This is a genomic window from Acinetobacter lwoffii, from assembly GCF_024129355.1.
Taxonomy (GTDB): Bacteria; Pseudomonadota; Gammaproteobacteria; order Pseudomonadales; family Moraxellaceae; genus Acinetobacter; species Acinetobacter lwoffii_I.
Genome location: NZ_JAMXXP010000004.1, coordinates 1 through 57,025, shown reverse-complemented (window position 1 = coordinate 57,025; position 57,025 = coordinate 1). Strand labels below are relative to the sequence as shown.

At 44.6% G+C, this 57,025-nt stretch carries 58 protein-coding genes and 8 tRNA genes (1 of these 66 cut by a window edge); 43 read left to right on the top strand and 23 right to left on the bottom strand.

The genetic code is table 11. The annotated features are described in order from the left end of the window. From uvrA to tenA, 3 genes are all read right to left on the bottom strand, one after another. Positions 1-947, bottom strand: partial view of an excinuclease ABC subunit UvrA gene (uvrA, locus tag NI468_RS03985; RefSeq protein ID WP_253100081.1) — the start only. Its footprint begins 1,885 nt before the window's first position; only the first 947 of its 2,832 coding nucleotides appear in the window; its start codon is at positions 945-947; its stop codon lies off the left edge, out of view. Positions 948-1,128: 181 nt separating this feature from the next. After that, a complete protein-coding gene (locus NI468_RS03980; RefSeq protein WP_253100078.1) occupies positions 1,129-1,497 on the bottom strand; it encodes a hypothetical protein in 369 nt (122 codons plus the stop codon). 221 nt (positions 1,498-1,718) lie between these two features. Continuing rightward, positions 1,719-2,390 carry a thiaminase II gene (gene tenA / locus NI468_RS03975; RefSeq protein ID WP_180180825.1) on the bottom strand — a complete coding sequence of 224 codons (672 nt, stop codon included), beginning with the start codon at positions 2,388-2,390 and terminating at the stop codon, positions 1,719-1,721. 222 nt (positions 2,391-2,612) lie between these two features. On the opposite strand from tenA, the gene NI468_RS03970 reads away from it, so the two are divergent. From NI468_RS03970 to NI468_RS03945, 6 genes are all read left to right on the top strand, one after another. After that, positions 2,613-3,701 (top strand): DUF475 domain-containing protein, encoded by a 1,089-nt coding sequence (locus NI468_RS03970; RefSeq protein ID WP_253100075.1) that lies wholly within the window; start codon positions 2,613-2,615, stop codon positions 3,699-3,701. Between the two features lie 153 nt (positions 3,702-3,854). Continuing rightward, positions 3,855-5,219, top strand: a complete 1,365-nt coding sequence (locus tag NI468_RS03965) for an MFS transporter (protein ID WP_253100074.1) — start codon at positions 3,855-3,857, stop codon at positions 5,217-5,219. Positions 5,220-5,270: 51 nt separating this feature from the next. Then, on the top strand, positions 5,271-5,858 hold the full coding sequence (ssb, locus tag NI468_RS03960) for a single-stranded DNA-binding protein (protein ID WP_004281391.1): 588 nt from the start codon (positions 5,271-5,273) through the stop codon (positions 5,856-5,858). A gap of 315 nt (positions 5,859-6,173) precedes the next feature. Further along, positions 6,174-6,737, top strand: coding sequence for an alkyl hydroperoxide reductase subunit C (ahpC, locus tag NI468_RS03955; protein WP_004278673.1), 564 nt, complete (start codon positions 6,174-6,176; stop codon positions 6,735-6,737). Between the two features lie 621 nt (positions 6,738-7,358). Beyond that, positions 7,359-8,666 (top strand): FAD-dependent oxidoreductase, encoded by a 1,308-nt coding sequence (locus NI468_RS03950; RefSeq protein WP_253100071.1) that lies wholly within the window; start codon positions 7,359-7,361, stop codon positions 8,664-8,666. Between the two features lie 3 nt (positions 8,667-8,669). Next, complete coding sequence (locus tag NI468_RS03945) at positions 8,670-9,518, top strand: SAM-dependent methyltransferase (RefSeq protein ID WP_253100068.1); 849 nt, start codon at positions 8,670-8,672, stop codon at positions 9,516-9,518. Positions 9,519-9,594: 76 nt separating this feature from the next. Here NI468_RS03945 and NI468_RS03940 read toward each other — a convergent pair. The 3 genes from NI468_RS03940 to NI468_RS03930 form a co-directional block, all read right to left on the bottom strand. Beyond that, positions 9,595-9,670: transfer RNA gene (locus NI468_RS03940), tRNA-Thr, on the bottom strand. A 204-nt stretch (positions 9,671-9,874) separates the two neighbouring features. Next, positions 9,875-10,102: a hypothetical protein gene (locus tag NI468_RS03935; RefSeq protein ID WP_253100065.1), complete on the bottom strand. Its 228-nt coding sequence runs from the start codon at positions 10,100-10,102 to the stop codon at positions 9,875-9,877. A gap of 460 nt (positions 10,103-10,562) precedes the next feature. Beyond that, positions 10,563-10,653 (bottom strand) — tRNA-Ser (locus NI468_RS03930). A 122-nt stretch (positions 10,654-10,775) separates the two neighbouring features. Here NI468_RS03930 and NI468_RS03925 point away from each other — a divergent pair. Then, a complete protein-coding gene (locus NI468_RS03925; RefSeq protein ID WP_005105382.1) occupies positions 10,776-12,656 on the top strand; it encodes a potassium transporter Kup in 1,881 nt (626 codons plus the stop codon). Between the two features lie 80 nt (positions 12,657-12,736). On the opposite strand, the gene NI468_RS03920 is transcribed toward NI468_RS03925, so the two are convergent. After that, complete coding sequence (locus NI468_RS03920; RefSeq protein ID WP_253100062.1) at positions 12,737-13,390, bottom strand: hypothetical protein; 654 nt, start codon at positions 13,388-13,390, stop codon at positions 12,737-12,739. Positions 13,391-13,654: 264 nt separating this feature from the next. Here NI468_RS03920 and NI468_RS03915 point away from each other — a divergent pair, with 264 nt between their 5' ends. Together NI468_RS03915 and NI468_RS03910 are read left to right on the top strand one after the other, a co-directional pair. Then, positions 13,655-14,737, top strand: coding sequence for a DNA/RNA non-specific endonuclease (locus NI468_RS03915; protein WP_253100059.1), 1,083 nt, complete (start codon positions 13,655-13,657; stop codon positions 14,735-14,737). A gap of 79 nt (positions 14,738-14,816) precedes the next feature. Then, positions 14,817-15,062: a hypothetical protein gene (locus tag NI468_RS03910; protein WP_253100056.1), complete on the top strand. Its 246-nt coding sequence runs from the start codon at positions 14,817-14,819 to the stop codon at positions 15,060-15,062. 276 nt (positions 15,063-15,338) lie between these two features. On the opposite strand, the gene NI468_RS03905 is transcribed toward NI468_RS03910, so the two are convergent. Continuing rightward, positions 15,339-16,349 (bottom strand): AraC family transcriptional regulator, encoded by a 1,011-nt coding sequence (locus tag NI468_RS03905; RefSeq protein ID WP_253100053.1) that lies wholly within the window; start codon positions 16,347-16,349, stop codon positions 15,339-15,341. A 108-nt stretch (positions 16,350-16,457) separates the two neighbouring features. On the opposite strand from NI468_RS03905, the gene NI468_RS03900 reads away from it, so the two are divergent. Continuing rightward, complete coding sequence (locus tag NI468_RS03900; protein WP_253100050.1) at positions 16,458-17,081, top strand: sterol desaturase family protein; 624 nt, start codon at positions 16,458-16,460, stop codon at positions 17,079-17,081. A 319-nt stretch (positions 17,082-17,400) separates the two neighbouring features. Here the strand turns inward: NI468_RS03900 and hisF are convergent, their stop codons facing one another. After that, positions 17,401-18,159, bottom strand: a complete 759-nt coding sequence (hisF, locus tag NI468_RS03895) for an imidazole glycerol phosphate synthase subunit HisF (protein ID WP_224217020.1) — start codon at positions 18,157-18,159, stop codon at positions 17,401-17,403. 113 nt (positions 18,160-18,272) lie between these two features. Between hisF and NI468_RS03890 the strand changes: the two genes are divergently transcribed. Genes NI468_RS03890 through NI468_RS03880 form a run of 3 tightly spaced genes read left to right on the top strand, consistent with a single transcriptional unit; the run spans position 18,273 to position 20,290 of the window. Then, positions 18,273-19,220: a homoserine kinase gene (locus NI468_RS03890; RefSeq protein ID WP_253100047.1), complete on the top strand. Its 948-nt coding sequence runs from the start codon at positions 18,273-18,275 to the stop codon at positions 19,218-19,220. Positions 19,221-19,247: 27 nt separating this feature from the next. Beyond that, a complete protein-coding gene (locus NI468_RS03885; protein ID WP_180180837.1) occupies positions 19,248-19,874 on the top strand; it encodes a DUF1294 domain-containing protein in 627 nt (208 codons plus the stop codon). A gap of 20 nt (positions 19,875-19,894) precedes the next feature. Beyond that, positions 19,895-20,290, top strand: coding sequence for a DUF4870 family protein (locus NI468_RS03880; protein WP_044111390.1), 396 nt, complete (start codon positions 19,895-19,897; stop codon positions 20,288-20,290). A gap of 59 nt (positions 20,291-20,349) precedes the next feature. Here the strand turns inward: NI468_RS03880 and NI468_RS03875 are convergent, their stop codons facing one another. From NI468_RS03875 to hisB, 6 genes are all read right to left on the bottom strand, one after another. After that, entirely contained in the window at positions 20,350-21,279 is a 930-nt protein-coding gene (locus NI468_RS03875) for a DMT family transporter (protein WP_086044212.1), read from the bottom strand. A gap of 66 nt (positions 21,280-21,345) precedes the next feature. Continuing rightward, complete coding sequence (hisA, locus tag NI468_RS03870; protein WP_005095189.1) at positions 21,346-22,080, bottom strand: 1-(5-phosphoribosyl)-5-[(5-phosphoribosylamino)methylideneamino]imidazole-4-carboxamide isomerase; 735 nt, start codon at positions 22,078-22,080, stop codon at positions 21,346-21,348. Positions 22,081-22,387: 307 nt separating this feature from the next. Next, entirely contained in the window at positions 22,388-23,047 is a 660-nt protein-coding gene (locus tag NI468_RS03865; protein WP_253100044.1) for a 3'-5' exonuclease, read from the bottom strand. A gap of 103 nt (positions 23,048-23,150) precedes the next feature. Then, positions 23,151-23,669, bottom strand: a complete 519-nt coding sequence (locus NI468_RS03860) for a DUF805 domain-containing protein (RefSeq protein ID WP_253100041.1) — start codon at positions 23,667-23,669, stop codon at positions 23,151-23,153. Between the two features lie 131 nt (positions 23,670-23,800). Beyond that, positions 23,801-24,418, bottom strand: coding sequence for an imidazole glycerol phosphate synthase subunit HisH (hisH, locus tag NI468_RS03855; protein ID WP_005250416.1), 618 nt, complete (start codon positions 24,416-24,418; stop codon positions 23,801-23,803). Beyond that, positions 24,418-25,011: an imidazoleglycerol-phosphate dehydratase HisB gene (gene hisB, locus NI468_RS03850; RefSeq protein WP_004729244.1), complete on the bottom strand. Its 594-nt coding sequence runs from the start codon at positions 25,009-25,011 to the stop codon at positions 24,418-24,420. Before hisB ends, hisH begins: the two co-directional genes overlap by 1 nt. Positions 25,012-25,107: 96 nt before the next feature. Between hisB and NI468_RS03845 the strand changes: the two genes are divergently transcribed. The 7 genes from NI468_RS03845 to tehB all read left to right on the top strand — a co-directional run bounded on the left by NI468_RS03845 (position 25,108) and on the right by tehB (position 29,132). Then, positions 25,108-25,485 (top strand): GNAT family N-acetyltransferase, encoded by a 378-nt coding sequence (locus tag NI468_RS03845; RefSeq protein WP_004278652.1) that lies wholly within the window; start codon positions 25,108-25,110, stop codon positions 25,483-25,485. A 203-nt stretch (positions 25,486-25,688) separates the two neighbouring features. Continuing rightward, a tRNA-Phe gene (locus NI468_RS03840) sits at positions 25,689-25,764 on the top strand. Positions 25,765-25,901: 137 nt separating this feature from the next. Further along, positions 25,902-25,977, top strand: a tRNA-Phe gene (locus tag NI468_RS03835). 221 nt (positions 25,978-26,198) lie between these two features. Beyond that, positions 26,199-26,696: a hypothetical protein gene (locus tag NI468_RS03830; protein WP_180181451.1), complete on the top strand. Its 498-nt coding sequence runs from the start codon at positions 26,199-26,201 to the stop codon at positions 26,694-26,696. 224 nt (positions 26,697-26,920) lie between these two features. Next, a complete protein-coding gene (locus NI468_RS03825) occupies positions 26,921-27,670 on the top strand; it encodes a hypothetical protein (protein ID WP_114540971.1) in 750 nt (249 codons plus the stop codon). A 109-nt stretch (positions 27,671-27,779) separates the two neighbouring features. Continuing rightward, a complete protein-coding gene (locus NI468_RS03820; RefSeq protein ID WP_253100038.1) occupies positions 27,780-28,052 on the top strand; it encodes a hypothetical protein in 273 nt (90 codons plus the stop codon). Between the two features lie 216 nt (positions 28,053-28,268). After that, on the top strand, positions 28,269-29,132 hold the full coding sequence (tehB, locus tag NI468_RS03815) for an SAM-dependent methyltransferase TehB (protein ID WP_253100035.1): 864 nt from the start codon (positions 28,269-28,271) through the stop codon (positions 29,130-29,132). 97 nt (positions 29,133-29,229) lie between these two features. Here tehB and NI468_RS03810 read toward each other — a convergent pair whose 3' ends face one another. The 5 genes from NI468_RS03810 to fadB form a co-directional block, all read right to left on the bottom strand. Continuing rightward, a complete protein-coding gene (locus tag NI468_RS03810; protein ID WP_253100032.1) occupies positions 29,230-29,610 on the bottom strand; it encodes a hypothetical protein in 381 nt (126 codons plus the stop codon). Positions 29,611-29,772: 162 nt separating this feature from the next. Next, the gene (locus NI468_RS03805) at positions 29,773-29,931 is read right to left on the bottom strand and encodes a hypothetical protein (RefSeq protein WP_253100029.1); all 159 of its coding nucleotides are present in this window, start codon (positions 29,929-29,931) and stop codon (positions 29,773-29,775) included. Continuing rightward, complete coding sequence (locus tag NI468_RS03800; protein WP_253100027.1) at positions 29,921-30,898, bottom strand: hypothetical protein; 978 nt, start codon at positions 30,896-30,898, stop codon at positions 29,921-29,923. The genes NI468_RS03805 and NI468_RS03800 overlap by 11 nt, the downstream gene beginning before the upstream one ends. A gap of 84 nt (positions 30,899-30,982) precedes the next feature. Beyond that, complete coding sequence (fadA, locus tag NI468_RS03795) at positions 30,983-32,155, bottom strand: acetyl-CoA C-acyltransferase FadA (protein WP_004729264.1); 1,173 nt, start codon at positions 32,153-32,155, stop codon at positions 30,983-30,985. A gap of 12 nt (positions 32,156-32,167) precedes the next feature. Beyond that, positions 32,168-34,318: a fatty acid oxidation complex subunit alpha FadB gene (gene fadB / locus NI468_RS03790; protein WP_168730643.1), complete on the bottom strand. Its 2,151-nt coding sequence runs from the start codon at positions 34,316-34,318 to the stop codon at positions 32,168-32,170. Between the two features lie 586 nt (positions 34,319-34,904). Between fadB and NI468_RS03785 the strand changes: the two genes are divergently transcribed. Continuing rightward, positions 34,905-35,318: a PH domain-containing protein gene (locus tag NI468_RS03785; protein WP_005105414.1), complete on the top strand. Its 414-nt coding sequence runs from the start codon at positions 34,905-34,907 to the stop codon at positions 35,316-35,318. 17 nt (positions 35,319-35,335) lie between these two features. Here the strand turns inward: NI468_RS03785 and NI468_RS03780 are convergent, their stop codons facing one another. Continuing rightward, positions 35,336-36,397: an AAA family ATPase gene (locus NI468_RS03780; protein WP_253100024.1), complete on the bottom strand. Its 1,062-nt coding sequence runs from the start codon at positions 36,395-36,397 to the stop codon at positions 35,336-35,338. Positions 36,398-36,622: 225 nt separating this feature from the next. Between NI468_RS03780 and uvrC the strand changes: the two genes are divergently transcribed. The 3 genes from uvrC to pgsA all read left to right on the top strand — a co-directional run bounded on the left by uvrC (position 36,623) and on the right by pgsA (position 40,027). Beyond that, on the top strand, positions 36,623-38,422 hold the full coding sequence (uvrC, locus tag NI468_RS03775; protein WP_005108089.1) for an excinuclease ABC subunit UvrC: 1,800 nt from the start codon (positions 36,623-36,625) through the stop codon (positions 38,420-38,422). Positions 38,423-38,537: 115 nt separating this feature from the next. Next, entirely contained in the window at positions 38,538-39,332 is a 795-nt protein-coding gene (locus NI468_RS03770; RefSeq protein WP_086044207.1) for a thioesterase family protein, read from the top strand. Between the two features lie 107 nt (positions 39,333-39,439). After that, entirely contained in the window at positions 39,440-40,027 is a 588-nt protein-coding gene (pgsA, locus tag NI468_RS03765) for a CDP-diacylglycerol--glycerol-3-phosphate 3-phosphatidyltransferase (RefSeq protein WP_016806864.1), read from the top strand. 661 nt (positions 40,028-40,688) lie between these two features. Here pgsA and NI468_RS03760 read toward each other — a convergent pair. Beyond that, complete coding sequence (locus tag NI468_RS03760; protein ID WP_253100020.1) at positions 40,689-40,958, bottom strand: oxidative damage protection protein; 270 nt, start codon at positions 40,956-40,958, stop codon at positions 40,689-40,691. A 15-nt stretch (positions 40,959-40,973) separates the two neighbouring features. Next, positions 40,974-42,404: an argininosuccinate lyase gene (argH, locus tag NI468_RS03755; RefSeq protein WP_171501402.1), complete on the bottom strand. Its 1,431-nt coding sequence runs from the start codon at positions 42,402-42,404 to the stop codon at positions 40,974-40,976. Between argH and NI468_RS03750 the strand changes: the two genes are divergently transcribed. The 19 genes from NI468_RS03750 to NI468_RS03660 form a co-directional block, all read left to right on the top strand. Further along, positions 42,395-43,549 (top strand): sensor histidine kinase, encoded by a 1,155-nt coding sequence (locus NI468_RS03750; RefSeq protein ID WP_253100017.1) that lies wholly within the window; start codon positions 42,395-42,397, stop codon positions 43,547-43,549. The genes argH and NI468_RS03750 overlap by 10 nt on opposite strands. Before the next feature lie 69 nt (positions 43,550-43,618). Beyond that, positions 43,619-44,359 (top strand): LytR/AlgR family response regulator transcription factor, encoded by a 741-nt coding sequence (locus NI468_RS03745; RefSeq protein WP_004278633.1) that lies wholly within the window; start codon positions 43,619-43,621, stop codon positions 44,357-44,359. Between the two features lie 108 nt (positions 44,360-44,467). Further along, positions 44,468-45,391, top strand: coding sequence for a hydroxymethylbilane synthase (gene hemC / locus NI468_RS03740; protein ID WP_253100014.1), 924 nt, complete (start codon positions 44,468-44,470; stop codon positions 45,389-45,391). Further along, positions 45,391-46,170, top strand: a complete 780-nt coding sequence (locus NI468_RS03735; RefSeq protein ID WP_253100011.1) for a uroporphyrinogen-III synthase — start codon at positions 45,391-45,393, stop codon at positions 46,168-46,170. The genes hemC and NI468_RS03735 overlap by 1 nt, the downstream gene beginning before the upstream one ends. Then, positions 46,167-47,006: a hypothetical protein gene (locus NI468_RS03730; protein WP_253100008.1), complete on the top strand. Its 840-nt coding sequence runs from the start codon at positions 46,167-46,169 to the stop codon at positions 47,004-47,006. The genes NI468_RS03735 and NI468_RS03730 overlap by 4 nt, the downstream gene beginning before the upstream one ends. Positions 47,007-47,012: 6 nt before the next feature. Continuing rightward, positions 47,013-48,206, top strand: a complete 1,194-nt coding sequence (locus tag NI468_RS03725) for a heme biosynthesis protein HemY (protein WP_253100005.1) — start codon at positions 47,013-47,015, stop codon at positions 48,204-48,206. An 8-nt stretch (positions 48,207-48,214) separates the two neighbouring features. Beyond that, entirely contained in the window at positions 48,215-48,643 is a 429-nt protein-coding gene (locus NI468_RS03720) for an acyl-CoA thioesterase (protein ID WP_253100001.1), read from the top strand. Between the two features lie 141 nt (positions 48,644-48,784). Further along, entirely contained in the window at positions 48,785-49,111 is a 327-nt protein-coding gene (locus NI468_RS03715; RefSeq protein ID WP_253100189.1) for an H-NS histone family protein, read from the top strand. A gap of 182 nt (positions 49,112-49,293) precedes the next feature. After that, positions 49,294-50,037: a type II secretion system protein N gene (gene gspN / locus NI468_RS03710; RefSeq protein ID WP_253099998.1), complete on the top strand. Its 744-nt coding sequence runs from the start codon at positions 49,294-49,296 to the stop codon at positions 50,035-50,037. Continuing rightward, positions 50,037-50,891 carry a type II secretion system protein N gene (locus NI468_RS03705; protein WP_253100186.1) on the top strand — a complete coding sequence of 285 codons (855 nt, stop codon included), beginning with the start codon at positions 50,037-50,039 and terminating at the stop codon, positions 50,889-50,891. The genes gspN and NI468_RS03705 overlap by 1 nt, the downstream gene beginning before the upstream one ends. Positions 50,892-50,929: 38 nt before the next feature. Continuing rightward, positions 50,930-53,194, top strand: a complete 2,265-nt coding sequence (gspD, locus tag NI468_RS03700; RefSeq protein WP_253099995.1) for a type II secretion system secretin GspD — start codon at positions 50,930-50,932, stop codon at positions 53,192-53,194. Positions 53,195-53,256: 62 nt separating this feature from the next. Further along, complete coding sequence (locus NI468_RS03695) at positions 53,257-53,916, top strand: FHA domain-containing protein (protein ID WP_004729299.1); 660 nt, start codon at positions 53,257-53,259, stop codon at positions 53,914-53,916. A gap of 78 nt (positions 53,917-53,994) precedes the next feature. After that, a complete protein-coding gene (locus tag NI468_RS03690) occupies positions 53,995-54,663 on the top strand; it encodes a phosphoglycolate phosphatase (protein WP_086044201.1) in 669 nt (222 codons plus the stop codon). Between the two features lie 108 nt (positions 54,664-54,771). After that, a complete protein-coding gene (gene trpE, locus NI468_RS03685) occupies positions 54,772-56,265 on the top strand; it encodes an anthranilate synthase component I (RefSeq protein WP_086044200.1) in 1,494 nt (497 codons plus the stop codon). A gap of 98 nt (positions 56,266-56,363) precedes the next feature. After that, positions 56,364-56,439: transfer RNA gene (locus tag NI468_RS03680), tRNA-Thr, on the top strand. 56 nt (positions 56,440-56,495) lie between these two features. Beyond that, positions 56,496-56,579 (top strand) — tRNA-Tyr (locus NI468_RS03675). A 38-nt stretch (positions 56,580-56,617) separates the two neighbouring features. Continuing rightward, positions 56,618-56,693 (top strand) — tRNA-Gly (locus tag NI468_RS03670). A gap of 17 nt (positions 56,694-56,710) precedes the next feature. Then, positions 56,711-56,785: transfer RNA gene (locus tag NI468_RS03665), tRNA-Thr, on the top strand. A 150-nt stretch (positions 56,786-56,935) separates the two neighbouring features. After that, positions 56,936-57,025: GTP-binding protein (locus NI468_RS03660; protein ID WP_072292276.1), on the top strand; the 90-nt coding region annotated here is incomplete at its 3' end.

Genomic DNA, 57,025 nt, shown 5'->3' with positions numbered 1-57,025 from the left:
GGACGCTGACGGTCCCAGCCACGAATCGCGCCTTGACTGACACTGACTTCAGGATTGGGAATCAGTTTGTCGGCACTGAAATGGCTGCGGGTCCCCAGACCATCACAGACCGGACAGGCGCCAAAAGGGTTGTTGAACGAAAATAAACGCGGTTCCAGTTCAGCCACCGCGCGGTCACATTGCGGGCAGGAGTGCTTGGCTGAAAATACGCGATCGTTATGCTCGCCCTTCATCCAGGATAAAATCGCAATATCACCACCAAGACGCAGCGCCGTTTCAAAACTTTCGGCAATACGGTTGCCCAGATCATCACGCACTTTAAAACGATCGACTACCACTTCAATGGTATGTTTTTTCTTTTTGTCCAGTTCTGGTGGCGGATCAATTTCCATGATCTCGCCATCGACGCGGGCGCGGACAAAACCCTGACTCTGTAGCTGTTCAAACAGCGCCGTGTATTCACCTTTACGCTCACGCACAACCGGTGCTAACAATAACAGTGCAGTGCCTTCTTCCAGTGCTTTAACGGCATCGACCATTTCAGTGACCGTTTGTGCCACCATCGGCAAGTCATGTTCAGGACAGAACGGTGTACCGACACGCGCATACAGTAGACGTAAATAGTCATAAATTTCGGTAATGGTTCCTACGGTAGAGCGTGGGTTATGACTGGTCGATTTCTGCTCGATGGCGATGGCTGGACTCAAGCCCTCAATCGAATCGACTTCTGGCTTTTCCATCTGGGAAAGGAACTGGCGGGCATAGGCAGACAGCGATTCCACATAACGGCGCTGACCTTCGGCATATAAGGTGTCAAAGGCAAGCGAGGACTTACCTGAACCAGACAGTCCCGTAATCACCACAAACTTGTCGCGTGGTATATCAAGGTTCACATTTTTCAGGTTATGGGTACGTGCGCCTCGAATACGGATGTGGCTTTGGCTCATGCAAGGATCCTAGAATATTCATCAAAAACCCTTATATGATACCGAATGAAAAATGTTCAAGTGCAAATAAAAGTATTTTAAACGTCAAGTTATGTCGGTGATTGGTCAATTCATCACAACATTAAGAAACACAACAGCAGATCATTTAAATATTCACAATCATCATGTACAAGGTAAATACTTAACAAGCCGCTGCATAACGGCGTTCAAAGATAGACTCAATCTCTTCAAAACAGCGGTCACGTAGCACATCATGATGCAGACGTGCATAAAAATTGACTTCATTTTCCAGAATGTGCAGAAAGTCCTCATAGTCTTTTCGGAAAAAATCCAGGTCGAGCAAATCGTTACGGCATGCCTGATGACAGCGATACTTTTCAATAAATTTCAGCAGATGTTTCTGGATATGCGTGTTGGTATGGTAAATCAGATAAGTGGCTGCCGAGCTACAATCTAGACAGCCTTGTTCCAGATAGATTTCTTCATTGTTGAACCAGCAACATTGCAGGGTAAAAAATGCCCGAATCGCTTCGGTGCCTAAAGTGTCCATATTGTCTGCCTCTTTCCGGGATTGAATTTATTAATTGATAATTATTCTCAATTATTGTGCGGCAATTTTGGGCTTATAGCTAGGTCTAGCGTAGTGGCCCGTTCTATCCTTGTTTTTTCAGACTAAGCCGTTTTTATGATCGGTTTATGACAGTAGAAATTTTTTGATCAGCTATAACCAAAAAGCCCTATCTTAAACAGGGCTTTTTTTATTCGTCCGTCTTATTCATCCAGACCAGGCCACTGGCGTTGCTCAAAGGCACTGTCCCAGAACAACCATTCCAGACGGGCCGCATGCGTATAAGCTGCATGCATTTTTTCTAGTGTATCGGCATCAACACGCGCCGCAACACGGTCAACGGTCGCAATCACATTCCGCACCGCAGTGTGGAATTCCTCTCCTGAATAGGTATCCACCCAGGCTTGATACGGATTATTCGGCGCAGAGTTGTCGACAATATCTTTACCAACTTCGGCATAAATCCAGAAACAAGGCAGCAACGAGGCTAGCACCACCGGGTAGCTTTCTGACCAGGCGGTCGAAGTCAGATAAGAAGTATAGTGATGACATGCCAGCGTCAACGGTGTCTGCTCAAATTGCTCTTTGCTAATGCCAAAATCTTGCATAAAGCCATCATGCAGGCTACGTTCCACCACAATCGCAATTTTGGCTGCCTCGGCAAACTGGATTACATCGTCCGCTTCAAAAGCTTTAGCGGCACACACGGCCAGTGCACGGCCATAGGCCAGTAAATAATGCGCATCCTGAATCACATAATGACTAAAGGCTTCACGGCTTAAAGTACCTTGTGCCAGTTGCTGATTAAAGGGCAGGGCCAGGGTCTTCTGATAAAGTGTGAGATTACGTTGCCATACCTCTTGTGAAAAACTCATGCTGAAAATCCTTCGCAGTTCAAGTTAAACCATGCGGCACTATAGCAAAGATCGGGCTGTTTAAAAGATCGGCAAATTTTAAAAACAGAAAATAAGATAAAACGGCTCAGGAAGTGCTTTGGTTTATGCGCTAAAAGTTTCATAATTAGCTTAACTTTTCCTATTCGTATTGCTGCTCTTTCGCAGCCATACATTTATTTAATTTATCCAAGGTCGTTGTGTATGTTGAAACATTTTGGTTTCTCGATTGCATTTTCGATCGTGTGTCTTGGTTTGTCTGCGTATTGGGGTTATACCCATGGTCCTGACGCAGGCCTGCAAACCATGCTCACAGCGCTAACCATCACCGCTATTTTAGCGATTATGGAAGTGTCGTTGTCCTTTGATAACGCGGTTGTTAATGCCTCAGTCCTACGGGGTTGGGATCATTTTTGGAAAATGCTGTTCCTGACAGTCGGTATTCTGATTGCAGTTTTCGGGATGCGTTTGATCTTCCCAGTGGTCATTGTTGCAGTGACTGCAGACCTGGGCTTTATGGAAGTGGTACGTCTGGCCCTGAATGATCCGAAAGAATATTCAGCACGTTTAATGGCACATCATCCTGAGATTGCTGCTTTTGGTGGTGCTTTCCTGTTGATGGTATTCCTGAACTTCTTCCTGGATGAAGAAAAGGATACCCACTGGTTCAGACGAGTAGAACGCCGTTTATCCAACCTGGCCAGTGTTCCGGCGATGTCGGTCTTTATTGCACTGGTGGCCTTGTTAATCATGGCAGCCAATGTCGGTGAAGCCAAGCGTCTGGTCGTGACCATGGCCGGAATCTGGGGTATTGTGATTTATATCGGGGTGCAGGTGCTGAGTCATATGCTCGGTGGTGAACCTGAAGTGGATGAAAATGGCAATGCAGTTCGTCATGATGAAAATGGCGTACCGACGGGTGTAGTGAAAGCCGGTATTGGTGGTTTCCTCTATCTAGAAGTCCTGGATGCCTCTTTCAGTTTTGATGGCGTGATCGGTGCCTTTGCGATTACCTCAGACGTGGTCATCATCATGCTGGGTCTGGCAATTGGTGCGATCTTTGTCCGTTCAATGACGATTTATCTGGTTGAGCAGGGCACATTGGATGCCTATATCTACCTGGAACATGGTGCGCATTATGCCATCGGTGCACTGGCTTTCATTATGATTGCCAGCGGAACCGGTCTGCATGTACCAGAAGTGGTGACCGGTCTGATCGGTGTGGCTTTTATTGTCTGGGCAGTATTCGCCTCGATTCAGTACAAGAAACGTCAGGCAGCTTTAGACAAATAAAGCACTGTCCCTGAATGAAAGCGTAGCTCCGGCTGCGCTTTTTTTGTTTTTAGATTGGCATCATCTTTATTTCAAGTAAAATTCATGTCTTATTAATGAGCTGAATGTCCTATAATCTGGGCTCCAGATTAATTAACCCAATCGCCATAATTTATGATGAATGCTTTAGAACGTCGTTCAACCTTTGCCCTGAGCAGTATTTTTGCACTGCGCATGCTGGGGTTGTTTATGATTATCCCGGTGTTTTCTGTGGCAGGGCAGGCATATCAATATGCGACGCCTGCACTGATCGGTTTGGCGGTCGGGGTCTATGGTCTGACCCAGGCCCTGTTACAGATTCCATTCAGCCTGATTGCGGACCGTTATAGCCGTAAGCCACTGGTGGTTTTGGGGCTGCTCTTATTTGCGCTGGGCGGTGCGATTGCGGCCATGTCGGACACCATTTATGGCGTGATTATTGGCCGAGCGATCGCCGGTGGTGGTGCAGTATCTGCTGTGGTGATGGCGCTGCTGGCAGATGTCACCCGTGAAGAAAACCGCATGAAAGCCATGGCAATGATGGGCATGAGTATCGGCCTGTCTTTTGTGGTGGCCTTTAGTCTTGGGCCTTGGCTAACGGGTCTGGTGGGCATCTCGGGATTATTCTGGGTGACTACGGTGATGGGCCTGGCGGCGATTGCCATGCTGTTGATGGTGCCTAAGGTCACGCGGCATCATCAAAACTTTCAGCAAGGCTATCTGGCACAGTTGAAACAGGTAATCAAAATCGGAGATCTGAATCGTCTGCATGTGTCGGTTTTTACCCTGCATTTATTGCTCACCGCGATGTTTATCTATGTACCTTCGCAGCTGATCGAATTTGCTGATCTGCCACTGTCCAGTCATGGCTGGGTATATTTGCCGCTGTTGGTGCTGAGCCTGTTTTTTGCTTTTCCAAGTATTATCCTGGCAGAAAAATACCACAAAATGCGCGCGATTTTTCTGGTGGCCATTACTGGCATTATTCTGGGCCTAATGGTGATGGCATTTGGTTTTGAATCCAAATATGTCTTGCTGATTGGTCTAGGGCTGTTCTTTATTGCTTTTAATGTGATGGAAGCCTTGTTGCCGTCCTGGTTGTCGAAAGCGGCACCGATCCAGTCCAAAGCCACCGCAATGGGCATAAATGCCAGCAGCCAGTTTTTAGGGGCGTTCTTTGGCGGTATGATTGGCGGACAATTATTACTGCTGAACAATACCTCGATGGGCTGGAGTATCCTGACAGGGATTGCGATAATCTGGCTGCTGATGAGTTTTGGGCTGGCACAGCCACGCTATCTGTCATCGCTGGTGTTGCGTTTGCCGGAAAGCAGACAAACTGACGAATGGACTTCTCAGCTTTTGGCGATTCGTGGTATTGAAGAGGTCGTGGTGATGTCTGAACAGCAAGTTGCCTATGTAAAAGTCGATAAACAGCAGATTGATGATGCTTCGCGACAACAATTAACGCACTTGTTGGGTAAAGAGGTAGCCATTTAAGCATAACTCTTATAAAGTAAAATACAGAAATATATAGGAAGTAAACGGCAAATGCGTGGTGTAAATAAAGTTATTTTAGTGGGTACTTTGGGTAAAGATCCGGAAACCAAAACTTTTGCAAATGGTGGCTCTCTCACTCAATTCTCGATCGCAACCAGCGATTCGTGGACAGATAAAAGTACCGGTGAACGTAAAGAACAAACGGAATGGCACCGTATCGTGTTGCATAACCGTTTAGGTGAAATTGCACAGCAATATCTTCGTAAAGGCTCAAAAGTATATATTGAAGGTTCATTACGTACCCGTCAGTGGACTGACCAGAATGGTCAGGAGCGCTATACGACGGAAATTCGTGGTGAACAAATGCAGATGTTAGACTCTAGCCGTCCTCAAAATGATCAGGGCGAGAGCAGCTTTAACCAGCCACGCTTTAATAACAATAATCAGGCGAACAACAACCAGGGTGGTTATGGCAATAACCCGCAATCAGGTTATGGTTCAGCACCACAGCAAGGCGGTTTTAACAACAACCAGGGCGGCGGTTATGGCAACAATAACCCGAGTGGTTTTGCGCCAAAATCTGCACCTGCTCCAACAGCAGCACCTGCAGCAGATCTAGATGATGACTTACCATTTTGAGATGTAGGTCAAAAAGGTAAATCATCATTAAAACCCACCTGAATACGGTGGGTTTTTTATGTCTTGAAGATTGGTATTAAGTTTGTATAAGCCCATGATTTATTAAAATATTAAGAAGTGTTAAAGCATGGCGTTATTTTGATCAGAACAGCTCTACATCGAGAAAATAAATAAGATGAACAATACTGATAGAAATTTATGATCTAAAAAAGCGATCATTTTTATAAAAACTTGCGGTTTTACCTATTTTGAAATTTTTCGTATTCTAGCTTCACAAGATAAGCAATCCCAGAAATAAGCCAGAGGAAATATCTCATGAGTTTAATCAATACTGAAATCAAACCATTCAATGCAACTGCTTACCACAATGGTCAGTTCATCGAAGTTTCTGAGCAAGACCTGAAAGGTAAATGGTCAGTGGTGTTTTTCTATCCTGCAGATTTCACCTTTGTTTGTCCAACTGAATTAGGCGATCTTGCTGATCAGTATGCTGAATTCCAGAAAATGGGTGTAGAAATCTATGGCGTGTCTACCGATACTCATTTCACCCATAAAGCTTGGCATGATACTTCTGACGTGATTGGTAAAATCCAGTATCCATTGATTGGTGATCCAACCTGGACTTTGTCTAAAAACTTTGAAGTACTGATTGAAGCAGAAGGTCTGGCAGATCGGGGTACTTTCGTGATTGATCCAGAAGGTAAAATCCAGATTATTGAAATCAACGCGGGTGGTATCGGCCGTGATGCACAAGAGCTTCTTCGTAAAGTGAAAGCTGCACAATATGTACATGCGCACCCAGGTGAAGTTTGTCCGGCAAAATGGAAAGAAGGTGAAGCAACGCTAGCGCCGTCAATCGACCTGGTGGGTAAAATCTAATTCAAACCTACTTCTTTGAAGCAAAAAATCCAGCACAAGTTGCTGGATTTTTTATTTTTTTAGTTTAGAGATTTATGAATTCTAGACAAAAACATCATGCCATTTGATTTCTATTTGAGAACAAAATGAGAATTGAGGAATTGCACTCTATGCTTTTTAAGCGGCTTATGCGAGGCAATCAAGTAAGCGCAATACCCTGCTGCATGATTGACTAGGCCTGAAAACAAAGAAGCCTCTGCTTTCGCAGAGGCTTTTATTTTATAAGGCGCTGTAGTTTCTTGTCGTTTTAAACAATTTTCGCATAAACGCATCTGAATGGAACCGGATGAATTTATGGTTTTCTTATGCTGCGAATCATAGGTATTTAAAAAGTATTTGTCAACCAAGGATTATAAAAATGGTTAATTAAATTATTTGTTTTTAAAGCGAATTTTCAAGTTTTTAGATAAAAATATGAATAAAATCTTAGATTTGATGGAATTTTAACTAAGGCAGAAAAATGAATAAAAAGCAGGTGAAATTGAACAAAAAGGCCTTTACGAAAAACATATATTCTGGAAGATTTTAATAACCTGTTTGATTGGCGCATGGTACATAATTTCTGTAGTTTTTCAATGACGGATGATCAGTTTGGATATCGCAGTAATTGGTAGTGGCATGGCCGGACTGGCTACAGCCAGAATTCTCCAGGACGCAGGGCATCACATCACGATTTTTGAAGCACTTCCAGGTCGCGGCATGGACAGTCATAGCCTTGAATTTGAAGGGGGCCTGATTGACGCACCTTTACGTGTGATGAATCCCTATCTGTGGAAAAACACCCTGAGTCTGGCCACGCATCTGGGCATTAAAACTTATCCGGTGCGGACCTATATGGCCTGCAGCTGGTTATTTGAAGATAAAACTGAAACCTGGCTGACCACATCGCGCAGCCGAATTGGCAATATCCCGATTATCAATAACCGTAAAGGCCTGCAGCAGTATGGCTGGCGTCTGGTCAAAGGCCTGTTGCAGTTAAAAGTTGCATTGACCAAATTCTTTAAATCGAAAAATCAGGACATCAGCCTGGCAGAATTTATCAACCGCAACGAGATTGAAGAAGTATTCTGGCATGGTGCGGTGATGCCGGTGCTATATACCATCTGTACCTGCAATCCGAAAACCATTGGTGAATGGCCAGCTAAACCGTTGTTAATTTTCCTGCGTCAATTGACCGATGGTGATGCTTTACTGCGTTTGCAAGGCGGTACACCGGCGCTTGTCGACAAGCTGATTGAAGGCATTCATATTGAAGACGGTTCAGCAATTACACTGGTACAAGAGCAGGGCGATCAGGTCAAAGTTGAAAATGCGGCCGGTTATTCAAAACTGTTTGACCGGGTGATTGTCGCGACACCGACCACCAAAATTGAGGAGTTCCTGGATCCAGAACAGTTTGCCAGTGAAATTGAATTATTGAAGAAATTCAAATTCGAACAGGGTGAACTGGTCATCCATACCGATGCCAGCGTGATGCCGCCAAAGCGTAAAGACTGGGCTGTACTCAGCTATATGATGGACCGTAAATTTACTCGTCAGCAATTTACCGTGTGGCTCAACTCGATTGAACCTTCTTTGGTTGGCAAATCAGCCGTATTTCAGACCTGGCGTCCGGTAACCGACATTGATCCGAAGAAAGTGATCAAATCGGTCATGCTGACGCGTGCAGTTGTCGATGCCAATACCGTGGCACTGAATAAAGAATTGCAGCAACGTCATCTGGAGGCCAATCGTAAAGTCTTCTTCTGCGGTTCATGGTCATGTGACGGTTTGCCAATTCTGGAATCAGCAGTGACCTCAGCGATGAAGATTGCAGAAATCTTTGGTGCGCCTTTACCATTTCAGGGTTTAAAACCTGTGGTCGAGGTTGCTCCGCAACTGGGTTATTAATCCATGCAATGGCTTCAGGCAATGCGTCAGCGTCTTCCTCAGCACAAGTATGCAATTGATGCCGCTGTGTTGGGCGATCATGCGCAATTGCCCTGGAGCAATTTAGGGTATTGGCAAGCAGGTCAGCAGGATTATGCGGCTGCCTGTCGTATGCTCACCGATCACCTTGCACAAACTGTAAATTTAAATTCAAAAGATAAACTGCTGGATTTAGGCTGCGGTCAGGGTGCAAGTTTGCTGTACTGGCAACAACACTATCAGGTGCAATATCTGGCGGGGGTTGAGCTGCAGGCTGCTTGTGTAGCTAATATTCAGCAACATCTGCCAGAACTGAATGCCATTTATCAGGCGTCATTTTTGCGTTTAAAAGAATTGCCATTTTCCCAGCGTTTTGATGTGGTGCTGTGTCTGGATGCGGCTTATCACAGTCCTGTGCCTTTATTCTTGGAGCAGATCCGTAGTGTTTTAAATTCAAATGCGCGGATTGGTTTTCATCATCTGGTTTTGTCCGAGCGCTGGGAAAATTTAAATGCCTTACAACGGCGTAAATATCAGTTTTTATTGAAATCTGCTGATGTGAATTTAAAAGATCTCATGTCTGTTGGGGCGCTGTACGCTTGTCTGGATCGTTTTGAATTTAAAAATATCCAGATTCAGGATCTGTCCGAGCCGGTATTTTCCGGCTTTGCTGATTATGTGCAAAAGACTTTGAATTCAAAAGCATCAGATGATCAGGCTCAAGGTTCAAAACTGGATCATTTTAAAATTCAGATGACAGCGAAACTATGCCGAAAATTATATCAGGAAGGGATTGTGAGATATGTGCAAGTGACGGCACAATCGAAGCACTAGAAAGTGCAAGAAGACTCAGCTGAAAATACCAAAACCCAGAAACATCAAAGCCTCACTAAAAAGCGAGGCTAAGATATGGTGCCGGCACACGGATTCGAACTGTGGACCTACTGATTACAAGTCAGTTGCTCTACCAACTGAGCTATGCCGGCATGGTGGAGTGCATTTTACAGATTTTTTTTGGTCACGCAAGCCAAAAAATAACCGTTTAAACTGTTTCGGCAGGATTTGTTTATTTTGACCCGATGGATGGAAAGTTCTGTTTTTGGCTATGCGCAAAGAAATCGTCCATATGTGTAGATATGGGCGAGGGTGAAAGCACAGGATTGGTTCTGGATATGAGTCAGTTATACGGTTTATCTGTTTTTTAGGATGCGATCTAATTCTTGTGCACATTCCTCTAAAGTAAAGGCTATATCAAACTGCATTTGAGGTTTGAGTTCTTGAGCGAGGCTTCTCCACTGTTCGATGAGTCTCAAGGCTTTTTGAATTTTATGTTTATTGATGTCCTTGGCAATGGTTGGGGTGTAACCGCCACGTTTTGCATTTTTAATCTGTTTGGCATAGTTTGCGCTGTTATTCATGTTCGCTCTCCGAATAGCAGTGTATCTATTTTTTAACTTCAAATTTGAATGGCTCGGTTCACTTGGTTATTTCTTTCTATCCTGTGGTTTTTATTCTCCTTTTAGTTGATTTATAAGCAACATAACATAGCTTTGATGACAATAAAATTAAGCTATTTCTGTGCCAGTTTTTTGTTTGAACACATAAATAAAAACCTGAAATGAATGGCGTACAGAAACTGCACAATTCATCAGTTTTTTGGCTGATGAAAAATGAAGATTTTTAAAAATAGAATTGAGCGTAAGTGTTGTGTTGCAAAAGATTTTTATGAACGAGGACTGGTATTAATTCAATGCCTTTGCCTAAGGCGATAGATAATAATATTTTAAGATCTAAGCAGATAATTTTTTTTACTGATGGGATGATGGATAAAATTAAATATAAAAAAACCCGAATCATGTGATTCGGGTTTTTAAATTCTGGCGGTGAGAGAGGGATTCGAACCCTCGAAACGCTATAAACGTTTACACACTTTCCAGGCGTGCTCCTTCAGCCACTCGGACACCTCACCATAGGCCGAGGATAATAGCGAAAAAAACCAGCTGTGCCAAGCTGAAACAATTGATTTGCAGAAAAACTTTTAATGCGGTGCTATGATTCGCAAAAATGCTTGTTAAAAAACGAAGACAATATATGCAAAGCACTGCACAAAAGGCAGCTCTCCCAGTGATTACACTGGCTGCGCTTGGGGTCGTTTTCGGAGATATTGGTACCAGTCCGCTCTATGCACTGCGCCAATGCTTCCTCACCGCACACCTCGCCATTAGCGAAGCTTCTGTACTCGGCATCCTGTCCCTGATTTTCTGGTGCATGATGCTTACCATCAGCTTTAAATACGTCATGGTGATCATGCGTGCCGATAACAACGGCGAAGGCGGGATCATGTCACTACTGGCATTAAACCTGCGTACCACACGAATCTCTGATCAAAAGAAAATATTCCTGATCGCTTTGGGTTTTGTCGGCGCATCGCTATTTTTCGGTGACGGGATTATTACCCCGGCAATCTCCGTGCTCTCAGCCATTGAAGGCCTGAGTATTGCCACGCCCATTTTCAATCAGTGGCTGGTGCCTTTATCCATCGGGATTTTGGCCGGACTGTTTATGGTACAGCGACACGGCACAGCCACGATGGGCAAGTTTTTTGGACCTTTAACCATGCTCTGGTTTTTGTCGATTGGCGGTTTTGGTTTGTGGAGCATCATCCAGACCCCGTTTGTACTGTGGATGGTGAATCCCTACTGGGCCTATCATTTTGTGGTCGATCAGCCCTATGTGGCTTTTCTGACCATGGGGGCGGTGATTCTGACCATGACTGGGGGTGAAGCGATTTATGCCGATATGGGGCATTTTGGCCGTCTGCCGATTCGTCTGGCCTGGTTCATTATTGTCTTGCCATGTTTATTGCTGAATTATGCCGGGCAAGGCGCCTTGTTACTGCGTAGTCCTGAAGCACTGGCGAATCCTTTTTATATGCTGCTGCCCGACTGGGCCTTATTTCCGATGATTGGACTGGCGACTGCAGCGGCGGTGATTGCCTCACAGGCGGTCATTACTGGGGTATTTTCTATGGTCAATCAAGCCATTCAATTGCGTTATTTGCCGCGCCTGTCAGTCAAGCATACCTCTGCATTGGAGCGTGGCCAGATTTATCTGCCTTTCATTAACTGGATGTTGTTTATCTCGGTGCTGATCCTGATTTTACTGTTTGAAAATAGTGCCAATCTGGCCAGTGCTTATGGCGTTGCGGTGACCATGACCATGCTCTGCGGCACCATTTTGATCTCGATTCTGGCCTATGGCTTCTGGCGTTGGCCGGTCTGGAAAGTAGCGTTATTTGCTGTACCATTCCTGGCACTGGATTTAGTCTTTGTGGCCTCAACGTCCTTGAAAATCGCTTCGGGTGGCTGGGTGCCAATTCTGATTGGTGCGGTACTGTTTACGATTCTCATGACCTGGAAAGACGGGCGTGCGTTGGTACTGAACCGGCTGGAACAGGATGCCTTGCCGATTGATCTGTTTATTAAAAGTATTTCGATGGGGGAAGGCACCAAGTTTGTGCCAGGCGATGCCATTTTCCTGACCGGTACACCAAATATTGTTCCGCATGCCATGTTGCATAATATTAAGCACAATAAGGTCTTGCATGAACGCAATATCATGTTGACGGTGATTACCCGGGATATTCCTTTTGTTGACAGGCAGGACCGGATTGAACTGGAAAAACTGAGTGAGCATTTTTACCGGGTGTTTATCTATTATGGTTTTAAGGATCAGCCGAATATTCCGGAAGCTTTACAACAGGCCTATGAGCAATGGGATTTTGAATATGACCTGATGCAGATCAGTTTCTTTATTTCACGTGAACGGATTATGCATACTGTGGGTGAGGGCATGGCACCGTGGCGGGAAAAGCTGTTTATTTCTATGCAGCGCAATACCAGTCCGGTCAGTGATTTCTATCAAATTCCACCCAACCGTGTGGTCGAGCTGGGCACCCAGATTCAGATGTAAATAAAATAAAAAGCATAAAAAAAACCAGAGGCACACTCTGGTTTTTTTATGAGAGAAACAATAAATAAATGAGTTTCAGATTATTGTTCGAGTTCTACCGCAGCCGGCACTTCAGGTGCAGCATTCAAAGGTTCTTCCATCAGTACTGGCTCTGCATCAGATTGAGCTGCAATTTCAGTTTGTTCATTGCTCACATCTGCTTCAGTCACAGCCGCTTGTTGCTGTGCTTCAAGCATCGGTTGTTCTGAAGCAATAGCTGCTTGCTGTTGCTCTTCAGACATTGCTGGTACAGCTGCTTGTTGTTCTTCCAGTGTTGGTTGTTGTTGAGGCGTCGTCATAGACGTGCTGGCTTCTACTTCTGATTCAGTGGCTGGTTCAACCAGATTGGCCGGCACCTCTGCTTCATTCATACCTGGTTCTGTGACAGGTGGTTGAGGAGAAACAGTACCTGAATTTGGTGCCTGAGTCATTGCTGGATCATTGGGCATTGGTGCCTGTGTGTTTGGCATGGCTGGTTGCGGTGCTGCTGCACGCGGATCGACCAGACGAATCTGACCAGAGTTCACCAAGCTTTCTAAAGAGGCTTCCTGACCATTCACCTTGGTACTAATTTTAGCTTTAGACAAGCTTTCAAGTGTTTCACCTGGTTGAACCGGTGGCTCAGCAAATGCAGCTACGCTAATCACACTTGTGAATAATCCTAAACCTAATGCTTTAGAGAGTTTGGAATTCATGATTGACACCATTGCTAATAATTGTACGAATTGAGATAGGCCGTTAGCTTTACACACTCAATCTACTGAGCCAAACAAAGCTACGCAAACACCGAGAAACCTCATTTAAAAAGAAATAAAATTAGACAGTTTGTTACAACTGCCCGGGATTTTGGATACTTATTGTTTATTTAGTAAACGAATGGTAGAGCCAAGATATACTTCACTTATACAGCTTGTTAAGCTCGGTCGAAATCTGTATTGATCTAAAAAGTACGTGTAAGAATGGCCAAGAAGCAGCGTAAACCCAAGAACTCTTTTTTTCAGTTTTTAAATGATAATAGTATTAAAGTCATTCTGGGCGTGGTGGCTTCGAGCAGCTTCGCCATCGCTTTTGGCCAGGAAAAAATCAGTCAGTGGGTGTCACTATCCTCTTCCAGTGATTCTGCCTGTCTGAACCAGTTTTATCGTGATGTACCGCCATATTTGATGAAAGACAGCCTGAAAAAAGACAGCTATTCGCTGTGTTTTAATGGCTTTAATGTCGGTTATTCCGGGGTATCTAAAACGCCACTTTGGGTTGCAGAAGCCTTAACGCCAGCACGCTTAAGCCAGAAAATTCCCCGTGAAGATAATTTTCATGAAGAAGATCGGGTCAGTGCGAAGCATCGTGCCACATTGGCGGATTATCGTGGTTCAGGTTATGACCGCGGTCATATGGCGCCAAATGCGGATATGCCTAACAAGGCTGCGCAGTCTGACAGTTTTTCATTGGCCAATATGGTGCCGCAAGCGCCCAAGAATAATCAGCAAGTCTGGCGTGAGCTGGAAGAAGCCACTCGTGCCATTGTGACCAAGCAGAAACAGGATGTTTATGTGGTAACCGGGCCGGTCTTTGCCGGGAAGAAGCTGAAAACCATTGGCAATGGCGTGATTGTGCCAACTGCGGTCTATAAGGCAGTTTATATGCCGAAAACCGGTGCCATTGGTGCTTACTATGCACCGAATGACAATTCGCTCAAAGTGCGTATTGTTAGTGTCTGCTATCTGGAAGAACAGCTTGGAATTAACCTGTTTCCGCAGCTTACCGAAGAGCAGAAGCGCAATACCTATAAGCTGCCACTGACCGGAAATGCAGTAAAAGCCAACCAGAAAATTGAATACTCTAATTGGGATGCAGAAAGTCAGTGTGCCGAAGAGGTTTCCGAAGAAGATCTACAGGCATTGCAACGTGAGTTTAAGTCTTCTGGTTCAAGCAGCTCGACCTCCTCTGCGACTGGCGGCGCGATAGACAACGCAACGCAAGATGCCATTGTGAAACAGCTGATTGATGCCTTGTTGCAATATATTTTGCAGTTGTTGAAATAAGCTTGCTGAAAAAACCGGGATTCAGGTAGCATCAACATCACAAATTCATGGAAAAATAACAAAGACAGGTGAAGAGGATATGTTTAAAGCATTTGAGAATGGCAATGAATCCCATGCCATTCATGATCTGACTTTGGAAAATGATCTGGACTGCGTCAGCCTGTATGGCAACTTGCAAATCACCAAGGATCAGCAGGGACTGAAAGTGGCCAAAGCCTTGCAGGCTTTTCTGAATGATGTGGTACAACAACTGGAAAACACGCAGGACTTGCCAGAAAAAATTCAGCGTGATGATCTGGATGAAATTGAAAATCCATTTTTATAAGCATTTTTAAGCGCGATGATCTGCATGCTCCATGTGAAACATGCAGAAAAATGGTATTTGGAAATCCTGGCTTTTTAGAGGGTTTTTATTAAAAAGCCTAATTTTCTGCTCCCACAATATCTCCAAACACTAGCAAGAACGTGCCGAGCAATTCGGGAAGATATCTACCCATATTTTAATTCCTTATTTTTCTATCTATCATCAGGTGATAGGGGACAGGGATTAAAATCGTCAACCCTGCTTGAAGCCCGTATATCAAACGAACATGCTGGTAGTTTAAGCAGCTGGCATATTCTGTTGGCGCCACTGCTGCGGTGTCAGCTGGGTCCATTGCTTAAAGGCACGCTGAAACGCACTTTGTTCAGAATAACCCAGTAACATGGCAGTCTCCTGCAAACTCAAGTGCGGATCTTTCAGATATTGCATAGCCAGCATGCAGCGAATCTCCTGCATACATTGCTGATAAGTTTTGCCCTGTTTTTGTAAATGGCGTTGTAACTGACGCACGGAAAAATTCATCTGCTCGGCAATATGTTTGATCTGGAACAGGTTTTTTTGCAGGCCAATCAGAATTGCCTGTTGCAGTTGCTGATCAATGAGAGTGGAGTGCGGAAATTTTTCTAGCAATGCTTTGGCCTGTTGCATCAGCAGTTTTTGCAAGGTCTGGTCGCCCTGTTTCAGTGGTCTGGACAGTTCACTGACATGCATCAATACCTGATTTCTGGCTTGAGAAAAGCGGACTTTACATCCGAAATACTGCTCATAGAGTACAATATTTTTAGGCATTGCATGCTGGAAATGCACTTCATATAACTGAACCACGTGCGGGTTCTGAACATTGGCTTTTACGAATTCCGTCATTAGCGCAATCGCGATTTCATCGGTCAGTTGGGTATTCAGATGAAAGGGAACTTCAACCCAGCCAATCGACAGATAATCGCCTTGCCATTGCAGCTGAAGTGGGCCGCCATCATAAATCAGACGATGATAATCATGATAGCGCATAAAGGCTTCACCCAAGGTCTCACTTGAGAGTGCCAGATAGCCAATAATACCGAGGTGTTTAGCTTCAACCAGTTGGGCGATTTCCAAGCCTAAAGCCGGTCGTTGCAGCTGTTGATCAAGTGTCGTTAATAGATCACGCCACAAGGCGAAATCAAAGCGTTCCAGATTTTGAATGGCCAATAATTTCTCAGGGACTTCAAGCTGTTTCAACTGATAATAGTCCAAAAGTAAATGTCCTAAACCACCGTATACTGAACCTACGTAGTTTTTTAGAACCAGCATTTTTAATTCTTTTATTTTGTCGTATTTTGTCAATCATATTGAATATTTTGGTCAATATCTAGTCTTTTATTTAGCCTATATTAAAAATAGACCAAGAGGTAAAAGATTATGTGGAAAGGTTTTCTGGCAGGACTTGTCGTCGCAAATGGATTTGAATGGTTTGCACATAAATATGTATTGCATGGTGTTCACCAGCCGGGACAGAGCCGTTATAGTCCGGTACCCGAGAGTATGCGCTCACATTGGGAGCATCACCGGATTGTGCGAAAAACGGAATTTTCCGATTTCGGCTATGTAGAAGGATTGGACAACTGGCGTACCCGCAATGAAATTGCCTCACTGGCAGTCGTTGCGACCGTCTTTGGACTCAGTTTTTATCCCTTCTCCAAAGGCATGTCACTGGCCGCCCTGTATAGTGCAGGCAACTATTATTATTTACATCGCCGGGCTCATCTGGAACCGGAATGGGCCAAAAAGAAATTACCCTGGCATTATGATCATCATATGAATAGTAATCAGGATGCCAACTGGTGCGTCACCAAGCCCTGGTTTGATTATCTGCTCGGTACCCGGGTGATTTCCTCGGCAGATTTGCAGGAACAGAATCCTTTAGGTTTGAGCTTGCCTGCACCGATCTCGAAAAAATTGAACCGCTGGGCAGAGCAATATTTTCTGGTTAAATCGGCCGATGCTTCCACTAAAATGACGAAAAATACTGCAAAAAATACGTAATGAAGCAGTTAAATACACAGGTTATGAAGTAAAACAGGGCTTTGTCGTGATTTGTCAATAAAATACGATTGTATTGTCAATATTGTCCTGTGGATTTCACTTATATTTGCTCCTGTCGGTGAGCAAAGCCTCATACTGATAATGTTTCTGGGTGTAATGAGTTATTTTGAATACCAAGTGCTGTAGTCTTATCTTGGTTTCATAGGGAGTCGAAAGACTCCTTTTTTTTGTCCCGTATTTGCTGTGTTGTTTTATTTAAGGCATAAAAAAAGAGTGTTTATTAAAAACACTCTTTAATCAAATCATCATCTAAAACGGCTTAAAGGCGCATTTCAATGCCTTGGGCTGCCATATAGGCTTTGGCTTCCGGAATGGTGTGCTGGCCAAAATGGAAAATTGAAGCTGCCAGTACCGCATCGGCACCCCCATGAATAATGCCGTCCGCCAAATGCTGTAAATTACCCACACCGCCAGAAGCAATGGTCGGTACCGTGACGCGGTCATTGATGGCGCGCATCAGGGCAATGTCGTAACCGGCTTTGGTGCCATCGGCATCCATCGAAGTAATCAGTAATTCACCTGCGCCGAAGTCAGCCATTTTCACGGCCCATTCAAGCGCATCAATCCCGGTTTCTTTACGGCCACCGTGGGTGAAAATTTCCCATTTGTGGTCGCCAGTTTTTTTGGCATCAATTGCAACAACGATACACTGTGCGCCAAAGCGTTGAGACGCTTCCTGCACAAACTCGGGATTATAAATCGCAGCTGAGTTGATGCTGACTTTGTCTGCACCGGCATTGAGTAATAGACGGATATCTTCGACTTTACGTACACCGCCACCGACAGTCAGAGGTACAAAAACCGATTCAGCCATGCGTTCTACTGTGCGGTAAGTCGTGTCGCGTCCATGATGTGTAGCGGTAATATCAAGGAAAGTAATTTCATCGGCACCTTGTTCATTATAACGGCGTGCCACTTCGACCGGGTCACCCGCATCACGAATATCAAGGAACTGAACACCCTTGACCACGCGGCCGTTATCCACGTCCAGACAAGGAATAATACGTTTAGCTAGCATAAATTTTTCCAATTATTACAGCCGATTATGAAACTCACCCACGCAAGCGCTACACCTTGGCAGATGGAAACGGTATTCTAGCAAAATTATGTAAGTTTTTTCGCAGGTTTTCTATGTCGGTTTATACCACTTTGACTTTAAAGGAAGTTCAGGATTTTGCAGCACCTTATGGTTTAAAGGCGATTGATCTGATTCCCATTCAAGGCGGTATTCAAAATACCAACTACTTTTTAGTCTGCGAAGATCAGCAATATGTGCTGACGGTGTTTGAAGATATGGATGAGCAGGCAGCAGGTGAACTGGTTCCTGTGCTGGAACATCTGGGTCAGGCCGGATTGGCCGTTCCTGTGCCTTTGTCGCATTCAGGCAAAGCGATTCACAGCATTACAGATAAACCGGCACAGATTGCACCGCGCCTGATGGGTGAACATCCGATGCCATCTACCGTCGCACAAGTTGAAGCGATTGCAGTGGCTCAGGCGAAAATGCATGTGGCACTGAAAGACTTTAAATTAGAACGTAATTTTGTGCGTGATCATGCCTATTGGCTGGCAGTATCTCAAGAGATCAAACCGAGTTTAAGTCCGGCAGATAAAGTCTTGCTCGGCAAATTATTAGGTTTATATGAGGCGTTGACAGCGGTATATCCGGATCGTCCACGCGGTTTTATTCATTCGGATCTGTTCCGTGACAATACCTTATTTGAAGGCGATCAGCTGAATGGCATTCTGGATTTTTATGAGCTGAATAAAGATGAATGGCTGTTTGATATCGCCATTACGTTAAATGACTTCTGTACCGAATATCCTGACGTGATCTTAAACGAAGAAAAAGCGATTAGCTTTTTAAATGCCTATGAAACAATTCGTCCTTTAACCAGTGATGAACGCGCCTGTCTGGAGTTGTATCTGGCTATGGCGGCAGGACGCTTCTGGATGATGCGCCTGCAGGTGGCTCAGCGTAATGCAGCATTAGGCCGGACCGGCGAAGATATTTTGCAAAAAAATCCGGACGAAATGCGTAATATGCTGATTGAACGCTTAAAATTCGTCACCGCTTAAACAAACAGATTAAAAAGGATAGGGGATATGCGCGATCAGGGACGCTTAGTGGAATGGTTTGATGACCAAGGCTATGGTTTTATCCAGCCTAGTGATCCGGCCAAAGATCGCGTATTTCTGCATATCAAGGACTTTGCCAAGCCTGGCCCACGTCCAATCGTGGGCTGTGCGCTGGATTATCTGGTGATTCTGGATGAACGCGGCCGTTATCGTGCGCAGCAGGTGATGTACTTGAAAGCAGTACAAGCCAAAAGCCTGCAAGCAAAATTCAAACCGTCCAAGCCACAGCAGACACAGAAATTACAGCCGATGCAGATTGCCTGTGTGCTCTATATTCTTTTTCTGGTGGCTTTGACCTTGGGTAGTTTACTGAGTGGACTGGTGTTGTTGCTGGTCAGCCTGATGAATGCGCTCAGCTACTGGCTTTATGCCCAAGACAAAGAAGCGGCACAGCTGGGTAATCGCCGTATTCCGGAAAACACTCTGCATGTGGTGGCTTTCTTAGGCGGCTGGCCGGCAGCCTGGCTGGCACAGCAGAAATTACGGCATAAAACACAAAAACAACCTTTCCGGCAGATATATTTTTGTACCATAGCCTTTAACATCATTTTGATTATATGGCTGATTTCCCCGTTGAATAGTTTAAATATCTAGGGGAAGTACCAGGAGGGGACGTGAACTATTCCATTGATAAAGACTCAAACCGTACACTGACTTTTGCACTGTACATTTTATATATTGTGGCCATTTTTAGTGCTGGCCTGCTGGCTCTCGTGGCGCTAATCATTAACTATGTGAAACGGCGCGATGTGCGCGGTTCCATCTTTGAAAGCCATTTTACCTGGCAGATCCGCAGTTTCTGGTGGTATCTGTTCTGGAATATCGTCGCCTTTATTCCATTTTTCTTTTTGTTCTTTACCGGCGAAGATCCTAACCTGTTTGCAGGGGTCGCATTTGGCGCATCGGCGTTCTGTTTAGTGGTGGTGGTTTTGGCCTGGATCTGGATTGTGTATCGGGCGATTCGCGGCATCATGCGCTTAAATGACAATAGACCGATGTATAGCAAATAATTTTAGCCGTATTTCCTTAGAGAAAAAAATCCCCCTTTTTTAAGGGGGATTTAGCGGAATTAAGAAAGATCTTGCTTTAATTCTTCTGTGGGTTCTTTTCTTAAAAACTTTGGTTTCCATTCACTGGCAATCACGCCAAGCACCACCATCAATCCACCGACTAGCGCGAGTGCAGGTAGCCGTTCTCCGGCCAGACGGCCAAACAGGGCTGCCCATACCGGTTCGCCGGCATAGATAATTGCTGCCTGTGATGGATCGACCATGCGCTGCGCCCAGTTCATCACCAGTTGGATCAAGGCACTGGCAATGCCTAAACCGACTAAAATTCCTGCCAGATGCCAGTGAAATCCAGGTAACTGAGATTCACCTAAAACAGGTGCGATCATGAAGCAGAACAGGGATGCAAAAATCAGTTGCAGCACCGTGACCCGGCGGACATTCACCTGCTCGGCAAAATGGCTGATAAAAATAATCTCCAGTGCAATCGCAATCGAACCGAGCAAAGTCAGGGTTTGCCCGAAACTGAGCTGAATCGCAGCAAAACCATTTCCTGTCAAAAACACCAGACCGATAAAGGCAAACAGCGCTCCGATCCAGGTCATGACATGCGGTTTTTTACGGAACATGAGCCAGAGCAGGATCGGAACCAGCGGAACATACAAGGCCGTTAAAAAAGCCGACTCACTGCTGCTGATGGTCTGCAAACCCACAGTTTGGGTGCCGTAGCCAATGGCGATCATGATGCCAATCACCGCGCCAGCGAACACTTCTTTCAGGTTCATGCCTTTTAGCGACTTCAGTGAAATTAGGGTGACAGCAAGCGCTGCCGCAGCAAAGCGCAGGCCGACAAACATAATCGGACTGCTAAAATTTAGCCCGTATTGCACAGTAATAAAACTGCCGCCCCAGATAATGGTGATCAGGATCAGGGCGAGTTGCGGTGCTTTTACCATCCAGCCGGAGTGATTTTTGGAAATAAGTGTAGACATGCCAGGAGATCAGAAAATTAAAAAAATAAAAAAGAGGTCCGAAGACCTCTTTTACAGCAGACTTAATTATAGCGCCTGTTGCTCATCTAGCAATAACTGTGCTTCACGCAAGCTTAATGTACCTTCGTAAATCGCACGGCCGGTAATTGCACCTAAAATACCCGGTTGATCTTTCAGGTTACGTACATCATCCAGATTGGTCACGCCGCCTGAAGCAATCACAGGCAAACCTGAGTATTGTGCCAGATTCACGGTTTGCTCAATATTCACACCCTGCATCATGCCATCACGCGCGATATCCGTATAGACAATGCTCGACACGCCCGCATCGGCAAAACGTTTCGCCAGGTCAGTAGCCTTGACATCAGTCACATTGGCCCAGCCATCTGTTGCCACCATACCATTCATGGCATCAATACCCACAATAATGTGGCCAGCAAATTTTTGACATGCTTCTTCAACAAATTCAGGATCCTGAACTGCTTTGGTGCCAATAATCACAAAAGAAACACCGGCTTGCAGATAATGCTCGATGGTTTCCAGAGAACGGATACCACCACCAATCTGGATCGGCAAATCAGGTTGAGATCGGACAATGGCTTCAACCACTGGCTTATGGATTGGTGTACCTGCGAAAGCACCGTTTAAATCTACTAAATGTAAGCGGCGAGCGCCTTCATTTACCCAATGCTGTGCTGTTGCGACCGGATCGTCTGAAAATACGGTATCGTCTTCCATACGACCTTGTTTTAAACGGACACATTTGCCATCTTTCAGGTCAATTGCAGGGATGATCAGCATGCTTTCGCTCCTTGCTTAATCTTTAGAATGAATTTGAGTGTATTCATCTTAGCAAATAAAGTCGAAATTTCTAACTCTTAAACGGTATGAATAAAGAAAACCTGTGCGCAGCCAGGTAGCAGTGAGGTAATTTATTTTAATGGTTTTAATAATTCTGTGAGTGAATGGAGATCAGATTTTCCATAACGGATCGTGTACTGAGCTGGTCGATAATCGAAGCTATAAGATCTGCTAAAGTCACAGCTCTCTCATCGACCGCACTCATCACAGCTTTTTATACGTAAATCAAGTCGCTATGACGAAGCACTTAAGCCGTCGATGAAGGGCGGATTCTCAATTTCAGTGACGTATTTGGAATCTCTTTGGGTAATAAATCCCGACGTAGTAATTCTTCAAATACCAGCACGGGCGCGTAGGCATCTGCGGCTGCATAATCAATCTGTGCCGGGCTGAGCTTCTTGCTGGCCCAGTTCGAGGTACTAATCCGTTTGGATTTAGGAAAATTTACTTGAAATAGCAAAGCCATGGCATTTTTTAATCCGACCGGATTATTGAAGCCAACAGCTTTAAAACATTTGGACAGTTCGACCACGCTGTTGAGTTCAATGCCTTTTTTACGGAACAGGTGCGCATCATTTTTCAGGCCAAAACCGACCTTGATCTGGTCGCGACTGCTAAAAATCGGCGCGAGAAATGTCCAGATGGCTGGGTTCATTTGAAATAAATAGGCTTTGTTCAAAGTCGCCAGCTGAATCAGATGTGGCCCAGTCGAGACTTCACCGACTTTAAAGGTGGGCTTGGATTCAGAATCGAAACCCAGGACTGCATGGCTTTTTAGCTCCTGTGCAAGGGCATGACACTGTTCCAGACAATTAATCACCTGAATCTGTTGCATTGGAAGATTTTTAAATACAGGAAAAGTCTGAATTTGTTCCTTGCTTGGTAAAGCATCCAGCAGCTGTTGCATAAGCTTCAATCATTAAATGAATGCGTTCAGCTTAATCACTTTTGCTGTTCTAGGCAAAAATAAAGCCCATGAAGAATGGGCTTTATGCAAAATTTAACAAGGATTAATCAGTATGATAGCTACTCTGTTCTATCTGCGCCTGTTGAGCACGCTCAACATAATTCTGATAAGCAGGGACAGCAAAGGCTGCCAAAATAACTGCGAGTACCAGATACAGCACCACCAAAAGAGTTTCCCAGCCACGTGTGGTGCGTGGAGAACCATAGTCATTACTTTCGTTGTGACCTGGTGCCAATAACAGGTAAAGTGTAAAGACAAGGTTTACGACCGGCACAAAAATCAGTAAAGAAAGCCAGCCATTATGATTACGGTCATGTAAACGACGAATTAAAAAAATCACGCTAAAATAAATCGCAACGCCGTAGATCAAAACCAACATCACCATTAAAGGCATGGACATTTTACCATCTAAAGTCTCGGGACTCATTCCAGGCAAAATGAAAGCAGCAATGATTCCGATGATCATAAAGCAAAAACCAAGCAGCATATTCCATGCGATATAAGAACGTCGCCCAAAACGTCCTGATGCATTCCACCCCGAATCCTGAATTGTATTAATCATTATTTTTCCTTTGTTTTCGTTAGATTTTTTATAATAAAGTCTATGATAAAGGGATTTTTCATAAATGAAAAGTGTAAAAAATAATCAATAAAAAAGCCCGCAATCTGCGAACTTTTTAGGCGAAAGGAAAATCAGATTTTCCAGTCCACGAAGTTTTTTAATAACTGCAAACCAGCAGTATGACTCTTTTCCGGATGGAACTGGGTCGCGAACAGGTTTTCTTTATGAATTGCAGTACAGAACTCGATGCCATAGGTACAAGTAGCTGCCACCAAGTCTGAATCTTGTGGTTCTACATAGTAACTGTGCACAAAGTAAAAACGCGCGTCCTGTTCGATATTGTTCCACATTGGATGATCGGGATCGGCCTGATGCACCTGGTTCCAGCCCATATGTGGCACTTTTAAGCCCGCCATTTCCGGAAAATGCTTAACCGCACCTTCGAAAATACCCAGTGCATCGGTACCGCCATTCTCTTCAGAATGTTGCATCAAAGCTTGCATGCCGACACAAATGGCCAATACCGGCTTATTAAATACGGCGTTGCGTACCACTTCATCAATTCCGGCTTCGTGCATGCCTTGCATGCAGTCACGCATCGCGCCTACGCCCGGAAAAACAATCTTGTCTGCTTGTGCTATTAGTTTTGGATCATTGGTCACATCTACCGTGGCACCGACATGTTCTAATGCTTTTGCCGCAGAGTGCAAATTTCCCATGCCATAATCAAGAAGGGCAATACGGGTCATTACAGTGTACCTTTGGTTGAAGCTACCGTATTGGCAGCACGTGGATCCACTTCACAGGCCATACGCAGCGCACGCGCAAATGCTTTAAATACGCTTTCGATCTGGTGATGGCTGTTTTTGCCTTTCAGGTTATCGATATGCACAGTCATCAAGGAATGGTTTACAAAGCCTTGGAAAAATTCAGAGAATAAATCCACATCAAAACGTCCGATCATGGCACGGGTAAATGGAATGTCCATAAATAGGCCCGGACGGCCAGACAGATCCACCACGACACGGCTTAAAGACTCATCGAGTGGCGCATAGAAATGCCCATAGCGTTTCAGGCCTTTTTTATCGCCCAGTGCTTGCGCGAAAGCCTGACCTAACGTAATACCGCAGTCTTCTACGGTATGATGGTCATCAATTTCCAGGTCGCCATCACAATGAATATCAATATCAAACAGACCATGACGCTTGATTTGATCAATCATATGATCTAAAAAGGGAATACCCGTGTTTAAGGTGCCTTGACCAGTACCGTCGAGATTCAAACGAACTCGAATTTTGGTTTCGTTGGTATTTCTTACCACTTCACTGATACGATCTGTCATAGACACGTTCCTCAAATACGTCAAAATGATTGATGTAGAAAATATTTTCGCCGTGACGAAGTCACCGCATATTAGATTGCTCAGGAGGGTTTATCAATGCCTATCACCGTACATGCTTATACTTCTTTAGAAAATGACGAAGTGCGCAGCCAGCTTGAGCGACTGTATGACACGAGCCCTGAATTTAGTGACGGGGCAGATGCCATGGAACAACTAGAGCAAAACCTTGCACAGTATACCTCAGTTTATAGCGCAGAATTTAATAGCAAAATTATTGGGGCAATCTGGTGCACCGGTCAGGGTGAAAGCCGCATTCTGGAAAATATCGTGGTACATCCGGCCAATCGCGGTCGTGGTGTGGCAGAAAGGCTGGTGAGCGAGGTTTGCCGGATGGAAGAAGAAAAAGGCGTGAAAAACTTTGTGCCGGGCTGTGGGGCCATTCATCGTTGTCTGGCCAATCTGGAAAAAATCTGAAAATCGATCAACCATAAGCGGCCGTTAGGCTGCTTTTTTATGTAAATAACCGCTTAAATCTGTTTTATTGCTGAGGTCTTTGGTAAACACTGTTCGATTTATGACTCAAATTGACGCAAGTTGATGGAAAAGTAAACATTTGAAGAAAATTATTCTCTCTGCTCTTGACGATTTACAGCTGAAACTGTTTAATACGCGACATCGGCGTGATAGCTCAGTAGGTAGAGCAACGGATTGAAAATCCGTGTGTCCCCAGTTCGATCCTGGGTCTCGCCACCATATTTTAAAACGATTTCAAAGTTTTCAATCCCTGATCCCATCAGGGATTTTTTTTAGGCCAAAAATCAGCCACTCAAATATTTTTTTCATAATTTTGATTGACTAATGAAGCCAGATACGGCTTAATACACCGCATCGGCGTGATAGCTCAGTAGGTAGAGCAACGGATTGAAAATCCGTGTGTCCCCAGTTCGATCCTGGGTCTCGCCACCATATTCAAAAAATCCTCAAACTATGTTTGGGGATTTTTTTTGCCTGCACCAAAGCCAGATTAGCATTCTTTTCTATTTTTCAGTTGTTTCAACGTCTTCTTTTTCTAGGTTTCCTGCCTTTTTATGCATCATTGACCGTTTATCAAACTTAACAATAGACACTGGCATTATTTGTAAGATTTAGCTTTGACACTTTCCCTTTTCCAAACGAGGGTGAAAATGATGAATCTCCTAACACCAATTAAACTCGGCTTTCTTACGGCCTGTACTGCTTTTAGCCTACCGATATTAAGCCATGCTGCGCCTGCTGCTGATTCCGTCGTCTTGCCGACTCTGACTGTCATGGCGGAACCGGAACTGCGCGCCGTGACTGAAAAAATGTTGCCTTATCAGGAGCAGAATAGCCAGCGTAAGGCCCTGCAAATGCGCCTGATGAAAATTGAACGTGAAATTCAGGCCTATAGCGTGGATGGTGACGTAGTGGCGAATATTGATGTGATGCGTGCACCTGCCGATCCTGATCTGGATAGCTTGCCTGTGGTGTTCCGTGAATATGTATTGGCCATCGCACAGGGCTTGCAGTCTTCAGACCCAAGAAATGGGGTGTATGTATTGCTGCAACCTTTTGGAATTAACCGCGATGCGACCAATGTGAATATTGTTCGGGAACAATTCGATCCGAACCGGCTGAATCTGAGCCTTCCGTTTAATTCCCCATAATGTGCGCCTGTCGGTCTAGATAACTTTGTTAAATGAGCTTATTAAATCTGCCATGCAATGAGATCGACAAAATAGGGTGCTGGGAAGATGGCTTTGTGAGAGGAGCAATTTCTGTCTAAGTTAGACATATTATTGGAAAAATCAAATGCCTTGAATTGTGTTTAAAAAATAAGCATAGTGGATGTAAATCAACAAGATCTGACTGACAGAGCTGGAGCGTATACATGCCGCGTGTTTTTATGATTGTAGCCGCTGTGACACTGGCAATTTTTATTGGGCTGTTTTATCAGAATTCGGTTCAGCAAAAACATCAGGCTGAGCTGCTCGAATATGAAACCGTGCTCGAAGAAAAAACCGAGAGCATTGCGCAGCAGGCACAGGACTGGTCTAAACCGATTCAGATTGAACTTGAAGATGACCGTCTGGATGGTGACTATGCCATCATGGCTGAGTTTATGCTGGGGCAATTGCGCGATAGTGCCGAGGAACGCAATCAGTATCTACGCGACTTAAAAGCCGCCAACTGGCAGAATTTTCTGAATATCGACCGCTTGGCCAAGGATCAGGCACAAGGCTATAAAGAAACTGAAGCGATGCTCAAGCAAGTCCATCAAATTGTGAACAATTATCAGCAGAAAATCCAGCAGCGCGATGCCGAGCTGATCGACAAGGCACAGCAACTGGATATTAAAAACCGTTATCGCCAGCAACTGAGCCTGACCCTGAAAGACAGTCAGCAAAATAGTAATGCACATGTCATTTTTGAAATTGAAAAACAGACGCTGGCCAAGGCCGATGCCTTATTTGCAGTATTGAAAAAGCATAAATGGCAAAAGAAAAATAACACCTTTATGTTCTATGACGATAAAGCCGTGCAAGAGTTTAATGCGCTGTATAAAGAAATGCTGCACCTGAATAAACAGACGGAACGAGTGGCGAGCGCTAACCAGAAAGAGGTTGAAAACAAGTTGTAGCCTGACTGAGATGACAGGATTGCCATAGGACTGTCATCTGCTGTTCAAACTCGCTTGCTAAATTGAAAGGGTCGCACAGATCACGACATAACATTCAAGCAGGTGAGTCATGCAAACAATTCAGGTTTTTGCTGATATTCAGCAGGTGTACGGTGAGTTTGTCGCAAATAAAACAGATCAAAAATTACAAAGGATGAATAATGGGGATAAGAACCGATTGTTCTTGGATCAATATTTCACGCTGATCGAGGACTGGCACTATACCGAACAGATTGTGATTCAGTTCAATCAGCAGTATTTCAGTCTGGATCTGGGGAGCGCACCGGATTTTATGGATCAGGACAAATACATCAACTGGCTAAAGTCGGAACTGCTGCATTAATCAAGTCGCCATATTCCTCATTGATATACAACCGAGCTGTCTCAAGAGAGGCAGCTTTTTTATTTTGATAGAAAACTGGTATTGATCTTGCTGTTGCATCGGCACAGCGCAAACAGGCGCTGATTCCAATTCCGATTTGAACAGGCTATGCTGAATTAATTACCGCTGCCAAAAGAATGACAGGCGGAGCATGGATGATATGGAGGGCAAAAATTTATGCAACAGTTGATATGTTATAAGGAACTCCCAGTCTGGACCCAGCAGAGTATTCCTCAGGGCTTCAAGAATCAGCACAATACCAAAGCCGGTACTTGGGCGAAATTGACAGTATTAAAAGGTGAGTTGTGTTTTGCCATGCTGGAAAAATCTGGTGCAGTGCAATCCGAGCATGTGTTTACGCCAGAGCAGCAACCGCCATTTATTGAGCCTGAGGCTTGGCACAAAATTGTTTCTGCCAGTGAGGATGTCGAATGCCAGCTGCGTTTTTACTGCCGGCCTGAGGATTACTTTATCAAGAAATATCAGTTGAATCCTACCCATTCTGAAGTGCTGGCAGCGATGCCCTATTTAAAAGGTGGCTGTGCGCTGGACGTCGGCTGTGGTACAGGCCGTAATGCGCTTTATTTGAGTCAGAACGGCTTTAATGTCGATGCCTGGGATGTTAACGAAAACAGTTTGCAGACTTTAAGACAGATTGTGCAGACCGAGCAGATTGATCATGTGCAGGTACAGCGCCGCGATCTCAACACGGATACCAGTATTGCAGGCCAATATGACTTTATCTACTGTACCGTGGTGATGATGTTCCTTGAGGCGAAAACCATTCCACCGCTGATTGCACAGATGCAGCAGGCGACCGTGCCAGGTGGCTATAACCTGATTGTTTGTGCCATAGATACGCCAGATATTCCGGCACAAGCCGATTTTCCATTTGCTTTTCAGCCGGGGGAGTTGCGAGGGTATTATGAGGGCTGGAATATTGTGAAATACAATGAAGATATCGGTGAGCTGTATCGTGTCGATGAGCAGGGCCAGCGGATTAAACAGCACTTTGCCACCATGTTGGCGCAAAAGGTTTAAATAAGATTAAGTCTTTTAATTCCTGAAAATAAATTAAATCATCCGAAACAAAAAAAAGATGTCAGGCTGACATCTTTTTTTTGTTCCTTTAAAAAGCTTAAGCCGCTTTTTTAAACCAAGAGAACCAGCCTTTTTTCTCGGTTTTTACTTCTGCTTTTTCAGCAGCAGCGTCTTTGGTTTCTATTGCTTCAGTTTTCGCAGCTTCAACGTGTTGTTCTGCTGTAGCTTGAGCTGTTTCTACTTGAGTTGTCGCTTCTGTTTTTACTGCTTCAGCTTTAGTTTCAGCCGCTTGTTGAGTTGCAGCAACGGTCGCTTGAGCAGCTTTAACTTTCGCTTGTACAGGTGCAGCAGTTTCTTTGGCAACAGTTTGGGTTGTTTTGGTTACAACAGTTGCTGGCGCAACTTGAACTTCAGTTGCCATTGCAGATGCAGAAGTCGCTACGATTGCAGTCGCGATCATTGTTTTAAGCATGTTCATATAAACCCTTTTAAGGAAATAGGAAAAAAGAGGGTTGATCATACATATATAAAATTTAAGTGATTCGTAAATAGGATTTTATTGGTTGATTTTTCAACTGAAATTACAAAGGGATAACAAAGCTAAATTAATTTTTATTTTCAAAGATTATAGCTATATTAGTTATTTAGATTTAGCATTATTTTTAGAGAACTGTTCTAAAATTTTATTAAGTTCCTCTATTCTTTTCTTTAAATTTTGAATCTCTAATTGTTGCATAGCTGTTTCTTCAGGCTTTGTTGATTTTTGAGATTTATTTTCTAATTCATTTTTATGCTGCATGACTGTTTTCTCGTTGAAAATTATTTTTCAAAATTTCTAGGGATATTTCTAATAATAGTCTTTGAGTGAAAACACCTAAAAGCCATTGATAGAATTCAAAATCTTCATTTTTAAATGAATTTTGCTTATTGCATGAAACAGTTAATACATAAATTACCTCATTCGTAATAGGGTGTAAAATAGGGAAGCATATTTGTGAGCCGCTTTCATTGAGTGGAGTCATCCCATTTATATAACATCTAGAACTAGAATTCTTATTAAGTTCTGCTGTTGCATTTTCTACAATTATTAATGTTCTTGATTCAATACTACGTTTAATACAACTTGTTTTTGAGTTCAAAACATTTATTGGAGTTTTTGGTCCAATATGAGTTGGTAAATAATTTTCCCATTCAGTACACAGTTTATTTGAAACACGCATTAATCCAACTTTGATTAAAGTATTTGGAAATTGAATTTCTAAGTGACTTTTAATTGCTTGAATAATAATGTCTTTCTGTAAATTTGGCTGAGTGATCGTATTGAATATATCTTTAGCAGATGTATTCATTTTAAGAGTATCAATAAATCTTTTATATTTTGTTTGAACAATAATTTCTAAAGTTTGTATTATAGAAATCGCATGTTGCTTACTTAAATCTGGAGGAGGGGGTTCTGTATATTCAGCTATGAGCTTTATATATAAATAACCATATGTAATTAATGCATATATTAGAAAAGCACTAATAATAATCCAAGCTTGTTTTTCAACAATGAGAACCCCAAAAGTTCCAAGATTTTCAGTAATAAAATGAGCTAATGAACTATTACTAAAACTAGAATTAATGAAAAATACTGGTAAAGCATAAATAATAGGCAATAAAAGAAAGCGTACTAAATTTTTAGATACTAAATTATTAATGATTTCAAATAATTTGGTTATTTTAGGATATTTTATTCTAAATTTAGCTATATCTTCTGGTTGCATTTTATTGTCTGTTATCTAATTGATTATATTGTATAAAAAATCCCCGCATAGAGCGAGGATTTTCTTGATCAAAGTATTTAAGAATTAAACACGTTCGATCACTGTTGCAATGCCTTGACCTAAACCAATACACATCGTCGCAAGACCGATTTGCGTATCTTGCTGTTCCATTACGTTCAACAATGTTGTTGTGATACGCGCACCAGAACAACCCAATGGGTGACCCAATGCAATCGCGCCACCGTTATGGTTCACGATGTCTTGTTTGTCATAAATGCCTAAGCCTTTAAGAACAGAAAGACCTTGTGCAGCAAAGGCTTCGTTCAGTTCAAAAGTTTGAATATCGGCAATTGACAGGCCAGCACGTTTCAACGCTTTTTGCGTTGCTGGAACCGGACCATAGCCCATGATCGCAGCATCACAGCCTGCAACCGCCATAGAGCGAATTACAGCACGTGGCTTAAGACCTAAAGCTTGAGCACGTTCAGCAGACATTAGCAACATTGCAGAAGCACCATCAGACAATGCTGAAGAAGTCGCTGCAGTTACTGTACCGCCTTTCGGATCGAATACTGGACGCAAAGATTTGAACGATTCAAGGTTCGCATCTGGACGGATCACTTCATCGATATCACACAAGATTTTGTAGCCATCTGCATTATGACCTTCAATGCCGACGATCTCGTTCTGGAACAGACCATTTTCAGTCGCAGCCCAGGCACGGCGATGTGATTCCACACCAAACGCATCCTGTTCTTCACGGCTAATACCGTTCATACGGCCCAGCATTTCAGCAGTTAAGCCCATCATATTCGACGCTTTAGCATAATGCTTAGACGCTTCAGGGTTCAGGTCGATGCCGTGCATCATGCCGACATGGCCCATGTGCTCAACACCACCGATGATGAAGATATCACCTTGGTTCGTTGCAATTTGCGCAGCCGCAGTGTGAATCGCCTGCATAGACGAACCACAAAGACGGTTGACCGTTTGACCTGCAACGGTCTTCGGCAGGTCTGCCAGTAATGCGATATTACGGGCAATGTTCATACCTTGTTCTAGGGTTTGGTTGACACAGCCCCAGATTACGTCTTCAACTTCATGCGGGTCGAATTCGTTACGTACCAAGAGGGCACGGACAAGCTCAGCAGACATCGAGTCGGCACGTACATTGCGGAACATACCGTTTTTGGTTTTACCCATTGCTGAACGTACGCCATCGACGATGACAACGTCACGTGGATTTAAAGTAGCCATTCACGTTGCTCCTTAACCGTAGAATTTTTTGTTGTTAGCAGCCATGTCACGCAACATTTCTGGCGCTTCATAAGCTTTACCAAGGTGCGCATACTTATTGCAAAGCGCAACATACTCAGCTACACCGGTTTGATCGATGTAACGGCATGGACCACCACGGAATGGCGGGAAACCAACACCCATGATCATCGCCATATCTGCTTCAGCAGCAGTCGCTACAATGTTGTCTTCCAGGCAACGAACTGTTTCGTTACAGAAAGCCAGCATCATACGGTCAATGATTTCCTGAGCGTCAAATTCACGTTTTTCCGAAGTTGCAACAGAGGCTACAAGCTCATACGCAGTCGGATCAACCACTTTGGCTTTTTTGCCTTTACGGTCAAGTTCATACTTGTAGAAACCAACGTCATTCTTTTGCCCCAGACGTTTGTTTTCGTACATGACTTGGATCGAGCCTTTGTAGTCAGGCTTCATGCGATCCGGGAAGCCTTCAGCCATCACTTCTGCACCGTGAACGCCAGTGTCGATACCGACCACGTCCATCAGGTAAGCAGGGCCCATAGGCCAGCCGAATTTTTCCATCACTTTATCGATTTGCTGGAAGTCAGCGCCATCTTTAAGCAACAGGTCAAATGCGCCGAAGTAAGGGAACAATACGCGGTTCACCAGGAAGCCCGGGCAGTCATTGACCACGATTGGTGTTTTACCCATCTTCTGAGCCAGAACGACTGTGGTTGCAATCGCTTCGTCAGAAGTCTTCGCACCACGAATCACTTCAACCAGTGGCATCATGTGTACCGGGTTAAAGAAGTGCATGCCCACGAAGTTTTCAGGACGTTCCAGATTTTCAGCCAGACGCGTGATTGAAATCGTAGAAGTGTTAGATGCAATGATCGTGTTTTCACGAACTTTCGCTTCAGTTTCTTTCAGCACGATGCCTTTGACTTTCGGGTTTTCCGTTACCGCTTCAATCACGATGTCGACTTCTTTGAATTCGTCATAGCTGAGAGTCGGGCGGATACGTGCAAGAGTTTCACCCATTTGAGCAGGCTTCATCTTCTTACGTTCAACTTGTTTGGTCAGTAAACCATTGGCTTCTTTCATACCCAAAGCAAGTTGCTGGTTACCGATGTCTTTCATGATGATCGGTGTGCCTTTGCTTGCCGCCTGGTAAGCAATACCACCACCCATGATACCCGCGCCTAAAACAGCCGCCTGGTTCACTGGATGCGCACCTTTTTCATAGCGCTTCGAGGTTTTTTTCACGATCTGGTCGTTCAGGAACAAACCGATCAAGGCACCTGCTTGTGGTGTGACTGCAGCTTTGGCAAAGCCTTCAGCTTCAGCTTTCAGCGCGTCATCACGATGCAGGCTCGCACCCGCTTGAAGAGAATCAAGCAGTAATTTTGGTGCAGGGTATTGAGCTGGATTAGCTTTTGCCAGAACCATGCCTTTCGATGAGTTAAACGCCATCATCTGTTCGATCGGGCTGAGTTTAACTGGATCGAGTTTTTCCTGACGCTTGGTTTTCCAGTCTAAACGGCCATGAATCGCCTGTTTTACCAGATCAAGTGCAGCATCTTGTAGCTTGTCAGCAGGAACGACAGCATCGACTGCGCCGTCTTTCAGTGCAGCAGCTGGCTTCTTAGGATTGGCCATTGCCATCCATTCTACCGCGTTGTCGATACCGATTAGACGGCTTAAACGAACTGTACCACCGAAGCCCGGGAAGATCCCCAGCTTGATTTCAGGCAGGCCCACTTGTGCCTGTTCTGACATGACACGGTAGTCACACACCAGGCACATTTCGAAACCGCCACCCAGTGCCATGCCATTAATGGCAGCCACTTTAGGAATGTCGAGGTCTTCGAAGCTGTTAAAAATTTCATGTACTGGCATTGCCCAGTCAACAATCGCTTGTTCACCCTGAGCAAAGTTGTCGCCGAATTCAGTGATATCAGCACCTACAATAAATGTAGATTTGCCTGAAGTCACAATCAGACCTTGAATATCGGCATGGGAGACGGCTTCGATAGCAGCCTTGAAATCTTCAATCGTTGCACGGTTGAATTTGTTAACGGACTCACCTTGTAAGTCAAAGCGGAATTCTGCAATCCCGTCCTCAAGCATTTGGACGGTAATGGCATTGCCAGCGTGGATCATGCCCTGATCTCCTTTATTTTGGAGGACTTCTAAGTTGATGTTGTGAAGCAAGTGCGCATGTCCCGCGCACTTTTTGACTTCGCTAATCTTACGATAACTATATCCAAAAAGAACATAACAAGTTGTATCAAGCCGTGACGCAATGGTCATCAATTTCTGCCAGACTGATCCGCCCCGCTATAACTTTTCCTTTCAGTTTTCTAAAAGAAGATGAACCAAAGATTTTGTTTCAATTCATTATTTTTTATCAATCAGCCTGATAGATATGGAGCAGGGTGACTGATTTTCAAGGTGCATTTCTAGCGGAATTTTGTCAATTCAGTCAATTTCTATCCTTGAACTTGCCATTTTTAGCCTCGAAGTATGCTGAGCGCAGGGCTTTCAGGTCTTTGCTGATAGTATTTAATCAGCACAAATAACAGTGTATTAGATCATTTGAGTTACTGAACTTTTCTGATGAGATCGAAAATGGGAACGATCCTGTCGATGTGTGATTTAAAATAATTTCCATCCTGCCGGGTTGAATCCCTGTCATCTGCTATGGAATTGTTTATGATGATCTTGCACTTAGATATGGGGGATATCGATGCACGTATTTCGTTCTAAAAAAGACTGGTGGCTGCTGGCTTTTGTGATTTGTATGAGTGGCCTGTTGCTGCAACTACTGCTGACCATGCAGGCCAAAGGCACTATGCAGCAATATCCGCTGCACACTGCGGTTTATGTCCTGACTATTATCATTTTATGGTGGCCGCTGTGGAGTACGCGCTATGTGATGGACAATGGGGTGTTGACCATAAAAAGCCTGTGGTTAAGCTGGAAGATTCCGTTAAGTGAAATCCAATCCATTCAGCCCACAGACCACTCTATCATTGCGCCAGCCTTATCTTTAAAGCGTCTGCGGATTGACTATACTGATGCGGGCGTGCAGAAATTTATATTGGTTTCACCCAAAGATCAAACTGCTTTTATACAGGTGCTTCAGCCGAATAAAAACTGATATCGAGTCTGCCTTAGTTAAGCTTTTGCTTGCTCAGGCAGAACCACCAGCTGTCCATCGACACAGTCCAGATGCAGACTGAACTGCTCAGGCTGGTTTAAAAAATACAGCGCCAGAATCGGCTCCAGTTCGGTACGCATCTTGCGGCCCAAATGTCGGGCGCCGTAACGAATATCATGGTCCTGATAGAAATAGGCTTTGGCTGAAGCGCTTAAATGCACGCTGCGTTGCTGATGTTGCAAGCGCTTGTTCAGTTTATCCAGTTCAATTTCGACCAGACGTGGCAGGGCATCATGCTGTACCGCCTGATAATGCAGGCTGCGGTCAATCCGGTTCAGAAATTCAGGGTCGAATTTACGCTGCATGACTTTTTCAATGATGCGCTGGGTGGGAACGCGCTTCAGACACAGTGCCTGCATTTTCTCAGGCAGATAGCTGAGTTTGTCCAGATATTGCTGCGCCGCCTGTGCCCCGACATTGCTGGTCATAAAGATCATGTAGTTGCGAAAATCGATAGTTTTAGTGCCCGCTTTCAAGGTCAGCCGGCCAGTATCCAGCACGTTCATCAAGCCGCGAATCACTTCGTTACTGGCTTTTTCCAGCTCATCAAACAGCATGATGCCGGGCCGGGTATGACTGCCGGCAATCGCAGTTTCATCAAACAGGCTGTGACCTTCCTTTGATCCCACATAACCGGGCGGTGCGCCGGTCAAAGCCGCCGCATAATGTTCCTGTGCCAGAGTATTCATATCAATCCGGCAAAAGGCATCCGGGCGGCCATAGATCGCATCGGCAATCAGACGCACGGTTTCTGTTTTACCGACGCCAGTAGGGCCCAGCATCAAGGTAACCGACAAAGGGCGATCCGGACTGGAAAAATCTGCCTTGACCACATGCAACATTTTTTCAATTTCATTCAGGGCTGCATCCTGCCCAATAATCCGTTCACGTAGCAGTTGCATTACCTTACTCGGCTCGAAATGAAAACGCGGTTTACCAATCAGGCGAGCACGTTCAGACGGGTGATGGGTGGAGGTGGAGGGTTGAACAATATGAATGCCCGATTGCTGCAGGGTCATGCGAATCATCTCAAAACTAGACTTTTTGAGCATAACAAAGTTAAAGGTTGAAACTTATAGCTTTTAACAATCAGTTTATGTCGTGAGGATTATAGATTGGGGGGATAACCCGACAGGAACTTTAAGATTAAGTGGCAGCTTCAGGGGAATTTTGTGTTTTTGCTTGAAAATGACGCAACAATCATCACATATATCTGCAGATTGTAGGTGAAAAATAGGCTTTAGGTGAACGAAAACGCACGCCCCCATATTGAAAAAATCCTGGCGAATATGACCAGCCTGCCCGGGGTCTACCGGATGTATGGCAAAGACGGTGAATTATTGTATGTGGGTAAAGCCAAAAACCTGAAAAACCGGGTCTCCAGCTATTTTGTCAAAACGCTGGATCATCCCAAAACCCAGGCCTTGGTGGCACGGATTTATGATATCCAGACCCTGGTGGTACGTTCTGAAACTGAAGCCTTGTTGCTGGAACAGAACCTGATCAAGCTGCATCATCCGCCCTATAACATCATGCTGCGTGATGACAAATCTTATGTCTATATTTTTGTTTCGGCAGATAAACCCTATCCGCGTTTAGCCAGTGGGCGCGGCAAGGGCAAGCACCAGGTGGGCAAGTTTTTTGGACCTTATCCGAGTGCGTATACCGCCCGGGATACTCTGGTGGTGCTACAAAAACTGTTCAATGTGCGTTCCTGTGAAAACAGTTTTTTTGCCAACCGGACCCGGCCATGTCTGCAATACCAGATCAAACGCTGCTCTGCGCCCTGTGTCGGATTTATTTCTCCGGAAGACTATAAGGCAGATGTCGATAACTCGATCCGATTTTTGCAGGGCGATACCAAGGAGCTGAATCAGGAACTGATCGCAAAAATGGAAGCGGCCGCTGAAGCGCTGGAATTTGAAAAAGCGGTGTTCTATCGTGACCGGATGGCATTGTTAAGAGACGTACAGTCGCAGCAGGCGATCTATAAGCTCAAAGGCGAAGCCGATATCCTGTCGATTGCCTATCAGGCCGGGGTGACCTGTGTGCAGATCATGCATGTGCGCAACGGCAAAATGCTGGGTGGAAAAAGTTATTTCCCAGATATGCTCAGTGATGACCTGGGGCAGATGCTGGCCGATTTTATTGCCAATTTTTATTTTCAGGTGGCCGATGAAATTCCGGCTGAACTGATTGTTAATCTGGAAGTGGCTGATCGTAAAGAACTGGAAGCAGCACTCTCGCAGCATTTTGGCAAGAAAATCCAGATCAAGTCCAAAGTCCGCGAAACCCGGGCCGAATGGCTGGAACTGGCGCAGATGAATGTACAGCACGCGATTCAGGGCAAGCTGGCCAATCATATAGAATTAAATGAGCGTTTTCATCAGCTGGAGCAGGTGGTCGGCCATCCTGTAGACCGGATCGAGTGCTTCGATATTTCACATACCATGGGCGAAGATACCGTGGCATCCTGTGTAGTCTTTGATAGTGGTGGTGCGCGCAAGCGCGATTATCGCCAGTTTTCCATTCACGATATTCAGGCGGGTGATGACTATGCCGCCATGCGTCAGGCGCTGACCCGTCGTTATAAAAAAGCCCTGTTGCCAGACTTGCTGCTGATTGATGGTGGCAAGGGGCAATTGCACATGGCAATGGAAGTCATGCAGGAACTGGGACTGGATGCCTTTATGGTCGGTGTGTCCAAAGGTGAGGGACGTAAGCCTGGTCTGGAAACCTTGCACTTTACCGATGGCAGTAAAATTCAATTACCGGAGGATCATAAGGCACTGCATCTAATTCAGCAGGTACGTGATGAAGCACACCGCTTTGCGATTACCAAGCATCGTGCCAAACGCGATAAAAAGCGTGGTTCATCAGTGCTGGAAGTTATTCCGGGGCTCGGACCAAAACGCCGTCGGGATTTGCTGACCCATTTTGGCGGGATTCAGGGCGTACTGAAAGCCTCAGAAAGAGATCTGCAACTGGTACCGGGACTGGGTTCAGTCATGGCCCGGATGATTTATAAAGTGCTGCATGAATGACGCGTGGCTTAAATGCAAGGGCCAAAGTGCGCATTGACGCTTGGGTCACGTGACATTCACAACCTGAAGAATTTTACCGAATATACTGAGCATCAAGACTTACTGAGGGATCAACATGTCTTTGCATGCACTTTATGCACAAATTGCCGAACAGGAATGGGTAGAGTTTCCACAGGGATGGTTACAGGGTCGTACTCTGTATGGTGGTCTGGCTGCCGCGATGATGATGCAAAAAGCCGTCACTCACATCAATGATCCGGCCAAGCATTTGCTGAGTTGCAGTGTGACCTTTGTCGGCCCGATTCAGCAAGCCAAAGTACGACTGAGTGCCGAAATCCTGCGGCAGGGCAAGTCGGTGACCACGATTGAAGTGCGCTTATGGCAGGACGACGCGGTGCAAAGTATTCTGATTGCCAGTTTTGGTATTTCCCGTGATTCAGAGATTCAGGTAAAGCAACAAGTTCAGGCACCCGACTATGCTGCGCCAGAGCAGCTGTTTCAGATTCCTGTTGGCTATGGTATGCCAGACTGTTATGACCATTTCGAAGTAGCCTGGGCGGATGTCAATCTACCTTGTAGTGCCAGTCCTCGTCCGGACTTTGGTGGCTGGTGCCGGTTTCATCCTGAAAAGCATCACAACCGTGAATTTCTGGTCGCAGACTTGATGGCTATTTTTGATATCTGGCCACCTGGGGTGTTGCCGATGTTTAAAAACATGGCGCCTGCGAGTAGTCTGACCTGGACAGTGACCTATGTGCATCCGGTTCAACATCAATTGCATGATTGGTTTAAATATAAAGTATTTACCGACTATGCTGCGGATGGTTATGCGACGGAGCATGCCTATCTCTGGGATGCCGAAAATCGCCTGATTGCGATGGCAAGACAAACAGTGACGGTGTTTGCCTAGTGACACTGCAAGTCAATTCGTATAAAGTGAAGCCTATTAATGATGGATCAAACCTCTAAAAAAGTGTGCATTTTCATCGTACATGAGGGGAAAAATTGGCGGTGTCTATGACTACAGGTCGTATCCTGAATATTCCAAATATCTTGACCTTGGCGCGTATCGCTCTTATTCCGGTATTTTTATTGGTGGCTTACTGGCCACCTGCAATGGGCTTTGATGCTCATAACCCCGATATGACGCGGCATATCATTTTAACCACGATCTTTGTGGTGGCTGCGGTAACGGACTGGTTTGATGGCTATCTGGCACGTACATTAAACCAGACTTCCGCTTTTGGGCGGTTTCTCGATCCGGTTGCAGATAAATTGATGGTCGCAGCTGCACTGATTGTATTGGTGCAATGGCAGCCTTCCATGTCGATGGCTTTTGCTGCGATTGTAATTATTTCGCGTGAAATTACCGTTTCAGCCCTGCGTGAATGGATGGCAGAACTCGGTGCGCGGACCAATGTTGCGGTTTCAACAGTGGGTAAATACAAAACCGCTTTTCAGATGATCGCTATCACCGTATTCCTGCTGAACTGGCCACCGCTAGAAATGCTGGCGTATGCCTTGCTATACACCGCAGTGGTACTCACTTTATGGTCGATGTTCATTTATCTGAAAGCGGCTTGGCCATATCTGAAACAGCCTTAATCGAAATGAAAAGAGAAGCTCCTTGAAAGGGGGCTTTTTTTATGCGCTTAAATTATCAAGCCAATCGGCAAATTGCAGGCAAAAAAATACCCAGTCTTTGGGGGAAGAACTGGGATGAAATCGGGGTATTTGTTGCTTATTATTATAGTTATTCAAAGATATCTCATCTTCTTAGGGCTCATTATAGAGAGACAGTTTTTTTTAATCATGTGGCTTCTTGTAGCAGAATGTTGTGTTTTGTGAATACTCTGTATATTGCTTTTACAATCTATTATTTTGATACAAATCTGAATGTTTTTCAGCAGGATAGTGGCTGACTAGATAAACGAAATAGAATAAGTAAAAATCTGTTTTTGTGCTCTAAGTGTGAGTTAGTAAGATTTGCTAGAATTAGTCAAAAAATCCCCTGAAATAGGGGATAGATTTATGCCTACGCGGACTTCATTCTTGTTTTGTGTAAAAAAGAAAGGCAGGGCTTTAATGTGAAAAGTTCCTGCATTGGGAGCTCTTCACATTCAAAACTACCCGCTTCGCTGGTCTTGAGTAATGTTTAGAGCAATACATAAAAAAAGAATCCCCAATAATGGAGATTCTTTTAGATTAAAGCCTACGCGGACTTCGTCCTTGTCTTACGTAAAAAAGAAAAGCAGTGCTTTCTTTTTTACTCAGGCTTTAGCCCTTCGGCTTTTTCTAGGGATGCATCATTGTTAAAGAACTTTTCACGCTGTTCTTCTAGAAACTTTTTCGCATCAGCTTCAAACACGTTCAAACGCTTTTCATTAATTAGCGTGGTTTGGTGTTTTAGCCATTCTTGCCAAGCCTGTTTAGACACGGTATCAAACAATTCCTGACCCTTTGGCCCCGGGAATGGAGCAAAGTCTAAACCTTCCATGTCCGCCTGATACTTACGGCAAAAAACTTTTCGAGACATATCCATACTCCAAAATTATGCGTAAAGTTGTTCCAAACGCGCATGTGCACGCTCAATGGCTGCTTTCACTTGAGCAGGCGCGGTGCCACCAATGTGATTACGGGCATTCACCGAAGCTTCAAGAGTTAGGGCTTTTTCAAATACGTCTGCTTGAATCAGGTCAGAGAACTGTTGCAGTTGTTCGAGTGTCAATTCAGACAGGTCTTTAGATTCTTGTACACCGAGTGCAACCGCTTTACCTACAATCTCGTGCGCATCACGGAATGCAACGCCGTTTTTCACCAGGTAATCAGCTAGGTCAGTCGCAGTTGAGAAACCACGCAGCGCTGCTTCGCGCATTTCAGCAATGTTTGGAACCAGTGCAGGAATCATGTCAGCAAATGCCATGAGTGAACCACGAACTGTATCGATCGCATCGAACAATGGCTCTTTATCTTCCTGATTGTCTTTGTTATAGGCTAGAGGCTGGCCTTTCATTAAAGTCAGCAGGCTCATCAAATCGCCATAGACACGGCCGGTTTTACCACGTACCAGTTCAGGCACATCCGGATTTTTCTTCTGCGGCATGATTGAAGAGCCAGTACAGAAGCGATCTGGAATATTCACGAATTTGAACTGTGCAGATGTCCATAGAATCAGTTCTTCAGACATACGTGATAAATGCATCATAATTAAAGATGCAGCGGCATTAAATTCAATCGCAAAGTCACGATCCGATACTGCATCCAGCGAGTTTTCAGCAACAGCTTCAAAACCTAGCAGTTCAGCAGTATAAGCACGGTCGATTGGATAAGTAGTACCTGCAAGTGCAGCAGAACCAAGCGGCATACGGTTGACACGCTTACGGCAATCAATCAGACGTTCTGAATCGCGTACCAGCATTTCAAACCAAGCCATTAGATGATGACCAAAAGTCACTGGCTGAGCGGTTTGCAAGTGGGTGAAGCCTGGCATGATGGTGTCGGTGTTTTTAGCCGCTAAGCTTAAAATACCTTTTTGTAATTTTTTCAGTAATTCCAGGATGCTATCGATTTCATCGCGTACATAAAGACGGATATCTGTAGCCACCTGGTCATTACGGCTACGACCGGTATGCAGTTTCTTGCCAGTAATGCCGATACGTTGAGTCAGGCGTGACTCAATGTTCATGTGGACATCTTCTAAATCAATGCGCCATTCAAAGTTGCCTGCTTCAATATCGGCTTGAATCGCTGTCAGACCTTCAATAATGTCATCGCGTTCTTGCGTGGTCAGTACGCCCACTTTTGCCAGCATGGTTGCGTGGGCAATCGAGCCTGCAATATCTTGTTTATAAAAACGTTGGTCAAATTGAACAGATGCTGTAAATTCAGCAACAAAAGCATCAGTCGCTTCAGAGAAACGACCGCCCCACATACCCGAAGTCTGGGCGTGTGATGGATTAGAGGAATTAGAAGATGTGGTCATGTCGGCTCAATCAGATTAAAAGCAGTAGAACGAAAAAGAGTATAACAAATTCAAAGCCCATTGCCGAAGTCACATCTGCTCAATCTTTTACATCGATAAACGAACAGACGCAAAATTCCTATTTTTTTAGCCAGATCGGCAATCTACGCTATTTGCTGGAACTGTTTGCTGGCGGCAATATTCTGGCCATGATTCTGGCGCTTGCAGAAGCGCAATCCTGGCAGGCTTTGAATGGAATGCACCTGCTGCAATATATCCTGTATATCAACTGGGTACTGTTATGTTTTGCAGCACTGGTCGAGCTGTTCCATCAAGCCTTTCAACGTATGGGAATCAAACTGGCTTTGATTTCTGGATTTCTGCTGTTACAGGCAATTGTACTGCTCACTACGGTGAACCTGAATATCTTGATATATTTTGGACAGAATTTTAATTTTCAGGATTTAAACCTGGCGATTGCGCTGGATCGGGTCGGACTCCATTTAAGTCTGGGAATTTTGCTGGGAACTTTCTGTTTTCGCTATCTTTATTTGCGTGAGCAATGGGAGCAGCAGCAGCATAGCGAGCTGAATGCTAGAATTCAGGCCATGCAGGCACGGATTCAGCCGCATTTCCTGTTTAACAGCATGAATAGTGTGATCAGCCTGATCAGTATCGATCCGGATAAAGCCGAGCACATGCTGTTGAATTTGTCACGGTTATTTCGTGCCAGTTTTCAGGAATTAAAACTGGTCAACCTGCAGGAGGAAATTGATCTGTGCCAGCGCTATCTGGAGATTGAGCAGATCCGTCTAGGTGAGCGTTTGCAGGTGGAATGGAAGTTAGAAAACAAAGACTTATACTCACAAGTTCAAATTCCATTATTAACTTTACAACCCTTGTTAGAAAATAGTATTTTCCATGGAGTTGAAAAAATTCTCACAAAGAGTACCATAAGCATATTGGTTGAAATATTGCAAAATCAAATTAATATCATCATAACCAACCCTTATGCACAGGATAATAAAATTTTAAAAAAGGGACATGGTATTGCAATAGAAAATGTTAGACAGCGTCTGCAAGCTTATTATGGACCTAGTGTGACTTTTCAAACCTTTGCCGGCGAAGGGATGTTTACGACGGTAGTGCGATATCAATATAAATAAAAATAAATCAAAGAAATCGCAGTTGGCTTTATCATTCATCTGATGAGGTTAACTGGGTAAGGAGGAGAAATGGACATCCTGATTTGTGATGATGAGCCTTTGGCCGTCGAGCGTTTATCACGTTTGGTCTCTCAACTGGGGCATGATGTGGTGGCGACAGCAAGCCATGGCCGTCAAGCGATTGATCTGGCTCACCAATACGAACCCGATGTCATCCTATTAGATATTCAAATGCCTGAAATGAATGGACTAGCTTGTGCGCAACATTTGCGTCAACTGGATCCAATGCCGGCCATTGTCTTTTGTACGGCCTATGACCAACATGCGCTGGATGCATTTAAATCAAATGCCGAAGGCTACTTGCTTAAACCGGTGATGCAACAGGAATTGGCACAGGTTTTAGAGCACTTAACTAAACTTACCCAAGCTCAAATGAGCCAACTAAAACAAAAAGAAAATATGGACGAAATCAATATCAGCCGCCAGCAGATTGCGGCAAAGACCTATCGTGGTGTCGAATTGGTGCCAGTTGAAAATATCTATTATTTTCTGGCGGATCAGAAATATGTCACTGTGCGTCATAAAAACGGCAGTGTATTGATTGATGAAACCTTAAAGGAGTTAGAGCAGGAGTTTGGGAACCAGTTTATCCGGATTCATCGTAATGCCTTGATCTCGGTGCATTATCTGGATGGTCTGGAAGTGGTGAGTTCTGGTCAGTATCAGGTACGTTGTCGTGAGCTGGACGATCGTTTGGCGGTTAGTCGGCGACATTTACCGTTTTTACGAGATCGGATTCAAAAGCTTTAGCAGGGGATGAATGAGAGCATTGAGTTGAAACTTATATAAATTCACTTGCATTTTCAAGTGAGCAGGTTAAGTTTAGACTATTGTTCTCATTTACTGTTATTGAAATTTATGAAGACCCTAAAAATTGCAACTCGACAAAGTCCACTTGCGCTTTGGCAAGCGGAACACATCCGTGCGCGCCTACAAGATTTGCAAGCTGGTTTGCAGGTTGAGTTAGTCACTTTTGTTACACAGGGCGATAAAATTCTAGATACACCACTGGCTAAAATTGGTGGAAAAGGACTGTTTGTAAAAGAATTAGAAGCCGCTTTACTGGATGGTCGTGCAGATCTGGCTGTGCATTCCATGAAAGATGTCCCGATGGCCTTGCCCGAAGGTCTGAGTCTGGCAGTGATCTGTGAACGTGAAGATCCCTTAGATGCCTTTGTGTCGAATACCTACACTAGTTTTGAAGAATTGCCACAAGGCGCCAAAGTCGGAACCTCAAGCTTGCGCCGTAAAACCCAGATTTTAAAACAGCGTCCAGATCTGGACATTATCGATTTACGCGGTAATGTCGGCACACGTTTATCTAAACTGGATGCAGGCCAGTATGATGCGATTATTCTGGCCAGTGCCGGTTTAAAACGCTTGGGTCTGGCAGAACGTATTCGTCATACTCTGATGCCTGAAGTCAGTCTGCCGGCCGTGGGTCAAGGGGCATTGGGACTGGAATGCCGTACTCATGATCAGACGGTGCTGGACTTGATTCAGCCACTCCTGCATGCGGATACAGATGCGTGTGTACGTGCCGAACGTGCCTTTAATGCCTATCTAGAAGGCGGATGTCAGGTGCCGATTGCTGGTTATGCCACGCTCAAAGAGGGTGTGATTTCAATCGAAGGTCGTGTGGGCAGTGTCGATGGAACAGTTTTGCTCCGGGCACAGCATACTGGCAAAATGGCAGCTGCGGAGCAATTGGGTGTAGAGCTGGCAAAAGACCTGCTTGATCAAGGTGCTGGCGAGTTGCTGAAAGCACTCTATTCACACTGATGTTATTGATTAATACTCGCCCCAGTGATCGTGCTGCAGGCTTGACTCAACAGTTACAGGCAGCACAGGTGTCTGTTCTGGAATTGCCCTTGCTCGAACTGCATGCCATGCCTTATTCCGATGAGCTGTTGATTTTGTATCAGCAGCTGGAGCAGGCACAGATTATTGTGGTGGTCAGTCCGACGGCCGCTCAGATTGGCATGCAATATTTACAACAGGCGGGTATTAAGCTCTCGGCCTTGGCGCAGGTGCATTGGGTGTCAGTGGGAAAAGCCACTGAACAGGCACTGGCGAGCTATGGCATTCATAGTCATGTGCCTGAGGTCGAAACTTCGGAAGGCATGCTGCAATTGCCTGTGTTGAAGCAACTGGCTTCTGGTTCAGGTGTGGCTTTCTGGCGCGGAGAAGGTGGTCGTCAATTTATGATGGATCATTTACGTGCCAGCAATATTAAAGTTTTAAACTTTATTTTGTACCGGCGGCAATGTCCTAAAACGACGGCAACGATTTTGGCAGAGAATTTGGCGCTGCTTAAGACACAGCAGCGTTTTGCAGTGCTAATCACCAGTGAGGCAAGTTGGTTAAACTGGCTGATACTCTTGCAGAGGAATGCGGAGTTTATACAGCAAGCCTGTTATTTGGTTTTGGGGCCACGTTTGGCCAATATTCTTGGGGAATATCAACAGCAGCATCAGGCAAGTTTTCAATTCGTAAAAATCGATGATTTAGACGCAAATACGATCTTGCAGAAAATGGGGCTGATATTAGGGAACGCATGAAGAAACTATTCATTGTATTGTTCATCTTAAGTTTGTCATGGCTGGTCAAGCTCAGCTACGACCTTCATGTTCTGAATACAGCACAGACTGAATTTAATCAAAGCATTAATCAGTTACAGCAGCAAAATGCCAATCTCAATGATCAGTTTGTGGCTTTAAAACGCCAGATTTCTGCTCAGCAGGAAAGTGCTGGAACTACTTCAGCGAAAGCGTCAGTAAATGAAGCGGCAACTGATGCAACGCAAAATGATATTGTCTTGGTGCAGCAACATCTGGATCTGATCGAATTTGCACTGCAACAGCAACAATACGCCACTGCGATTGAGAAATTAACTCAGTTATCTAATGAGCTGGATGATTATATTTTAGCGCCTGCCTTGGTCAGCAGTTTGCAGCAAGTGATTGCAAAAGATCAGGACATGCTGAAAAAATTCGTGAACAGCCGATTAGTGCAGCAAAATAAAGTAAAAGAACTCTTGGTGCAGATGGATGCTGAAATTGAAAAAGAAATTCAGACACCACATCGTCAGCGTCCAGAAACTCAACGCTCTTTCTGGCAGCGCTGGATTCAGGTTGAATCCGCAGATCAGCCAAGCACAGTCTTGATGCAACGGCATCTGGTACTGAAAGAGGCCCAGTTACGCTTGCTCATCGCACAAAATACCTTGCAAAAAGACCAATCTGTCGCTTTTCAGCAAGCACTGAATGCCGTGATTGAAGTTTTGGGACAATTGCCGGATGCACAGAGCCAAAAATGGATTCAGCAATTGAATCAAATCAAGGCCACCCCGATTACTCCGATTCCATTATTAAACACACGCACCCTAGTGGGCTAATTGCTTATGAAACAGATTCTGCTAGCCTATTTATTTGTCTGCCTGCTTGGTATTGCGGGGCTGAGTATCCTGAGTTATGGACATGGGGCTGGCTATGTCTATCTGTATTGGCGCGAGTGGCAGTTACAAACCACCCTCTGGTTTTTGGCCGCATCCTTGGTGAGCGTGAGTTTTCTGATGCATTGCATCTGGTATGCGATCAAGCAGTATCGCAGCCGTGAACAACGTAAAACTGAAACGGTCTTTAGTTTTTCCCGCTTACATCCTTATGAACAACTGGCAGTCATCTGGTTATTAAACGCTGCGCAGGATCAGCGGGATTTTATTCAGCAGTCTTTTACCAAGTCGGGTTTACTTAAACATATTATTGATGCACGTTTATCTTGGGGGCAACAACAATATACCCATGCATTAACTGCTTTAAATCAGTCCAATCCCATGGCATTTGAATTGGCAGAATTGCAACGGATTGAAATTTATTTATCACAACAGCAAGGTGAACAAGCACTTACCCATTTAGAGTTTTTAAATCAGCATGAATTATCGCCTTGGTTAATACAGGTTAAAACAGCCTATGAGCAGCGTCTTGTCGTATTATGGGGGGTATTCGCCATGCAGTTTCCCTGGTTATATTTACGCTCGACTCAATATGGACATTTAGACCAAGAAGTAAAAAAATCATGGCTGGAGCAATTATTACTGGCCTATGACCAAGCCACACAGGACGATTTATTTTATTTACAGCAACGTTATTTAGATTTAAAACCTCAGATATTTGATCGTGACTATTCAGTCAAATTATTATGGTTGAAATTATTATTTAGAATGCCAGAAATGAGTGCCGAGCATGAAGTGCTTGCGATTCATTTAATGGAACAGCAATTTAATCAGGATGTCTTTTATTTGTGGTTCCAGCAACAGTTATTGCGGCAAAATCCAGATTATGATGCGATTGCACAACAGATTTCATACTGGGAAGCCAAATATCCAGCATTGCCGATTTTAAGCTTTGCGAAATGGCATGTGTTGCAAGCTACAGGCTATACAGATCAAGCCCAGCAACTGCTCGACTTATATCCGGATGATATCCGGATGAGTTATTTAAGAATTAAAGCTGCCTTACAAGATCGGGAGGACTTGCTACAGCAGTTAAATGCAGTATTTGAATCGAATGTAAACTTTATAGAAATTAAGACTTGAGCATAATGATGTCAGAATTAAAACAATATCCAGTTATTTATGAACAAACAGTTGCATGGGGCGATATGGATGCCTTTGGACATGTCAATAATGCCATGTATTACCGTTATGTCGAAAGTGCACGTCTAGCTTATTTAACCCAATTAGAAATTCTCTCTGAATCGGTATCTACCGTAGTGGCATCCAATCAGTGCCGTTATTTAAAACCCGTGGTTTTTCCTGATCATTTAAAAGTGGCAGCACGTATTGAAGAAATCCGTAATATTGCATTCAGAATGCAATATCTATTATGGAGTGAAAAACAGCAAAGTATTGTCGCCACTTCAGAAGCAGTTATTGTCTGTGTCGATAAAAAGACCATGCAGAAAACAGAAATTCCGGAACATATTCGCGAAAAAATCAAAGCACTTGAATTAAGCGTTCAACATGAAATTTAAAAATGAATGAAGCATTTTATTTTGTAATTTTTTTTAAACTTTATTGTTATTGCTTTAAGGTTTTATATTGAATGTTTTATTTAATATAAATATGATGGGGCTATTATTTAACAAAATGAATAATATTATTTTTCGGAGAGCATTATGCCAGATATTACGCATTTATCAGTAGAAGAGTTAAAACGTTTACAAGCAGAAGCAGAATCACTGATTGCTTCAAAAAAAGATCAAGAGATTGAAGATGCTTATCAGCAAATCTTGGCAGTTGCCGAGAAAGTTGGTATGACGGTTGAACAGTTACTTGAATTTGGTGCGTTTAAGCGTAAGAAATCATCACGTAAGTCGGTTGAGCCGCGTTACCGTAGCAAAAGCAATCCGGACGATACCTGGACTGGCCGTGGTAAACAGCCGCGCTGGTTGGTGGCTGAATTGGAAAAAGGCGCAAAGCTGGACGATTTCCTGATCTAAGCCTTCATTTGATCTGGTCATTAGGCTGTCATACAGACAGTCTATGATCATTAAACCAAGCATACCTGCTTGGTTTTTTTATATCTATGAATTGGCGTTGACAGAAAAGTGTGCATAATGTGTGGGTATAAGGGAAAAATTATAAATGGGGATTTGGACTTGAGCGATTGGTCGTGGTGGGGATGAGCAGTAAACCGAAAACTTTAAGATGGTTGATCCTTGCTCTTGTTGCATTTTTTATTTTTGTCGTATTACAAGTGCCAGCAGCCTGGTTAATTTCGAAATTTTATAAAAATAACCAGACTTTGCATAATGTAAACGGAAATATCTGGCAGGGAAGTGCGGACTGGAAAAAAGGCAATCTTCGGGGCAGTCTGAACTGGAAAGTGCGGCCGCTGGATTTGCTGTTGCTGCGAGTTGGAGCACATGTGGATTTGCATAGTGGCAATACCCAGCTTTCCGGGATCATGGCTTATGGTCTGAATAAGTCTTTGATTTTCAAAAATCTTGAAGGGCAGGTCGCGCCTGAAACTCTAAAAAAACTTGCAGACTGGCAATGGCCGAGTACTGCGATTCAGTTTAAAAATCTGGATTTTAAATATAAAAAAGAACAGGGCTTCAGTCAGGTGGCTGGGCAAATGCAATGGGCGGGTGGTGAGCTGATTTATACCTTTGCTCAGCGTCAGGAACGCATGAATGTACCTGCCATGACTGGAAAACTCGCAGATGAAAGCGGACAGCTGTTAGTTGATGTTCGGGATAGTCGCGATCAACGTATGCTGAATATCAAGCTTGATCCGAGTCTGATGCTGGATATCCAGCTCACCCAGCGCTTTTTAATGAATGCACCTTCTTATGAAGGTAAAGCCGGATTAGATACCTATGTGATCAGTACCCGCCAACCCTTAATGGGAGGCTTGAATTGATGACAGTTTCTCTGAATGATTTAAAAAATATTGAACTGAAACAGCTCAATCGTGCTGCACCTGTGGTTTTGTTACTGCTCATCCTGTATCTATGCTGGAAGCTGGCGGCTTTGTTCTGGTTGCTGATAGCTCCACCCCAGGCCATGCAGCTGGAGCGGGTTGAACTGGGTTCGCAACAGCCGCAAATTCCGAATATCGGTGCATTTTCGCTGTTTCAGGAAGTTGGGCAGTCTGCGGGTGTGGTTGAAACGGCCAATATCATTTTACAAGGGGTGATGGTCGCCAGTCCAAGTTATAACTCTTCTGCGGTACTGAAAATCAATGATCAGGTCGATCGTTACCGTGTCGGGGAAATGTTGGCCAATAGCGGTTTTGAGTTGGCTGAAGTGCATTGGGATCGGGTTATTTTGCGTCGATCCACAGGTGCTACTCAGGAAATCTTATTCAAAGGTCTGGAAAATGGCTTGAATCAGCCGATTGTGCCGGAAACATCAGCATCTTCAAGTTCAATGCCTGCTATGCCTTCTAATAGTGGTATGCCTGAGCAGCCTTCGCCACAGAATGAAATTGGTCGGGCCATCCAGCAGATGCAGGAAAACAAAGACCAGTATTTACAGAATATGGGGGTGAGTGCAGCAGATGGTAGTTATGAAGTGACTTCACGGACGCCGGCTGCACTGCGTAATCGCCTGGGTTTAAGACCGGGCGACCGGATTTTGTCTTTAAATGGCCAGACGCTGAGTCAGGGACAAACCGAAGCACAATTACTGGAACAGGCCCGACGTGAAGGTCAGGTCAAACTCGAAATAAAACGTGGTGATCAGGTGATGACCATACAACAAGATTTGAAGTGATGTGTCATCACGCATAGGGTTAGGAAACACGAAAGTTTATGGCTTTATTTAATAATAATCGATCAGCATGGGCATTCTGTGTGGCCGCACCGTTAATGGCCATAGTCAGTACGGCGAGTTATGCACAAACCTGGAAAATTAACCTTCGAGATGCTGACTTAACTGCATTCATTAATGAAGTGGCCGACATTACTGGCAAAAACTTTGCAGTCGATCCGCGAGTACGTGGCAATGTGACGGTCATTTCCAATAAAGCCCTGAATAAAAATGAAGTCTATGACCTGTTTTTAGGCGTGTTGAATGTCAACGGTGTGGTGGCAATTCCTTCGGGGAATACCATCAAGCTGGTTCCGGACAGCAATGTCAAAAGCTCGGGCATTCCCTATGATGCCAGAAGCCGTGCCAGTGGTGACCAGATTGTGACCCGGGTGTTGTGGCTGGAAAATACCAATCCGAATGACCTGATTCCTGCATTGCGTCCCTTGATGCCGCAGTTTGCCCATCTGGCGGCGGTGCCCGGGACGAATGCCTTAATTGTATCGGATCGCGCCAGTAATATTTACCAGCTGGAAACCATCATTCGCAATCTGGATGGCACCGGTCAGAATGACATTGAAGCGGTCAGCTTGCAATCCAGTCAGGCTGAGGAAATGATTGGACTGATCGAGTCCATGACTGCCACCGGTGGAGCTAAAGATGTCCGCGGTTCGCGGGTGCGGGTGATTGCAGATACCCGTACCAACCGGATCATCATCAAAGGTGATCCCACGACGCGCAAACGGGTGCGTCAAGTGATCGAAACTCTGGATGTGCCGGCTGCGGATCGTTTGGGCGGTTTAAAAGTTTTTCGTCTGAAATATGCCAGTGCCAAAAATCTTGCGGAAATCTTGCAGGGGCTGGTGAGCGGGCAGGCGGTGAACAGTAGTAATTCAAATTCAGGTAGCACAACCTCGACCTCGTCTTCACTCAGTTCCAGCAGCAATTTAAATAACAACAATACCAGTACGGGTTCGAGTAGCAACACCTCTTCAGGCATTCAGCTGAATACCGGCATGAATAATGAGCAGGGCGGAATTACCAGTTTTAATGGTAATGGCGTCAGTATTATTGCCGATACCACGCAAAATTCTCTGGTGGTGAAAGCGGATCCACAACTGATGCGAGAAATTGAATCAGCAATTGACCAGCTGGATATCCGTCGTCAACAGGTGCTGATCGAAGCCGCGATTATTGAAGTGGAAGGAACCGATGCGGATCAACTCGGTGTGCAATGGGCCTTGGGTGATATCAGCAGTGGGATTGGGCTGGTGAACTTCGATAATTTTGGGACTAGTCTGAAAAATATTGCGGCCGGTTATCTCACCGGTGGTGGTGCAGGTGCTGCAAGTGCCGTGGGCGCGGGCAGTTCACTGGTACTCGGTGATTATCGTGAAGGCAGTGATGGTTCCCGTCGTCTGTATGGTGCGATGATTCAGGCACTCAAAGAAACCACTAAATCCAACCTGTTGTCTACGCCGTCGATTGTGACCATGGATAATGAAGAAGCTTATATTGTGGTGGGTGAAAACGTACCTTTTGTGACAGGCTCAGTGTCTACAGGTGCTGCTGGAGTTGCTAATCCCTATACCACCATTGAACGCAAGGATGTCGGGGTCACTTTAAAGGTGGTCCCGCATATTGGCGAAGATGGTACGGTACGCCTGGAAGTGGAACAGGAAGTTTCTGATGTCAAGGCCAGTAAAGGGCAGGCACAGGATCTGGTCACCAGCAAGCGAGCGATCAAAACCTCAATTCTGGCCGAACATGGACAAACCATTGTCCTTGGTGGTTTGATCTCAGATAACACCAGTTATGGGCGTCAGGCTGTACCTGGTCTGGGTGCGATTCCAGGCTTGGGACGTTTATTCCGTTCAGAAGGTAAGTCCAATCAGAAGCGTAACTTATTGATCTTTATCCATCCAACCATTGTGGGGGATAAAAATGCAGTGCGTAAACTGACCCAACAACGCTATAGTCAGCTATATAGTCTGCAACTCGCACTCGATTCGGACGGGAACTTTGCCAAGCTGCCAGAAAGTGTTGAAGATGTGTATCAACAGCGAATTCCAGTATCCAGAACGCCATTGCAAAACTCGACTTATCAAACTGTGCCGACCGCACCCGTTCAGGCGCAGCCAGCCAATGTAGTTGTTACGCCGGTAGCGATAGAACCAGTGATTCAGCGACAAGTGGTAGAACCCGTCCAACAGGTAGAAAAAAGTAAAAATACCGTTACAACAACCACACTTAGACCCAAAAGCTAAGTCATTCGCATTTGCAGACAGCATGTTATGATAATGTCAAAGAGAACAGAGAAGTAACTTTCATGACTTGGAAAATACACGCGATTACAGGCGACTTAACAGGACAGGAAATTAGCATTGACCGTGACATGCTGGTGGGGCGTCATCAGGCGGCAGATATCGTGTTACAGGCTGCGGAAATCTCCCGTAAACATGCGGCATTTTTACTAAAGGATGATGCGCTCTGGGTGCAGGATTTGGGTTCATCGAATGGCACTTTCGTCAATGATGTGCAGATTGCGCAAGAAACCTTATTAAAGCAGGATGACATTGTTCAGTTTGCCAGCTTGAAATTTTCAGTAATGGCGCCTGCGGCTGCAGTAGAGGTTCCAGCAGAAATTGAAGCAACGGCAGAAAAAGTCGTGGAACAGGTCGAAGTCGCTGAGCCTACACCTGCACAGCAAATGAATGATCAGGGAATGCCGGAACTGAAACATCGTGATGCTACGGTACAATTAACCCGTGATGGCATGCCAACCAATGTCGGTATTCCAAAACCGGCACCTATTCCGGAAGGCGTGGACATTAATGCGGTAAAACCAGAGCCTACCCCAATTCCGGTTGAGCAGCCTGTATCACGTGTAGAACAGGAAAAAGAAACCCAGAAAAATGTATCTGTAGGTTTGATTTCAGTGATTGTGCTGATTATTTTGGCAATTATGGCTTGGTTGTTGTTCAAATAAGCTGATGATTGGTTACAATCAAGGCATGCATAGCGCATGCCTTTTTTGTGGCTGCGCACATTATAAAAGAGGGTCGGGATGTCTATTGCACAATTAGAAAAGCGCGAACTGATCTTGTTTGATCTGGATGGTACCTTGGTGGATTCAGCACATGATCTGTATCGCGCCATGAATATGAGCCTGAATGTGCTGCAATTGCCTCTGGTGACTGAAGAGCAGGTACGGACCTGGGTAGGTAAGGGCACGTCGATATTCTGTGAAAGTGTACTCCAGCATCTGGTGGGTGAAGTCACACCGGCACAGCATCAGGAACTCTTAACGACTTTTCTGGATATCTATAATGTCGATCCCTGCGTCGATACCGTTCCTTTTCCGGGAATCCTGAAATTTCTGGACTGGGCTAAAGCCCAAGGTAAAACCCTGATTTGTGTGACCAATAAGCCTGAACTTCCTGCCCGCAGTATTCTAGATACCTTGGATATGGCTCATTATTTTGCCGATACTATTGGTGGCGACCGTTTTACTGAACGTAAGCCGCACCCACGCCAGTTGTTGCACTGTGTCGAACATTATAAGGTGAGTAAAGAACAGGTCTTGCTCATTGGCGATTCTTCCAATGATGTTGAAGCCGCACGCCGCGCCGGGATTGATTGTGTTGTGGTCAGCTATGGCTATAATCATGGTGAAAATATTGCAGATTGTCAGCCGCAGCAGATTGTGGATGATCTTAGAGAATTACTTGCCTAATACGCGTACTAAGGAAAGAAAATGAATAGTTGTAAGGTTTTTCGATGGCGTCGCTCAGTTCAATTCTATTTACATACTGAGTAACCCTAATTTAAAGAGAAAAACCGCATGACCACTCAAGCACAATTCCAGCAACTTGCTGCACAAGGCTATAATCTCATTCCTGTTTATCGTCAGCGTCTGGCAGATACCGATACACCACTTTCTATTTTTGCACGCCTTAAACAGCATCAGCAGGCTTATTTATTTGAATCCGTAGAAGGCGGAGAGAACTGGGCACGCTATTCGATTATTGGACTAGGTGAATCTACTGTATTTTCCTGCAATGCAGGCGAACTGACGGTACAGCATGCAGATGCTTCAATTGAAAAACAGCACTGTGCTGATCCATTTCAATATATCCGTGATTTTCAGGCGCAATTTAAGGTGCCTACCCAGGTAGAATTGCCGGACTTGCCGAGTTTTACTGGTGGATTAGTTGGTTACTTTGGTTACGACGCTGTGCGTTATATCGAGCCGAAGTTAAAAAATGTGCCTGAAGCAGATCCGGTTGGTTTACCCGATATCTGGATGATGCTGTCTAAAACCGTCATCGTGTTTGATAATTTAAAAGATACCTTGTTCCTGATCGTACATGCTGATGCCACTGCTCCGGGTTCTTATGAAAAAGCACATGAACAATTAAATGAATTAGAAAATATTCTTGCCACGCCCATCAGTCTTAAAGCTGAAAAACATAGTCCGCCACATTTCGAGTCCCTCACCGGACATGACAACTTCATTGCTTCGGTGGAAAAGGTCAAAGAGTATATTCGTGCTGGAGATGTAATGCAGGTCGTACCCGGGCACCGGATGGTGTCTGACTTCGACGGTGACCCGCTACAGGTGTATCGTGCGCTGCGTCATCTCAATCCATCGCCGTATTTGTTCCTGGTGCAAGGGCAGACCTTGGAAAATAACACGCCATTCCATATTGTCGGTTCCTCTCCTGAAATTCTGTCCCGTCTGGAAAATGGTATTGCCACAGTTCGTCCATTAGCGGGAACCCGTCCACGTGGCAAAACCAAAGAAGAAGATCTGGCACTTGAGCAGGACTTACTCTCTGACGAAAAAGAAATTGCTGAACATGTCATGCTGATTGATCTGGGACGTAATGATGTGGGACGCATTGCAAAAATTGGCAAAGTGCAGGTAACTGATCAAATGGTGATCGAACGTTATTCACATGTGATGCATATTGTCTCCAATGTGCAGGGTGAAGTACGTGATGATGTCGATGCTCTGGACGTTTTTAAGGCAACTTTCCCCGCAGGCACACTTTCAGGCGCGCCAAAAATCCGTGCCATGGAAATTATTGACGAAGTTGAGCCGGTAAAACGTGGAATTTTTGGTGGTGCTGTTGGTTATTTAGGCTGGCATGGCGAAATGGACATGTCGATTGCGATTCGTACCTGTGTCATTCGCGAAAATAAGGTCTATGTTCAGGCTGGAGCAGGGTTAGTTGCCGACTCAAATCCTGAATCTGAGTGGAATGAAACCCAAATAAAAGCTCGCGCAGTGATCAAAGCGGTTGAATTATCATCAAATGGTTTGATTTTATGAGTTTTTGACGTTTTTTTTGAAAAAAACACTTGCAAGGATTCTGAGTTTTGCTAAACTGCACACCGTTCCGATACGAAACGTACGAAACACTAAGAAACGCCGGCATAGCTCAGTTGGTAGAGCAACTGACTTGTAATCAGTAGGTCCACAGTTCGAATCCGTGTGCCGGCACCATCTTAGAAGTTTGGTAGTGTGAAGTAAAGAACAGCACTGATGTAAGTGTAAAAAATGGTGAGGTTCCCGAGCGGTCAAAGGGGGCGGACTGTAACTCCGCTACGAAAGTTTCGAAGGTTCGAATCCTTCCCTCACCACCAATTTTAAGACTTCAATAAGTGGTTTGTACCAACATCGTGCGGGAGTAGCTCAGTTGGTAGAGCGGTAGCCTTCCAAGCTACATGTCGCGAGTTCGACCCTCGTCTCCCGCTCCATTGAAGTACTAATATTTGCTCTTATAGCTCAGTGGTAGAGCACTCCCTTGGTAAGGGAGAGGTCTCGAGTTCAAATCTCGATAAGAGCTCCAGATTACAGTTTAGCAACTCTGTTGCAAAGAAATTCCAAAAGCAGGCTATTTAGTCTGCTTTTCAAGTATTTGGTGTTCGGTTTTTTTAAACGATATGTCGGAGCTGGGTTTTACTCAGAATTGTGTTCGACGTAAACGAGGAAGATTAACATGGCTAAGGCTAAGTTTGAACGTAATAAGCCACACGTTAACGTGGGCACAATTGGTCACGTTGACCATGGTAAAACAACTTTAACAGCT

Bases quoted from the DNA above. Each gene is read 5' to 3' on its own strand.
- NI468_RS03980 (WP_253100078.1), bottom strand. From the start codon at position 1,497: ATGGACACTTTAGGCACCGAAGCGATTCGGGCATTTTTTACCCTGCAA.
- tenA (WP_180180825.1), bottom strand. From the start codon at position 2,390: ATGAGTTTTTCACAAGAGGTATGGCAACGTAATCTCACACTTTATCAG.
- NI468_RS03970 (WP_253100075.1), top strand. From the start codon at position 2,613: ATGTTGAAACATTTTGGTTTCTCGATTGCATTTTCGATCGTGTGTCTT.
- NI468_RS03965 (WP_253100074.1), top strand. From the start codon at position 3,855: ATGATGAATGCTTTAGAACGTCGTTCAACCTTTGCCCTGAGCAGTATT.
- ssb (WP_004281391.1), top strand. From the start codon at position 5,271: ATGCGTGGTGTAAATAAAGTTATTTTAGTGGGTACTTTGGGTAAAGAT.
- ahpC (WP_004278673.1), top strand. From the start codon at position 6,174: ATGAGTTTAATCAATACTGAAATCAAACCATTCAATGCAACTGCTTAC.
- NI468_RS03950 (WP_253100071.1), top strand. From the start codon at position 7,359: ATGATCAGTTTGGATATCGCAGTAATTGGTAGTGGCATGGCCGGACTG.
- NI468_RS03945 (WP_253100068.1), top strand. From the start codon at position 8,670: ATGCAATGGCTTCAGGCAATGCGTCAGCGTCTTCCTCAGCACAAGTAT.
- NI468_RS03935 (WP_253100065.1), bottom strand. From the start codon at position 10,102: ATGAATAACAGCGCAAACTATGCCAAACAGATTAAAAATGCAAAACGT.
- NI468_RS03925 (WP_005105382.1), top strand. From the start codon at position 10,776: ATGCAAAGCACTGCACAAAAGGCAGCTCTCCCAGTGATTACACTGGCT.
- NI468_RS03920 (WP_253100062.1), bottom strand. From the start codon at position 13,390: ATGAATTCCAAACTCTCTAAAGCATTAGGTTTAGGATTATTCACAAGT.
- NI468_RS03915 (WP_253100059.1), top strand. From the start codon at position 13,655: ATGGCCAAGAAGCAGCGTAAACCCAAGAACTCTTTTTTTCAGTTTTTA.
- NI468_RS03910 (WP_253100056.1), top strand. From the start codon at position 14,817: ATGTTTAAAGCATTTGAGAATGGCAATGAATCCCATGCCATTCATGAT.
- NI468_RS03905 (WP_253100053.1), bottom strand. From the start codon at position 16,349: ATGCTGGTTCTAAAAAACTACGTAGGTTCAGTATACGGTGGTTTAGGA.
- NI468_RS03900 (WP_253100050.1), top strand. From the start codon at position 16,458: ATGTGGAAAGGTTTTCTGGCAGGACTTGTCGTCGCAAATGGATTTGAA.
- hisF (WP_224217020.1), bottom strand. From the start codon at position 18,159: ATGCTAGCTAAACGTATTATTCCTTGTCTGGACGTGGATAACGGCCGC.
- NI468_RS03890 (WP_253100047.1), top strand. From the start codon at position 18,273: ATGTCGGTTTATACCACTTTGACTTTAAAGGAAGTTCAGGATTTTGCA.
- NI468_RS03885 (WP_180180837.1), top strand. From the start codon at position 19,248: ATGCGCGATCAGGGACGCTTAGTGGAATGGTTTGATGACCAAGGCTAT.
- NI468_RS03875 (WP_086044212.1), bottom strand. From the start codon at position 21,279: ATGTCTACACTTATTTCCAAAAATCACTCCGGCTGGATGGTAAAAGCA.
- hisA (WP_005095189.1), bottom strand. From the start codon at position 22,080: ATGCTGATCATCCCTGCAATTGACCTGAAAGATGGCAAATGTGTCCGT.
- NI468_RS03865 (WP_253100044.1), bottom strand. From the start codon at position 23,047: ATGCAACAGCTGCTGGATGCTTTACCAAGCAAGGAACAAATTCAGACT.
- NI468_RS03860 (WP_253100041.1), bottom strand. From the start codon at position 23,669: ATGATTAATACAATTCAGGATTCGGGGTGGAATGCATCAGGACGTTTT.
- hisH (WP_005250416.1), bottom strand. From the start codon at position 24,418: ATGACCCGTATTGCCCTTCTTGATTATGGCATGGGAAATTTGCACTCT.
- hisB (WP_004729244.1), bottom strand. From the start codon at position 25,011: ATGACAGATCGTATCAGTGAAGTGGTAAGAAATACCAACGAAACCAAA.
- NI468_RS03845 (WP_004278652.1), top strand. From the start codon at position 25,108: ATGCCTATCACCGTACATGCTTATACTTCTTTAGAAAATGACGAAGTG.
- NI468_RS03830 (WP_180181451.1), top strand. From the start codon at position 26,199: ATGAATCTCCTAACACCAATTAAACTCGGCTTTCTTACGGCCTGTACT.
- NI468_RS03825 (WP_114540971.1), top strand. From the start codon at position 26,921: ATGCCGCGTGTTTTTATGATTGTAGCCGCTGTGACACTGGCAATTTTT.
- NI468_RS03820 (WP_253100038.1), top strand. From the start codon at position 27,780: ATGCAAACAATTCAGGTTTTTGCTGATATTCAGCAGGTGTACGGTGAG.
- tehB (WP_253100035.1), top strand. From the start codon at position 28,269: ATGCAACAGTTGATATGTTATAAGGAACTCCCAGTCTGGACCCAGCAG.
- NI468_RS03810 (WP_253100032.1), bottom strand. From the start codon at position 29,610: ATGAACATGCTTAAAACAATGATCGCGACTGCAATCGTAGCGACTTCT.
- NI468_RS03805 (WP_253100029.1), bottom strand. From the start codon at position 29,931: ATGCAGCATAAAAATGAATTAGAAAATAAATCTCAAAAATCAACAAAG.
- NI468_RS03800 (WP_253100027.1), bottom strand. From the start codon at position 30,898: ATGCAACCAGAAGATATAGCTAAATTTAGAATAAAATATCCTAAAATA.
- fadA (WP_004729264.1), bottom strand. From the start codon at position 32,155: ATGGCTACTTTAAATCCACGTGACGTTGTCATCGTCGATGGCGTACGT.
- fadB (WP_168730643.1), bottom strand. From the start codon at position 34,318: ATGATCCACGCTGGCAATGCCATTACCGTCCAAATGCTTGAGGACGGG.
- NI468_RS03785 (WP_005105414.1), top strand. From the start codon at position 34,905: ATGCACGTATTTCGTTCTAAAAAAGACTGGTGGCTGCTGGCTTTTGTG.
- NI468_RS03780 (WP_253100024.1), bottom strand. From the start codon at position 36,397: ATGACCCTGCAGCAATCGGGCATTCATATTGTTCAACCCTCCACCTCC.
- NI468_RS03770 (WP_086044207.1), top strand. From the start codon at position 38,538: ATGTCTTTGCATGCACTTTATGCACAAATTGCCGAACAGGAATGGGTA.
- pgsA (WP_016806864.1), top strand. From the start codon at position 39,440: ATGACTACAGGTCGTATCCTGAATATTCCAAATATCTTGACCTTGGCG.
- NI468_RS03760 (WP_253100020.1), bottom strand. From the start codon at position 40,958: ATGTCTCGAAAAGTTTTTTGCCGTAAGTATCAGGCGGACATGGAAGGT.
- NI468_RS03750 (WP_253100017.1), top strand. From the start codon at position 42,395: ATGTGGTCATGTCGGCTCAATCAGATTAAAAGCAGTAGAACGAAAAAG.
- argH (WP_171501402.1), bottom strand. From the start codon at position 42,404: ATGACCACATCTTCTAATTCCTCTAATCCATCACACGCCCAGACTTCG.
- NI468_RS03745 (WP_004278633.1), top strand. From the start codon at position 43,619: ATGGACATCCTGATTTGTGATGATGAGCCTTTGGCCGTCGAGCGTTTA.
- hemC (WP_253100014.1), top strand. From the start codon at position 44,468: ATGAAGACCCTAAAAATTGCAACTCGACAAAGTCCACTTGCGCTTTGG.
- NI468_RS03735 (WP_253100011.1), top strand. From the start codon at position 45,391: ATGTTATTGATTAATACTCGCCCCAGTGATCGTGCTGCAGGCTTGACT.
- NI468_RS03730 (WP_253100008.1), top strand. From the start codon at position 46,167: ATGAAGAAACTATTCATTGTATTGTTCATCTTAAGTTTGTCATGGCTG.
- NI468_RS03725 (WP_253100005.1), top strand. From the start codon at position 47,013: ATGAAACAGATTCTGCTAGCCTATTTATTTGTCTGCCTGCTTGGTATT.
- NI468_RS03720 (WP_253100001.1), top strand. From the start codon at position 48,215: ATGTCAGAATTAAAACAATATCCAGTTATTTATGAACAAACAGTTGCA.
- gspN (WP_253099998.1), top strand. From the start codon at position 49,294: ATGAGCAGTAAACCGAAAACTTTAAGATGGTTGATCCTTGCTCTTGTT.
- NI468_RS03705 (WP_253100186.1), top strand. From the start codon at position 50,037: ATGACAGTTTCTCTGAATGATTTAAAAAATATTGAACTGAAACAGCTC.
- gspD (WP_253099995.1), top strand. From the start codon at position 50,930: ATGGCTTTATTTAATAATAATCGATCAGCATGGGCATTCTGTGTGGCC.
- NI468_RS03695 (WP_004729299.1), top strand. From the start codon at position 53,257: ATGACTTGGAAAATACACGCGATTACAGGCGACTTAACAGGACAGGAA.
- NI468_RS03690 (WP_086044201.1), top strand. From the start codon at position 53,995: ATGTCTATTGCACAATTAGAAAAGCGCGAACTGATCTTGTTTGATCTG.
- trpE (WP_086044200.1), top strand. From the start codon at position 54,772: ATGACCACTCAAGCACAATTCCAGCAACTTGCTGCACAAGGCTATAAT.